Annotated in this window: 43 protein-coding genes and 4 pseudogenes; 36 read left to right on the top strand and 11 right to left on the bottom strand. The window is 32.5% G+C overall.

Annotated elements, in window-relative coordinates; translation table 11 throughout:
• From FPG78_RS06850 to FPG78_RS06840, 3 genes are all read right to left on the bottom strand, one after another.
• Positions 1 to 742: hypothetical protein (locus tag FPG78_RS06850; protein WP_144087223.1), on the bottom strand; the 742-nt coding region annotated here is incomplete at its 3' end.
• Entirely contained in the window at positions 739 to 1,344 is a 606-nt protein-coding gene (locus tag FPG78_RS06845; RefSeq protein WP_144087222.1) for a sodium:solute symporter family transporter, read from the bottom strand. The genes FPG78_RS06850 and FPG78_RS06845, both read right to left, overlap by 4 nt.
• A 407-nt stretch (positions 1,345 to 1,751) precedes the next feature.
• Positions 1,752 to 2,015 carry a hypothetical protein gene (locus FPG78_RS06840; RefSeq protein WP_144087221.1) on the bottom strand — a complete coding sequence of 88 codons (264 nt, stop codon included), beginning with the start codon at positions 2,013 to 2,015 and terminating at the stop codon, positions 1,752 to 1,754.
• A 261-nt stretch (positions 2,016 to 2,276) separates the two neighbouring features.
• On the opposite strand from FPG78_RS06840, the gene FPG78_RS06835 reads away from it, so the two are divergent.
• Positions 2,277 to 2,558, top strand: coding sequence for a hypothetical protein (locus FPG78_RS06835; protein WP_144087220.1), 282 nt, complete (start codon positions 2,277 to 2,279; stop codon positions 2,556 to 2,558).
• 1,605 nt (positions 2,559 to 4,163) lie between these two features.
• On the opposite strand, the pseudogene FPG78_RS08305 reads toward FPG78_RS06835, so the two are convergent.
• Positions 4,164 to 4,491, bottom strand: a pseudogene (locus FPG78_RS08305) (helix-turn-helix domain-containing protein).
• Positions 4,492 to 4,648: 157 nt separating this feature from the next.
• Between FPG78_RS08305 and FPG78_RS08530 the strand changes: the two are divergent.
• The 12 genes from FPG78_RS08530 (at position 4,649) to FPG78_RS06765 (ending at position 17,688) form a co-directional block, all read left to right on the top strand.
• Complete coding sequence (locus FPG78_RS08530; protein ID WP_223262092.1) at positions 4,649 to 4,894, top strand: SymE family type I addiction module toxin; 246 nt, start codon at positions 4,649 to 4,651, stop codon at positions 4,892 to 4,894.
• A gap of 615 nt (positions 4,895 to 5,509) precedes the next feature.
• Positions 5,510 to 6,490, top strand: coding sequence for an AAA family ATPase (locus FPG78_RS06815; RefSeq protein ID WP_223262091.1), 981 nt, complete (start codon positions 5,510 to 5,512; stop codon positions 6,488 to 6,490).
• 78 nt (positions 6,491 to 6,568) lie between these two features.
• Positions 6,569 to 6,847 carry a hypothetical protein gene (locus FPG78_RS06810; protein WP_144087219.1) on the top strand — a complete coding sequence of 93 codons (279 nt, stop codon included), beginning with the start codon at positions 6,569 to 6,571 and terminating at the stop codon, positions 6,845 to 6,847.
• 273 nt (positions 6,848 to 7,120) lie between these two features.
• Complete coding sequence (locus FPG78_RS06805; RefSeq protein WP_144087218.1) at positions 7,121 to 7,639, top strand: hypothetical protein; 519 nt, start codon at positions 7,121 to 7,123, stop codon at positions 7,637 to 7,639.
• 420 nt (positions 7,640 to 8,059) lie between these two features.
• Positions 8,060 to 9,007 (top strand): Rpn family recombination-promoting nuclease/putative transposase, encoded by a 948-nt coding sequence (locus tag FPG78_RS06800; protein ID WP_144087196.1) that lies wholly within the window; start codon positions 8,060 to 8,062, stop codon positions 9,005 to 9,007.
• A 417-nt stretch (positions 9,008 to 9,424) separates the two neighbouring features.
• A complete protein-coding gene (locus FPG78_RS06795; RefSeq protein ID WP_144087217.1) occupies positions 9,425 to 9,835 on the top strand; it encodes a plasmid mobilization protein in 411 nt (136 codons plus the stop codon).
• On the top strand, positions 9,832 to 10,224 hold the full coding sequence (locus tag FPG78_RS06790) for a hypothetical protein (protein WP_144087216.1): 393 nt from the start codon (positions 9,832 to 9,834) through the stop codon (positions 10,222 to 10,224). The genes FPG78_RS06795 and FPG78_RS06790 overlap by 4 nt, the downstream gene beginning before the upstream one ends.
• Entirely contained in the window at positions 10,221 to 11,003 is a 783-nt protein-coding gene (locus tag FPG78_RS06785) for a relaxase/mobilization nuclease domain-containing protein (RefSeq protein ID WP_144087192.1), read from the top strand. The genes FPG78_RS06790 and FPG78_RS06785 overlap by 4 nt, the downstream gene beginning before the upstream one ends.
• Positions 11,004 to 11,133: 130 nt before the next feature.
• A complete protein-coding gene (locus FPG78_RS06780) occupies positions 11,134 to 12,699 on the top strand; it encodes a type IV secretory system conjugative DNA transfer family protein (protein ID WP_186292529.1) in 1,566 nt (521 codons plus the stop codon).
• Between the two features lie 245 nt (positions 12,700 to 12,944).
• Positions 12,945 to 14,588 carry an AAA family ATPase gene (locus FPG78_RS06775; RefSeq protein ID WP_144087214.1) on the top strand — a complete coding sequence of 548 codons (1,644 nt, stop codon included), beginning with the start codon at positions 12,945 to 12,947 and terminating at the stop codon, positions 14,586 to 14,588.
• 949 nt (positions 14,589 to 15,537) lie between these two features.
• Entirely contained in the window at positions 15,538 to 15,855 is a 318-nt protein-coding gene (locus FPG78_RS06770) for a hypothetical protein (RefSeq protein WP_144087213.1), read from the top strand.
• Positions 15,856 to 16,002: 147 nt separating this feature from the next.
• Positions 16,003 to 17,688: a toprim domain-containing protein gene (locus tag FPG78_RS06765; RefSeq protein WP_223262093.1), complete on the top strand. Its 1,686-nt coding sequence runs from the start codon at positions 16,003 to 16,005 to the stop codon at positions 17,686 to 17,688.
• Positions 17,689 to 17,710: 22 nt separating this feature from the next.
• Here the strand turns inward: FPG78_RS06765 and FPG78_RS06760 are convergent.
• A pseudogene (locus tag FPG78_RS06760) lies at positions 17,711 to 20,589 on the bottom strand (Tn3 family transposase).
• A gap of 184 nt (positions 20,590 to 20,773) precedes the next feature.
• Between FPG78_RS06760 and FPG78_RS06755 the strand changes: the two are divergent.
• On the top strand, positions 20,774 to 21,433 hold the full coding sequence (locus FPG78_RS06755; RefSeq protein WP_144086222.1) for a recombinase family protein: 660 nt from the start codon (positions 20,774 to 20,776) through the stop codon (positions 21,431 to 21,433).
• Between the two features lie 120 nt (positions 21,434 to 21,553).
• Complete coding sequence (locus FPG78_RS06750; RefSeq protein ID WP_144087211.1) at positions 21,554 to 22,243, top strand: VapE domain-containing protein; 690 nt, start codon at positions 21,554 to 21,556, stop codon at positions 22,241 to 22,243.
• 145 nt (positions 22,244 to 22,388) lie between these two features.
• On the opposite strand, the gene FPG78_RS06745 is transcribed toward FPG78_RS06750, so the two are convergent.
• From FPG78_RS06745 to FPG78_RS06730, 4 genes are all read right to left on the bottom strand, one after another.
• Positions 22,389 to 24,155: an AAA family ATPase gene (locus tag FPG78_RS06745; protein ID WP_144087210.1), complete on the bottom strand. Its 1,767-nt coding sequence runs from the start codon at positions 24,153 to 24,155 to the stop codon at positions 22,389 to 22,391.
• Positions 24,156 to 24,799: 644 nt separating this feature from the next.
• Positions 24,800 to 25,459 (bottom strand): recombinase family protein, encoded by a 660-nt coding sequence (locus tag FPG78_RS06740; RefSeq protein WP_144087209.1) that lies wholly within the window; start codon positions 25,457 to 25,459, stop codon positions 24,800 to 24,802.
• A 314-nt stretch (positions 25,460 to 25,773) separates the two neighbouring features.
• Positions 25,774 to 27,009, bottom strand: a complete 1,236-nt coding sequence (locus tag FPG78_RS06735) for an SMI1/KNR4 family protein (RefSeq protein WP_144087208.1) — start codon at positions 27,007 to 27,009, stop codon at positions 25,774 to 25,776.
• 9 nt (positions 27,010 to 27,018) lie between these two features.
• The gene (locus FPG78_RS06730; RefSeq protein WP_144087207.1) at positions 27,019 to 27,735 is read right to left on the bottom strand and encodes a hypothetical protein; all 717 of its coding nucleotides are present in this window, start codon (positions 27,733 to 27,735) and stop codon (positions 27,019 to 27,021) included.
• A gap of 465 nt (positions 27,736 to 28,200) precedes the next feature.
• On the opposite strand from FPG78_RS06730, the gene FPG78_RS06725 reads away from it, so the two are divergent.
• From FPG78_RS06725 to FPG78_RS06710, 4 genes are all read left to right on the top strand, one after another.
• A complete protein-coding gene (locus FPG78_RS06725) occupies positions 28,201 to 28,410 on the top strand; it encodes a hypothetical protein (RefSeq protein ID WP_144087206.1) in 210 nt (69 codons plus the stop codon).
• A 241-nt stretch (positions 28,411 to 28,651) separates the two neighbouring features.
• On the top strand, positions 28,652 to 28,882 hold the full coding sequence (locus tag FPG78_RS06720) for a hypothetical protein (RefSeq protein ID WP_144087205.1): 231 nt from the start codon (positions 28,652 to 28,654) through the stop codon (positions 28,880 to 28,882).
• Between the two features lie 301 nt (positions 28,883 to 29,183).
• Positions 29,184 to 29,510, top strand: a complete 327-nt coding sequence (locus tag FPG78_RS06715; protein ID WP_144087204.1) for an HAD family hydrolase — start codon at positions 29,184 to 29,186, stop codon at positions 29,508 to 29,510.
• A gap of 35 nt (positions 29,511 to 29,545) precedes the next feature.
• Complete coding sequence (locus FPG78_RS06710) at positions 29,546 to 29,776, top strand: hypothetical protein (protein WP_144087203.1); 231 nt, start codon at positions 29,546 to 29,548, stop codon at positions 29,774 to 29,776.
• A 418-nt stretch (positions 29,777 to 30,194) separates the two neighbouring features.
• Here FPG78_RS06710 and FPG78_RS06705 read toward each other — a convergent pair whose 3' ends face one another.
• On the bottom strand, positions 30,195 to 33,662 hold the full coding sequence (locus tag FPG78_RS06705; RefSeq protein WP_144087202.1) for a sodium:solute symporter family protein: 3,468 nt from the start codon (positions 33,660 to 33,662) through the stop codon (positions 30,195 to 30,197).
• A gap of 148 nt (positions 33,663 to 33,810) precedes the next feature.
• Here FPG78_RS06705 and FPG78_RS06700 point away from each other — a divergent pair, with 148 nt between their 5' ends.
• The 4 genes and pseudogenes from FPG78_RS06700 to FPG78_RS08525 form a co-directional block, all read left to right on the top strand.
• Positions 33,811 to 34,560 (top strand): NUDIX hydrolase, encoded by a 750-nt coding sequence (locus FPG78_RS06700; RefSeq protein WP_144087201.1) that lies wholly within the window; start codon positions 33,811 to 33,813, stop codon positions 34,558 to 34,560.
• A gap of 136 nt (positions 34,561 to 34,696) precedes the next feature.
• The gene (locus FPG78_RS07330; RefSeq protein WP_186292527.1) at positions 34,697 to 34,840 is read left to right on the top strand and encodes an NUDIX hydrolase; all 144 of its coding nucleotides are present in this window, start codon (positions 34,697 to 34,699) and stop codon (positions 34,838 to 34,840) included.
• Positions 34,834 to 35,130 carry an NUDIX hydrolase gene (locus FPG78_RS06695; protein WP_144087200.1) on the top strand — a complete coding sequence of 99 codons (297 nt, stop codon included), beginning with the start codon at positions 34,834 to 34,836 and terminating at the stop codon, positions 35,128 to 35,130. Before FPG78_RS07330 ends, FPG78_RS06695 begins: the two co-directional genes overlap by 7 nt.
• 205 nt (positions 35,131 to 35,335) lie before the next feature.
• Positions 35,336 to 35,521 (top strand): annotated as a pseudogene (locus FPG78_RS08525) (Tn3 family transposase); the annotation flags it as partial.
• A 184-nt stretch (positions 35,522 to 35,705) separates the two neighbouring features.
• Here FPG78_RS08525 and FPG78_RS06685 read toward each other — a convergent pair.
• Complete coding sequence (locus FPG78_RS06685; protein ID WP_144087199.1) at positions 35,706 to 36,035, bottom strand: helix-turn-helix domain-containing protein; 330 nt, start codon at positions 36,033 to 36,035, stop codon at positions 35,706 to 35,708.
• Between the two features lie 158 nt (positions 36,036 to 36,193).
• Between FPG78_RS06685 and FPG78_RS08520 the strand changes: the two genes are divergently transcribed.
• The 13 genes and pseudogenes from FPG78_RS08520 to FPG78_RS08300 all read left to right on the top strand — a co-directional run bounded on the left by FPG78_RS08520 (position 36,194) and on the right by FPG78_RS08300 (position 46,134).
• Entirely contained in the window at positions 36,194 to 36,439 is a 246-nt protein-coding gene (locus FPG78_RS08520) for a SymE family type I addiction module toxin (protein ID WP_223262092.1), read from the top strand.
• Between the two features lie 615 nt (positions 36,440 to 37,054).
• The gene (locus FPG78_RS06675; RefSeq protein WP_223262091.1) at positions 37,055 to 38,035 is read left to right on the top strand and encodes an AAA family ATPase; all 981 of its coding nucleotides are present in this window, start codon (positions 37,055 to 37,057) and stop codon (positions 38,033 to 38,035) included.
• A gap of 10 nt (positions 38,036 to 38,045) precedes the next feature.
• Positions 38,046 to 39,188, top strand: a complete 1,143-nt coding sequence (locus tag FPG78_RS06670; protein ID WP_144087197.1) for a hypothetical protein — start codon at positions 38,046 to 38,048, stop codon at positions 39,186 to 39,188.
• Positions 39,189 to 39,608: 420 nt separating this feature from the next.
• Positions 39,609 to 40,556, top strand: a complete 948-nt coding sequence (locus FPG78_RS06665) for an Rpn family recombination-promoting nuclease/putative transposase (RefSeq protein WP_144087196.1) — start codon at positions 39,609 to 39,611, stop codon at positions 40,554 to 40,556.
• A 417-nt stretch (positions 40,557 to 40,973) separates the two neighbouring features.
• Entirely contained in the window at positions 40,974 to 41,261 is a 288-nt protein-coding gene (locus FPG78_RS06660; protein WP_144087195.1) for a plasmid mobilization protein, read from the top strand.
• 142 nt (positions 41,262 to 41,403) lie between these two features.
• Positions 41,404 to 41,595: a hypothetical protein gene (locus FPG78_RS06655; protein ID WP_186292526.1), complete on the top strand. Its 192-nt coding sequence runs from the start codon at positions 41,404 to 41,406 to the stop codon at positions 41,593 to 41,595.
• Positions 41,559 to 41,771 carry a hypothetical protein gene (locus tag FPG78_RS06650; protein ID WP_144087193.1) on the top strand — a complete coding sequence of 71 codons (213 nt, stop codon included), beginning with the start codon at positions 41,559 to 41,561 and terminating at the stop codon, positions 41,769 to 41,771. Before FPG78_RS06655 ends, FPG78_RS06650 begins: the two co-directional genes overlap by 37 nt.
• Positions 41,768 to 42,550 (top strand): relaxase/mobilization nuclease domain-containing protein, encoded by a 783-nt coding sequence (locus FPG78_RS06645; RefSeq protein ID WP_144087192.1) that lies wholly within the window; start codon positions 41,768 to 41,770, stop codon positions 42,548 to 42,550. The genes FPG78_RS06650 and FPG78_RS06645 overlap by 4 nt, the downstream gene beginning before the upstream one ends.
• Positions 42,551 to 42,889: 339 nt before the next feature.
• Positions 42,890 to 44,164: a type IV secretory system conjugative DNA transfer family protein gene (locus FPG78_RS06640; protein ID WP_144087191.1), complete on the top strand. Its 1,275-nt coding sequence runs from the start codon at positions 42,890 to 42,892 to the stop codon at positions 44,162 to 44,164.
• Positions 44,165 to 44,489: 325 nt separating this feature from the next.
• The gene (locus FPG78_RS08220) at positions 44,490 to 44,615 is read left to right on the top strand and encodes a hypothetical protein (protein ID WP_255431798.1); all 126 of its coding nucleotides are present in this window, start codon (positions 44,490 to 44,492) and stop codon (positions 44,613 to 44,615) included.
• Positions 44,616 to 44,641: 26 nt separating this feature from the next.
• Entirely contained in the window at positions 44,642 to 44,749 is a 108-nt protein-coding gene (locus FPG78_RS08515) for a hypothetical protein (protein ID WP_420888395.1), read from the top strand.
• A 167-nt stretch (positions 44,750 to 44,916) separates the two neighbouring features.
• Positions 44,917 to 45,099, top strand: a pseudogene (locus FPG78_RS08570) (AAA family ATPase); the annotation flags it as partial.
• Positions 45,100 to 45,162: 63 nt separating this feature from the next.
• A complete protein-coding gene (locus tag FPG78_RS08300; RefSeq protein WP_478210237.1) occupies positions 45,163 to 46,134 on the top strand; it encodes a PD-(D/E)XK nuclease domain-containing protein in 972 nt (323 codons plus the stop codon).
• Positions 46,135 to 47,895: the final 1,761 nt, after the last annotated feature.

Genomic DNA, 47,895 nt, shown 5'->3' with positions numbered 1-47,895 from the left:
TCCAGTTGGCTTGATTATGTAGAGAATCTAGCGCATACTGTTGATCACAGCTTCTAGTTAACGCTATAGTTTGTAATTGTCTGTTAGTTGTATTCCTTAGATATCGATATACTAAACAACTGAGTAAAATGGTTAATCCTATCATTGTTTCTGTAGTTATCAACTCTTTATAACTTACAAGGTCTAAATGAGGCGGTATCCATCTATATATCAATAATACAAAAGATAGCATGACTATTGTTATAGTATATGGTAATAATAGACTACTTAGACCTATATTTACTATAAATAGTGCGCAAGACATAGGTGAAAAATGGCTTAATTTCATATAGGTGATGCCAGAAATAAAAAAGACAACACATAACAATATAGGCCATAATCCATGCAAAAAACGATTACCTTCCTGTTTATAAGCGTGAAATGTAGGATAGATGGTTACTATTGTTCCTATAGCCATGACAGCTATATACCAGTAAATGTAGGAAAATATATATACTTTCCTCACATAGAAAAGTAGTATGGAGCTGTAAATAATAAAATAAATGCCTGACGCTATGAAAGTAGTAGCGTTTTTAGGAAATGTATCCTTCCAATAAGAAGTAGTAAAAATTGATTGAAAATAATATAGCTTTCTTAACCACCAACGTTTGGTTTCTTGGTTTTGTAGCTTTACTGGACTATCATCTGGAATACCCACCCATCCTGTATTTGGCTTTTTAGGTAAGAGGTAATGAAAGATCAATAAAATGAACGCACCATATATAAGGATAGAAATACATCACGTTCTCTTATAGCTTGCCCTTTTATAAAGATATGATAAACCGTCATAGCTGTGTTGATGCCCATCGACCATAAGACAGCAGCCGAACGGGGTCTAAATCCAAAACAAGCCATAATCATTGGAACTGTAACCGAAGGAGTATAGAAATAAAATACTTTATTTAAAAATTGTCTAATATTGCTCATGTGTAATGTGATCAGAATAGTAGCTATACCTATTAAACCAGAGGATATTCGTACAACTCTTAGAGAATATTTATCGGTTCGTTCTCTAGAACAGGTTATGAAAGGCCATATATCATTAGCAAATAACACAGAACCTGTATGCAAATAAGAGTCAACAGTAGAAATACATAAAGCAATAATAGCTGTTATAAGCAATCCTTTGATTCCAGGAAAATGATTAAGCTGAATAATATAGTCTAGTATTTTTTGTTTAGGTGGAACACTATTGCCACTTGTATATAAAGCAGCAATAACAACTAAAAATAGTAGCGAAAAAATGATCCGAATTGTACCACTTTTAAAAAATACTTTGGTGGCTTGTTGAATAGAAGAAGACATAAAAAACGCTGGATTTGAGCTGGATCAAAAGTAAATATGGAATGCCAAATGAAATAAGCAAATAAATGAACTAAAGAATTATCCCATGTAGGAGAGAGATCCCAAGTAGCTATTTGAGATAAATTAAACTGTGACATATTGACAAATTTTTGCCAATTAATCCATGTATTTTGAGCATTGTATAAAAAAGTAAACGTTAAAATAGGCAAACAAATACTGAAGAAACAAAATTGATAAACATCTGTTAGTGCTACAGACCTAGCCCCACCTAAAATAGTGTAAGCTGTAACGAGTAGTCCTAAAATGACTGTGTAATAATTAGCATATGCTGGTGCATTACAAGAAGTAATAGATTCAATAATAATTAAAACTAATCTTAAACTGAGCAGAAACCTTAGCTATCGTTACTATAATACCAAAGATGGCCGTAAAGTATTCGAACGGATCTTCCACATTAGCCTACCCATAGATTCAGCAATGGAAAAATCTCCTAGCCACTCTTTCATTCTAACAATAATAAACGAGAGGCAAATAAAAAACCTAAGTGGACTACCTAAACTTAGTAGTAACATATATAAGCCTTGATAGTAATAACCAGTCAGTTGGGTATGTAAAAAATTCCCTCCATATATGGTAGCTATTAAAGAAATAGTAACCACCCAAGTAGACATATTTCTACTGCCTACTGCATAGTCTCTAAATGTAGTAACTGATCTACTACAGTATAATCCTATTGCCAGTGTAGTTACTAAGAATATATTATAATCAATAGGTCTATATCCATGGCTTATCTATATTTTCACGTTTCTAGCAAAACACTATAATAAAATTTATTGAATACTTCCATCCTGAATGGTAATGGCATATAATATTCATTTAATTTTTGTATTAAGTGTTATAATATATGTGCATACATATACATATACTATATAATGGATAGTAATCAGATTAGAAGAAAAATCCTATTTGCTATGTTTCGTTTATGTATACTTTTTTATCTATGTCCTGTTGCTTGTAGCTACATGGCGCATAGGACTGGCATGTTGCCTAATAAAAACCCGATGCCTAGTCAAGTACAATTGGAATATGGCTCAACAGTGTGTAGTTATGACAGCAAAACTATACTTGAAAGAAGATTAGAACAAAATATAAAGGCCAGTGTTGGTGTTTTACTTTGCTATACTAATGATAAACAAGAAAGTTTGTCTTACTAGGTAGAGAACGAGTAGGAAAATGTGATGGGGAAACATGGTGTGAATTAGGTGGAAGTGTGGAAACAGGTGAAAGTTTTTTTAGAAGCTGCTATTCGCGAATCAAAGGAGGAAAGTGAAGTATATATCAGTTAGACCCAAATGATTTATTGAATAATGGTGTGGTTTGTTATAGTGAGCATAAGAAAAAGATGGGTGTATTAGAGAAGAAGTATATATCTTACTGAAAGTAAATGATTTTATCCTGCTGATGTATTATGTAAGGCAGTCAATCATCAAATAAGGATACTTATAGGGAGAAAGATGACTTTAAATGGGTTTCATGTGATAGTTTATGCAAAGTCGAACATAATCTTTGTGTATTAAAAGATATAGACGGTAATGCGTATACGTTTACGATAAGAAAGTTTTTCTACGATGCATTAAAACGAGATGCATTCCTGGTGAAATTAAAATCTGTAATGTAACTATAAGTGAATCATACAAATCATAACGCATGGTTTATTTATTATAAATAGATGAACATAATTCCCAAATATGATTTATCACATAATGGATCTAATAGGTGCTTAGCATTAAAAATTATATAAACAAGCATAACAAAATGAAAAGATTACACTGTACAAGTAACAGCTAGAGCGCTAATAGTAAAAAATAGGAAATTGTTACTTGTGAGCAATGATTATAGGCTTTGTATACACCTGGTGGGCACTTAAACCCAAGTGAAATGCTTCCAGAATTATGGTAAGAAGTAAAGGAAGGAACTGGAATTGATGTTAAACCAAACCAGATTGTCTATGTTGCAGAATTTTTTGATAAAAAATGTAATGTACATAAGATAGAAGTCTACTTTACTGCAGAAAAATAGTTGTAGATGAGCTTCCTAAAAATTGGTTAGATCAAGATGGTCTGGTTAAAACCTATCAATTTTTTGATGTTCAAGACTTGAAAGATATCCATGTTGTACCAGCCTTTTAAAACAGGAAAATGGTTAAATTTTGGTACTGATGTTTATCAAGGATCAGAGAAGAGATAAGGTAATATTATATAGTAGAGAGATGAGAATCTTTCTAAAAGATTATGTGTAATAGTTAAGGTTTAACCTTACGCTTGTTGCAATTTTATGTATATCAATAACAACTATTATATGTGAACTTTGTATCAAAAAATTATCAAACCAAAACTAGGCTTGTCGGAATCATCTAAACCCTTATAAAATACATCATCAAACTGTACAAACATAGGTTATATCAGAGATAGAGGAATGTAAAATCAATCTACCATTTCAGTGGACTAACGCTACTCACAGCTGCTATCACACTATGGAATACAGTCTATATAGAAACGTCTATCGATTCTATTAAGCGCAAAGTACTCAAAATAAATGATAAACCATTAGCCCACCTACCTACGTTAGGATCAGAATGTGAGTAGTTACCCTTAATACCCTAGATTAATCAAATCCTTGAGCCTAAAATCAAAACCGTAATTTTCTGATGATTCGAGTCTACTAGTACAAAATTATTTTTACTACAAATTTTAATTAAAAACATAAAAAATGTATGTATACAAAAAAATAAATTATTGAAAATGAAAATAAAATAGTTATTAGCTATACTCCTTCTTATTTTTAAAATCTCGTATCAGTGCGTCTAAGGTCATAAAAAGGTGATGCTTATCCTTATCATCTAGTTTAGATATCTCCTGCATCCTAACCATCATATCTTTATCTAATTCAATATCTGAAATTCCTGTCAAATAGTCCAAAGACACTTCAAGAGCTTGTGCTATTTTAACAGCCATCTCTATAGTAGCCTACCTCACCACGCTCATATCTACCATAAGCATCCCCATTAATACCTGTTTTTTTGCCTAAATCTGATTGAGACAACTTTTTTCTTTTTCTAACTAAGGTTAATCGCTCTCCAAAACTCATTTTTTATGGGACTTAATAGATTATTAATTATGCAGCCAATAAATATACACACAAAAAAATACTTGATAAAAACAGGATACTATTGTATAGTACATACATATTTATTAATTTTACTACAATTATGTAGTATTTACACTATTCCAGTAAAACCAAAATCGTGTCCATATTTATTGATAAAATAGTCCGTCGAATAAAGATTCAAAAATTATACCGGTCTGGTAAAGACGTTCCAACTATTCGTTTGGAGGGAAAATGGATAAAAAGGATAGGATTTGAAATAGACGAAATAGTGACTGTTAATATTAGAGAACGATTACTAATCATAGAGCCTACAGAAAAAAATATGAAGGAGATAGTCAGATATAAAAGTCATTTAAGTGCGGTCAAAAAAACGTTAAGTTAAAAGGAATTTCACAAGAACTTGAAAATATTTAAAAGATAAAATACTTACATAAGTCTAATACCTTTTATTCCTAATAACTTTTATCTATTTGGTAGTCCTATTAGTAGTCTATTTGGTAGTCCTATTAGTAGTCTAATAGCAGTCTATTTGGTAGTCACATATATACTATTAGTAGTCTAATAGCAGTCTATTTGGTAGTCACATATATACTATTGGTAGTCTATTTAGTAGTCCATTTAGTAGTCAAACTAGTATATTGATTTCCTGACTAGAAGCAGTTATGTAATACAAAAATTATATGAATCTAATTTGCAGTATATACCTGATAGTCAAATTATAAATTTGATTAATATTAGCATTAACAACAAGAAACCAGTTCATCAATTTTATTTGTTTAGTAGTCAAATTAGTAGTCAAACAGCCTTGTTATAGTAGTTGTAATTATTGTTAAAAAAATAAAAAAACAACTATAACTAGCGTGGGGGTATTAAATTTGTAAACACATCAAAAAATTATTTAAAGTCTTGCCAATTTGTTATTTATAGTTTAAGTTTATGTAGTTATTTTTTATATCACTTAAACCATATTGAACCGTAAATTTAGATGCATCCAAAAATGTTAGCTATAGAAGCAGCCGATATATTGGGCGTTAGCGTCCAGGCTATTCATAAACAACTCAAGTCGAAAAAATTAGCCTACAATAAGCTTCGCAATAGGGTTTATTTTGAATACGAAACAGCTATAAAAATGTTTGCGCCATATAAACAACCCTGTAAAGTTGTTGTGTTTGTTTTGGTTAAGGGTGGTGTAGGAAAGTCAACTTTATGTCGCGAAACAGCTATACGTGCAACCTTAATGGGTAAAAAAGTTTTAGTTATTGAAATTGATCACCAAGGGAACTTGACTAAGTCTTTTGGTATCAATGCTAATGATTATCCTGTTTTGATTGATTTATTGGATGATAGTTTAATTAAGATAACGAACTCTACAGTTAATGTGCTACCTGGATTAGATATTTTGCCGAGTCGTTATGATAACTCTGTGCTTGATAACTTTATTATGTTAAAGCAAGTTCCGCTTCAGAAAGTACTCAAGTCCAAGGTTGATCCTTTACGTTCAGCCTATGATCTAATTTTAATAGATTGTCCACCTTCTTTAGGTCAATCTATTTCTGCTGCTGTGCTTACATCTGATATGGTTGTTCTTCCTACGACTCCTTGTGACTTTAGTGATTCTGGTATTGATATTACGGTTAACGAGATTAACCGTATGTGTAATGATCACGATATGCCGAAGATTCCAATGAAAATTATTCTGAATCAGTTTGATAATAGAGAGAAGGATTCAAGAGATACCTATTCTGATTTAATTAAACACCATCAATATGGTGAAATGATGTTTTCTGGTTATATCAGGAAGTGTAAGGAAATTGAAAAATACAGAAGACGCAAATCAACGGTATTTGATAGTACTGCAAGCACAGCAGGTAGAGAGGATATTGATACTTTTACGCGTGAACTATTAGAAATGCATAACTTGAAAAGTAACCATATTGTTTCCCATTTCACTAATCCAGAAATGATAAAAGGTTATTAATAGATAAATTATGACTGCTCCAGTTTTTACCCAAGATGGAACCAAGAAAAAGTTTGTGCCTAAAAGAAGGGCCCTTACTTGCTTCAGAATGAAGTTATCAATCAAGGTATAAATAAACCCATTAGTTCAATAAACGATTCTTCCCAGACATTAGATGATACGTCTATAAAAATAGTAGTTAGTAAAGGTAGTGAAAATAAACTGGTCGATAAAGGTCTAGAATGTAGTCAAAATAGTATCAATACGAAGTTGAATTATCATGAAGAAGTCTCTAAACTTTGTGGTATTCAAAAACGCATCGTTAGATATTTTGTTAGTTGTTGTACGGTTAGAGGGAATCTGTTACAGGTCCAGTAACGATTGAAACTTTATCTAGTGTTACCAACACAACTAAAAAAACCTTGAGGAAAGTTGTACAAAGGATCATTGAAAAAGGTCTTATGGAACGGGTTGGTGGCAAAACTGGGAAAAGTGGTTTTTCTGTTTTTAGTTCGATAAGGCGTTCGTTAATGCTTTTAGGTTGCAATTAGATTTAGAAAGTAGTCAATCCTTTAAGAATACTTTTTCCTTAGTGAAAAAAACTGAATCTACAAAAACGTCCTTAAATGAAAATCATTCTTTACCCAAAGAATGGAAAATATAGATTGTAGAGATCTTGAAGAAATAGGATTTGGCCTTCCGCAAATTCGTCAAATTTATAGTAAAGGTACTAATACAGCAGACACCGTTCAAACTTCTATTGATCACTTTTCTTTTGCCCTTCAGAACAAATCTGGCACATTGAATAAGTATAAAAATAAGTTGGGAACGTTTATGTCTGTTTTACAAAAAGGTGGGGCTTGGGTTGAGCATGATTATATGTCTCCTCAAGAAATAGCACTTAAAAAGTTGGCTAAACAAAGAAAAGATAGGTTAGAAAGATTAAAAAATTTAGAGGAAGACTTTTTTTCTAATGCGTTTGAGTTATGGTCATCCGGTTTAACAGAAGCAGAAAAAAACGGAATAATTCCCGATCATGTTAAGAAAGCACTTTTTGCTAAGGATATACAAAAAATAATAGCTTTAAAAAGCTATTTCAAAGAACATTTCTGGAAGAGTAATATGCCAGATGAATTGAAAAAAATTAAAGAAGAAATGAATACGTTATAGTTCTTGATAAAATTGAGGCTATAGTAGCTAGTAATCTGGTTAAATGCTATAAAAACTGTCTACCTTTCAGTGTTCAAATTTAAGGGAACGGCATATAATGGAAAGCCTTCAATTCAGTACAAAGTACTACTCAAACCTGAGGCAAGAGGTATTATTCAAAGAATAAATCATGCAACTACATAGGGTCAGAGAACTAGAAAAAGAAAACGATAAGATCCTTTTTAAGGAAAAAATAAAAGTCTCTAGAATAGAAAGTAAAAAACAGTGAGAGTAGAAAAGAAGTATAGAAATCGCTAAGTTAATGCTCCAAGAAGATGAGTCAGTAGACAAGATCATGCGCTTCACTGGTTTATATAAATCTGATATACAACAGATTCTTTAATTTTTAACCCTGTTAATTTGTCTTAATGTATTGATCAAATGACTAAGAAGAGAAATAAGAGGAAAAATAAAAAAGAGGAACTAGATAAACCTCATGATTACGCTTTTAAAAATACTTTTTGTAATAAGGAAGCTATGCTAGATTTTCTAGCTGCTAATTTACCTTCCGATCTATTTATAACAATAGACCAAGAAAATTTAGAGTTGACGGATAAAAGCTTTGTTGATCCAGTAGGTAGAAGAGGAGAATCTGATTTAGTATTCAAAACCAATATAAATGGAAAGGAAGGGTACTTGTACACGATTTGCGAGCATCAATCTACTGAAGATTCGTATATGCCACTTAGGTTTCTAGAATATAACGTTCAGTTGTTGCGTCAGCATCTAAAAGAGAAAGGCAATGTTCCTTTACCGGTAATATTAAACATATGCATATACAATGGAAATAAGCCCTATAAAGGCTCAAATAGTCTACTATCTATGTTTTCAGATCCTGAATTAGCTAAATCGTGCATGTTTGATAAATTTTATCTTGTTGATCTCTATAGTACCTCTGAAGACGAACTGATTAGCTATAAAAAGGCTGCTTTTGCAGTGATGGTGCTCAAACAAGGCATTTATCGTTCGTTTAATCAATGGTTTGCTAATCATATCAATCTAATTGTAGATTTTTTAGAAAAAAACTATATTGTTTATGCTAATGTAGCTTTTTTGTATATGTTAAAGGTAGATGATGATCCAAATTTACTAGAAACCATTAAGAAATCTAACCCTAAATTAAATCAAATTGCCATGTCAGTAGCTGAAAGATTAAGACAAGAAGGAGAGGAAAAAGGAAGACAAGAAGGAACCCAAATAGGTGAAGAAAAGGGAAAACTAGAAAGCAACATAGAGATAGCTAAATCTATGCTTTTGCGTGGTTATCCTGTAGAAGACATTATCCTTCTTACCGGCCTGTCTCCTTCTCAGATTCACGACCTTGTATAGGCCTTTTCTATTAATTGTATCTTATACCTAAACGTTCCCATTCAATTCTTATACTCTAACTGAAATACTCCTACGTTTGGTCTTAACCCAATCAATTTATACATACTTAACTTTCTTAACTTTTTCTAACAATTTTTTATCTCACACTTCCTATAGCCCATCATATAGATTAGCTAGCTTATCTATCTATCTATCTATCTATCTATCTATAATCCTAGTTTTACTATTTTTTGTATGAGTCAATTTATCTGTTTTAATGTGTATGCTGTAAACAGATGTAGCCATGACTTCCTTATTTGGCCGTAAAGCATTTTTAAGACGTGTTTTTGTTACACAAAAACCCATCTTGCTCTCTTCGGTCGGTTGATATTACGGTTAAGTTTATTTAAATTATTATCGTATTAAGGTCTCTTTAGAATGGATATCTTGGTTCTAAATCCGTTTTGGGTATCCTGTTTTTTTAATGATTTCTATGTAAGGCATTCTGGTATATTTACTTATTTATTACTTGCCATGCGTCCCAAAAAGGTTACTCATAAAAGCTCCACCTTATCCATTCGGCTTTATCCAACAGAAAAAATAGCCATCAAGTTACTGGCCAAAAACTGTGGACTATCCCTGAGTGATTATTTACGTAAAATAGGTCTCAATCAAACCATCAAAAGCCGATTCACCCCAGAAGAACTATCCGTCTATCAAATGTTAGTAGACTATCGAAACCACTTTAGCCGCATCAGTAACCTTATTAAAGACCAATTAGACTTTAAAAAAGAAGTCCGATACATCATCGAAAAAATAGATCACCATCTCAACAAGATTAGCAAATGAACATCAAAAGCAGCTCCAATTTGAGCCAAAAGGTTTTAATAGAAGTATTGATTCAAGAAATAGAAAGCCTCAAACGAAGTAAGAAAGATTATGAAAAAATATTATCCATTACCACTGATCATCCCAATAGATTAGAGGCATTACATCATCAACCCATTCCCATAGATATAGGCCCCATGCAAAAAGAACATGCCAATATTCTTCATACCTTAAAACGTTTTATTACCATTCCAGTCTGGTTATGGGTTATATTGTCCATATCCGTTATCAGTCTATTCTTAAGCAGTTGGTATAATTACCATCAATATATTCTTCGATGCGAATTAGAAAAAGGATTTAAACACTACTATAATGCTTACCAAAAGTTATCCAAAACAGAAAAAAAATGATTTCCATAGGTAAAAGTATCAGTCACATCGGCGCCAGCATCGCCTATGCACAAAAAACCGAAAAAGGTATTCTGTTAGATAAAAATATTGTAACAGAAACTGCCTATGGTGTTTCCAAAGAGTTTAAACTATTTCAAGATATGAATAGTAGGTGTGAACGGAATTCCCTTTCTTTTGTTATTTCTCCAACTATAGAAGATGGTCGTCAACTATCCCATGAAAACTTAAAAACTATCAACCAATCTTTTTTAGACAAAATGGGCTTAAAAAACCATCAATACATCTCCTTTGTGCATTCTAATAAGGCACATAAGCATATTCACGTTTATGTAAACAGGATTAGTAAATCAGGAGAGGCTTATAAAGGCAATTACATCAGCAATCGTTCTTCTCGTGCTGCAGAAACTATTGCCTATGAGATGGATTTAACCTTAGCCAAAGATGTGCAGAATGATAAAACCAGAGATAAGCTTATGCAAAACTCTGCTATACACAATGTTAAAGAGCTTGCCAAGTCTGTATTAAAGGACCGTAGCATCCGTTCTGTAGATGCGTTTAGTAATTCTTTTAATACAGAAGGTGCCCGTTTTAATATTAGGACCGAAGCGTATCACAACAAACAAGGTGATTTTCAAGGTTTACGTTTTTATATCATGCAAGCAGGAAAAGAAGAACGATTCAAAGCCAGTGAAATAGACAGATCGTTATCTAAGCAAAATTTTATGAACATATTAAATAAACACAAATCCTTGGATCAATCTAAGGGTTTATCTATCTGATTTTCAAATCTTATATATTATGATAAAGTTTATTTTAAACATTTTTATTAGGATATTTCATCGTGATAGAAAAAAGATTTTGCTTTTTTTATCAATATTCATTGTTTTATGCTTCACTACTATATATGATGTGTTCGTCATATTTTATCTTAAAGGTAAACCAGTCTTTCGTTCATTAGACTTATGTAATAAGTGGATGTTATTGGCCATATTGTTAACGTTTATTTTATTTAATCGTCTCATTCCTGACACTTCTGATCTACCATCCGAGGATAAGCAGTTTTTGCAAAGCAGTACGCATCGTAAGTATAAAAAGCAACCATATCTTGATTGTTTTATATGGAAAGGACAAAAAAGAGGATTTATAGTATTGGATAGTCTATCTCAGGGTATATATATCGAAGGGTCTGCTGGTTCAGGAAAATCAAGTTCTGTTATGGAACCTATTATTTACCAAGCTGCTGATATGGGTTTTGCTGGATTTTTATATGATTTTAAAGGTAATCCACCAACTTTGTCTGCTCATATGTATCAGGAGCTTTTAAATAAACAAACTAAATTCGCTCATATTAATATTACCAATACGCATTTATCCCACCGTTGCAATCCCTTACATCCCAGTTATTTGCCTTTTAAGCTTTACGCTCAAGAATATGCAAGTGCCATACTTAAAAATTTAAATAAAGAATGGATGCACAAACAAGATTTTTGGTCAGATAATGCTATTGCATTTTTTAGTGCGATTATATGGTTTCTTAAAAAGCATCATGGTTCGTTATGTTCCTTACCACATGCCTTACTGGTTGCTATGAAGGATTACGAACAAAGTATTGCCTTACTATCTTTAGATAGGGAAACAAAAATCATGATAGAGCCTATTCATACTGCCTACAAGAATAATGCAGAAAAACAGCTAGCTGGTGTATTTTCTTCCTTGCAATTGCCATTTAATAAGATATATACCAAGGAAATCTTTTGGGTACTTTCTGGTCATTTGAGTGATCAAAATACCGTCGATTTAGATGTTAGCAATCCTGCGCATCCAACGATGTTGACTGTTGCTAATGATCCCAGGTTAAGCGACTCTTTATCTTCCATTATAGCCCTGATTGGTACGGTATGCATGAAACATATAAATCAACAGGGAAAGAATAAGTCTATATTCCTCTTAGATGAGGCTCCTACGTTATTTATTCCGGGTTTAGAGAATCTACCTGCTACAGCTAGGTCTAATAATGTATCGACCATTGTATGTGTGCAAGATTTCGAACAACTCAAAAACATGTATGGAAGCAGTAAGGCAGAAGTTATTAGAAATAATTTGGGCAACCAGTTCTTTGGTATGACCAGCAATTTAACAACCGGTTCCTACGTTTCTAAAATGGCAGGTTCTTATACAAATGTTAGGACTTCTATAAATATGTCGGACAAAGACGATACGGTTACTAAGTCACTAGGTAAGGAGTCCTACTTGACACCTAATTATATAGCTTCTCAGCCTCCAGGTCATTTTACCATAAAGGTGGCAGGTAATAAGCCTCAGTTTATAGCTACTCATCTTAATAATTCTAATTATCCAATAGTATCGATACCAAGTAAGTTTGATAGTGAACTAGGTAGAAAAATTGAAGATAATTGGGAGCGAATACACAATGAGGTAGATAGTATATTTAGTAAACAGGGGGTTAAAGTATAAAATGCTTTTTGCTTTAATGTTCGTGTAATCCTAATCGTGGAACACGATTAGGATTAGTAAACTAATGGGAAAGATAGGTAAACGTGGTAGTAATGAATATACTCTTGGTAAGTTTTTTCCCATTTTATTGGTTTATATGCCGTTAAAAAATGAATCAAAACAAAAGAATTCTAAGTTAATTAAAGTTTAAAAGTAAGATCAACGCAATCAGAAATTAAAATAAAAAAGTTTAACAAGATAAAATTATGCATAAGATAGATGCATTACCTATTGGCTATTCAGATGTTCAATCTGTGATTGAAACAGGCTACTACGTAGATAAAACACGATATGCACAAGAGTTAATAGAAAATAGAAATCCTGTATTTATAGCCCGGCCTAGGAGGTTTGGCAAGTCTTTGTTTATCGATACATTGGATACGATATGTAGAGGAGAGAAAGAAGTGTTTAAAGGGTACCACATAGGTAATCCAGAAAGCGGGTATGAGTGGAAAAAATATCCTATAATCAAAATAGATTTTTCAGGCATAAACCATAATCCGAACTGCTTGGAAAACAGTTTAAAAGATGAGTTAACCAGAATAGCTTTCTCGTATAGTGTAACTATTCAAACGAAAGATATACAAAGTGGATTAAAAGATTTAGTGGAAGCACTTTCCAAGCTCAATAACGGTTACGAATCTAATATCGTAGTCCTTATAGATGAGTATGATGCCCCAATGGTTAATTTAACAAAAGGTTCGGACTTAGAACAGGCCAATATTAAGGTTATGAAAGATTTCTTCATGACTTTAAAATCACTCAATAAACGTTTTAAGTTCACTTTTATTACTGGCGTAAGCAAATTCAGTTTATCGGACGTATTTTCAGGGGCTAATCATTTAAAAGATATTACCATTGATGCTTCTGCTGGTGCTATGTTTGGTTATACGCAGCAAGAAATCTTAACCATATTCGCAAAAAGATTGGAAGATATTGCTAAAAAATGTGGTACAAAAGAAGATAAAAAAATATCTACATCAGAAGTAATGAGGCGTATGGCTACTTATTACAATGGATATAAGTTTTATGAAGATGGAGCGAGTGTCTATAACCCTTGGTCTACGCTAAGATTTTTAGATTCTGGTAAACTAGAAGACTACTGGTATGAATCAGGTAGTCCAACTATGCTTATAAACCAAATGTTAGCAGATCCTGATAGATTTGAACTAAATGCATTACCGATTGATGCTTATAGATTTGAATTAATGTATACCGGTAGTAGAAATGAAATTAGTTTGAAAGCATTGATGTTTCAAACTGGATATTTAACGATAGATGGTTATGAACCATCTACAGGGGTTTATAAGCTTAAGTTTCCTAATCAAGAGGTAGAAAAGGCCTTTACGCAAACGGTTAAAGATGCCTTGGAACGGCGTGTTAAAGACTATTTTATATCAACCCAGGACCAAATAAAAAGCACTTTACAAGCCAAAGATATTGAGTCCTTTATTATCGCTATTAACATAGCCTTTTCCAGTATCCCTTACTACATAACCAGTAAAACAGAAAAAGATTATCATAGTAACCTTCATATGTTACTTTATGGTTTAAACTGTTTAGATGGTATTAACAGTCAGGTGGCTAGTGAGTCTCCTTCTAGTAAAGGTAGAGCAGACATAGTACTTACTATTGGTAGCATAGTTTATATCATAGAGATCAAGTATAAATCAAATGATAAAGTAGCCTTACAACAAATTAAAGAAAATAGGTATTATACCTCGTATTTATGGAAAGCTAAAGAGATTATCTTATTAGGTATTAACTTTGACCAAGCAACCAAATCTATAGATAGTTGGGCCTATGAAACAGTAAATAGAGAAGAGCTCAGAAAGCAGATGAACAAGTAAGATAAGTTTTATCTCTCGTAATGCGAGCGAATCTATCCAGTGCAATTGTTAACAGGTATACTGTATTCAGAAATTTTATAAAAACCTGAGCTAGGTATAAGAAAACAAGATTAGCTTACAATAATTTCAAATACCCAAGGAGAACTCTATTTAACATGTGGAAGTGTCAGTTTATGTCATTTGACATATAATAGATACATGTGATTTATTTATATATATGGTTACCAATAATATATATATTAATCATCTAGTTTGAACGTGTTGATCTACTATTTCAATTTCTATAAGTATGTGTCGAAGCATGTGACACATATACTTACACATCTAATTTTTAAGATTAATAATTATAATTGGTTATGAGATACTTTATTTTATAATCGTGTGGTAAGGTGGTAAGATATAATGGCCAAGATTTCTAATCTTACCACACATCTTACCACAATTTTTTAAAACACATATGTGTTGATAATCAGAATTATATATATAAAGTATATGGTAATGTGGTAAGATGGTAAGATAATATTATATATAGATATTAAGAAATACATACGTACACATACATATGTATGTGTATTTTTATGTGTAAATATTTACTAGTTTGTATAAACTCATTAAAATCTTACCATCTTACCACAGTTTTTATAAAACATTGATTTTCAAATTAATATTTTATAAAAACTGATTTTTTATTCTTACCACAAAGTTACCCATACTTACCTCAAGTTACCACATCCTGTTTTTTGGTATGTAAGTATATTTTTAATTGTATACGTATTTGTTTTGATTAGTATATTATTTATATATTTGTGTATATATTTATGAAGTTATATGATACGTATTTAATACTATTAGTATTTTTGCCTGTATTTTGCGGTTGAGGTTGATATGTAATCATGTTACCATGAAATTTTTTGATAACAATTAGAATAAGATGAATACAATGAAATGTTTGAGGGATTTTAAAGAACATGCTGCTTCTCCTTTTTTGGAAAAGCATGTAAAAGAATTTGATATTCCGACTGTAATGTTGAACCTATCTAAGTCTTCTCAAAAATTTATCAAGTACATGTTAAATAGAAACTTGTTCAGCGAGGAAAAGATGTTAATAGATATAGATGATTTTTTAAGTGTATCGGGCTATAAGACCAAAACATCTGTATTTAGAATTCTTAAAGAATTATGTCAAAAAGATATATTAGCTAGAACCAAATACAGATGTATATACTGGGTTAATAGTGGACTTATTGATAAATCTTTGGATAAGTAAGTATGCGTAATTCTATTAGAATGAGCTTTTGTGATATTAACTCAATCTTAATTTCAGATCAAGTATTTCTATACGTGTGTGGTAGGAAATGTAAGGGTAATAAATAAAAATAGCCTCCCAAAGAAGGCTAATTCTTATTTTTAATAAATGAGGCTTGAAGGACCTATTTTAAATGTAAGAATTATTCTATTTGGTAACAAAATTCAAAGTATGTTAACAAAAGAACAAGTTCTAGAAAAAGCAGGTGGAGAAGAAAATCTTATACGCCACTTAGTTCCTACATTTAACCCAAATTTACGAAAAAAGAACCATAAGTCTATATTTTCAGTAAAAGACTCTAGACCAAGTATGTCTATTTATAAAGATAAAGGCATATGGAAGTTTAAGTCTTTTAATACCGGACATCAGGGTGATGTATTCCGTATGTGGGCAGATTACTATGGTTTAGATTGTAAAGCGCAGTTTAAAGAGCTTTTACAGCTGATTAATCAGGAAATGTTATTGGGATTAGAAAACGATTCTATCCAAGATTTGAGTTCTTTCAAACCTATTATTTCTAAAGATTCAACAGATATAGGAGAGAATCGAGGATCTCTACCTTCTCAAATACTTCATATTGAATATATGCCTTATGGTAATAGTGATATTTCTCGTTTGCATTTAGAATACTGGACTCAGTACAATATTTCTAAGCCTGTTCTAGAAAGGTTTCATGTTAAACAGGTTGGTTTTCTATCTTATACGAGTAATTCAAATCGTTTTTTGTCTTTTAAGTACAGAGAAAAAAATCAAATTGCTTCTGCATATGATATTTCTGGTAGGATAAAGGTTTATGTTCCTGAAATTAGTTCATCTTTTTCTTCCGATCTATTTTTTAAAGGACAAAGGAAATCTTTTAGTTACAAGAATCAAACGAAAGATGATGTATTTGGGTTGTCGCAATTGGATGAGGGTACTTTAGATTATGTTTTATTAACTGCTGGAGAAAAGGATTGCATGAGTGCTTATGCTCATGGGTTTAGAAATGTTATTTCTTTACAGTCAGAGCATCAAATTCTGAGTGCTTCGTTATTAGAAGAATTGAGAAAGAGAACTTCTGTTATTTTGAGTTGTTATGATAATGATGTTGCTGGGATTAATGCATCTAAACGCTTAGAAACTTCTTTTTGTATTGTTTCTATACCATTACCTGTAGATATAAAAGATCTGGCAGAGTATTTTCGTAGTTATTCATCTGATGATTTTCAGTTACTTTTAGACGTAGCTATAAAAAAAGCTATGCTCTTACCTTTGCAGAAGTCTTTTGGTACGAAAAGTACTAGGGTAAGTAATAGTATACGTAGTAAAGTAGAACACTATTTAAGTGGAAAGTTTGATTTTCGCTTAAATGTTGTTACACAGCAGTGTGAGATTTTAGTTAAAAGTAAGTGTGATATATGGGAAAAAGTGAATGTAAGTGAGCTTCGTGGACATTTAGATCGTCATGGTATATCTTGTTCCTTAGATGTTATTAAATGCATACTTCGATCGTTTTTTGTTAAACAATTTCATCCTATTCAGTGTTATTTTTTGTCATTTGAAGGAAGTGAGATAAGTGGTAATATAGATTATATTTTAGAGTTATCGAGCTATGTTAAGCTGAAAAATAGAGATACTAGTCATGCTAAGTACTGGTACACGCATCTTAAGAAATGGATGATTAGGGCTGTTCGTGCAGTATTTGAAAGAGATGGTATTAATAAACATGCTTTAATATTATGTTCTCCTAAGGAGAATATAGGTAAAAGTTATTTCTGTGAGTTTTTATGTCCTCTTTCTTTAATAAGCTATTAGGGGTCTCCTTGGATATGGGAAATTATTGTACGTTAAGGCTGTTTTTGTATTTTTCTATGTTAGCCGGTCGTAGAGGTCGGAACTTACTTAATGTTTTTTTACGCTTTCTTGTTCAGATATAATCTCCTGTCAAATTGATATGCTCCCATCCTAATGGAGATAGATGTGATAACAATTGATCATTGATTTTTATTCCCTGTTTTTTCAGAGAGTCTACAGCTCTTTCGATGTAGACCGTGTTCCATAGCGTGATGGCAGCTGTGAGCAGTGTTAGTCCACTGGCACGGTAGCTCTGATTTTCCAGGTTTCTGTCCCTGATTTCCCCCAACCTGTGCATAAATACCGCACGGGCAAGGGCATTACGGGCTTCTCCTTTATTAAGCCCTTTTTGTACACGTCGACGCAATGCTGGATCTCGAAACCAGTTCAGCATGAATAATGTTCTTTCTATTCTCCCGATTTCTCTGAGAGCTTTTGCCAGACCGTTCTGTTTTGGATAACTGGCCAACTTCTTGAGCATTAGGGATGCAGTAACTGTCCCCTGGCTGATCGAGGTGGCTAGACGAAGCACGTCAGCCCAGTTTGATTTGATATCTTTCAGATTCAGGCTGTTCGAAGATATAATAGACTGAAGTCCAGGGTATTGTTGGGCTTTTCCTTGAATAAAAAGTCGTTTGTCATGTAGATCTCGAATTCTTGGGCAGAATTCAAAACCAAGTAGGTGCATCATGGCAAATACATGATCGGTGAAACCAGATGTATCGGTATAGTGTTCCCGGATTTCTAGATCACTTTCGTGATACAGCAAGCCATCGAGTACATGAGTTGAATCCCTTACCCGGCTGATAACCCTGGTATAAAATGGACTGTATTGATCAGAGATATTCGTATAAAACTGAATACCAGGATCCTGTCCATATTTAGGATTGACTTGTCCAGCGTAGCGTCCAAGGCTTCCGACTCTGAAGTTCTGACCGTCTGAAGACGATGTAGTACCGTCACCCCAGTATATCGCCATAGGTTGCTTTCCCTGCGCATTAACTAATTCAGCAAGAGCAGCTGAATACGTTTCATCTCGTATATACCACGCCTGAATACTTTCCAGTGAAGATCTAGTAACTCCAGGACAGGCCTCTACCATTTTACCTAGCCCAAGGTTAATTCCATCAGCCAGGATAGTGGTTAGGAGGAGCCGAGTATCAGGGCGGATGACCTCATTTTTGAGATGAGAAAAATGGTCAGTAAACGCTGTCCAGTCGTTTACTTCATCCAGTATCTCTGTAATTTTAGGATGAGGTAACATACTATAAACCAGGGCTGTCAGCGGTGAAACCTCTGCAGGAACACTATTATCCAATGGCGTGACCTTTACTCTTTTATTAGATATTTCAACATTAGGTAAATCACCTATAAGGGCCATTTTGTTTACCTCTTCGAGTCGTGATTTCAATAATGTTAGGCGACTTCCAATATATTGACTGTAATCAAAAGGGACAGAAAGTGGTAACTGATGATTCTGAATCAACTTATTAAACTCCTTTTTAGGAATGAGGTAATCGTCAAAATTTTTATATCGGCGAGAACCTTTTACCCAGATATCCCCTGAACGAAGCGCGTCTTTCAGTTCGTTAAGAGCGAAAAATTCATAGTACTGTCGATTTATTCCGGTGGGTGCAATAACCACTTTCCTCCAGTTTTCAGGAATAAAATCCAACGGTTCCATTGGTGGGACCTTTCGTAACTGTTTATGATACATTTCTCTGATGACTGTCAGAGCCTCGGCTAGTGACTGTGCAGCTGGCGTGGCATTCAGTTCCAACGCAGACAACATTCTTGGAGCGTATTTACGTAACGTACTATATTTCTCAATAATAATATGCAGTGGATCAAAATTACTTTTTTTGGTCAAAAAACGGGTTTCTTCTAGACTTATAATAAATTTTTGCCATGGCATAACATGTTCAATAGCAGTCCATGGATCTTCTCCGGATTCACGGGCTTCAGTTAATGCTTGACCAATAGCAATATACTGGTACAGTTTAGACTGGATAAGTTTACCTGTTTGCTGGAGTCGCTCCGCCTGAGTCCTTTTAGCCCGGCTGAACATACTGTTCAAGATACGCTCATGCAAATCGATGATCTCATCTGTAAGTGTAGCTCTGGCTTCTTCAATCACACATATTAGAATAGCGTATCGTCTGCTTGATGAGAACTTAGTCAAATCTCGGCTGCTCATATTCCGACCCTCACGGGCCAGTTTCAGTAACCGATTCTGATGAACTAAACGTCCGATCCCTACCGGTAAGTCTATTGCCATGATCGTATTCAAGCGTTCAATGTGCTGTAATACATTTTTTCCGTTAATTTTACCAGGAGGTTGAAGAATCCAAGATAGACGTGAAAGATGATTATTTAATGCAATCAGAAGGCTGTCTAGATTGACCTTATACTCTGATATAAGTTGAGCATTCAGTTCCGAGAATACTATTTTATCACCAGCAGCCATGGCCTTTGAGCACGTTCGCTCCAGTACATCAATAGTGGGAATAATCACGCAATTCCGCTGCATATACTTTAGAAGTTCTTGTGCAAGAAGAATACCCTTGTCAGTGCGTTTTGCAAGTGGAATTAAATACGAAATGCAATCATTTTGAATCTGTTTTGTAAATTTTTTAGTCCTAGATAGTGGTATAGTTCTATTAAATGTTCCCTGCGAGTGGTGTCTCGTCCTGATGCATAATCTTTCCAAAGTTCATTTGATAAATTAAGTCTGCTAGCGATATGCTTGAGTAAAAAATCGGAAAGTAGTGATTTTTTATCTGGGATCATCCCTATGTTCTTCAGGTAACAAAGCAAGACAGAAAAACCGAACCTATTGGCTGGCTTGCGGTGCGTATTAATATTTGTCTCCTAGGCATATAGTTTGCATTGATAATTATTTTGTAGATTAATTTTCGTTTAAATTTTTATCGCATAATGGTACACCTCAATGAAATATCTTAAAAATTATTAAATTGAATCAATGAAATAACCTATATGCAATAGATTCAATGACATAACCTAAATACGATAAATTCGTTAGAATATGTTCATCAGAGCTTATTTGAGAGCTTCAACAGAAGATCAGTTTGCAGATCGAGCAAAAGAAATGCTCGAGCAGTTTGTTCAGGAGAGAGGACACAAAATCGCTAGCTACTACCGAGAAAATATCAGCGGAACAAAACTGGAAAGACCAGAACTGGGACGATTACTAATGGATAGTCACCGAAATGATATTCTACTAGTAGAACAAATAGATCGGCTGACCAGACTTAGTAACAGTGACTGGCTAACACTCAAAAAGCAGATTGAACATCATGAATTGAGAATTGTAAGTCTGGACATCCCAACTTCATGGCAGGTTTTGTCTGACAAAGAACCATCACAAAATGATCCAGTAACTCGTGCTGTGATTTCTGCCATCAATAATATGCTCATGGATCTAATGGCCGCAATGTCGTATAAGGATTGGTTGAGCCGTCAGCAACGGCAAAAACAGGGAATCGAAAGAGCACGTCAAGAGGGTAAATATCGTGGAAAACAGGCTGATCATGAGCGTCACCAGAAGGTAATATATTATCGAAGTGTTAAAAAACTAAGCATTCAAGATACCGCACAAGCTACCGGGTACAGCGCTTCGCAGGTATGTCGTATTCAGAAATTGTACTTTGTAAACAATGAAAAAAGCGATGCTAAGCACTTTTAATAAATTGCTGGAAAGTGGGAAAAGTAATGTCTGAAACATGTTGCTAATCAGGTAAATTTATACAATAACCTGGAAGAAAAAGAAGAACATCTTTAGTACAGAAAACAGCCTTAACGTACAATAATTTCCTATATCCAAGGAGACCCCTATTACAATGGTAACCCTATTATTAGTAATGAGAAAGATGCCCAAAAATATTTAATTCGCAATTTTATTATTAATCTAGATGAGTTGCATCATTTTCGTTGTAATGCTCATGTTATTAAAGCATGGCTATCACAGCGTTATGTAAACATTCGTTTGCCTTATCAAGAGGATGAAATAACCGACCCTAGAATTGCATCTTTTGTTGGTAGCACCAATGATGTGGCTTTTTTACATTCAGATTTAGGTCATAGTAGATGGATCTGTTTTGAGATAGATGGGACAAGATATTTGGATGACCATGCTAGATCTATATTAGAAAATGCTTGGCATCAGGCTTATAATCTATATAAGCTGGATAGTAAAGGTGGGGAGTTAACTAGAGAAGAATTGGTAGAGGTTTTAGACCATTCGGATCATTTTACAACTAAAACGACAGAATCGGAGCTAATTTCTCAATATCTTGCGCCTTCTACTAAAGGGGAAGGATCGTTTATGACTACAACTTGTATTCTTAAGTTTCTTCAAGAAAATATTGGTACTTCTGTTCGTTTGAATACTAAGTTGGTAGGTAGTGCGTTAAGGGAATTGGGGTTTGATAGGGTAAAGCAGAGAACGCATAGGGGGTCTCTATATGGGTATTTTGTTGAGTTTATTAATTCGTAGAGATTAGGGTCTGTCCACTTAAGTGTCAACTATATAATTTATAATTTTTTTAGGCCTTGAAACAGTTTATTGAACATTTCCACGATTTTTGCATAAGATCCTTAACACTATTAATGCGATAAGTATTTGAATGAAATTCAACTTTTTAATACTCTTCCTGGCAATATCTGTTCGTTAAAATAAGATCACCATACTGATTACGAACTAAATCATAAGTCGAATAAGCAGCTAATACAGACTTACCAGAAAAAGAAATACCGCATTCAACTACTGATTGTACATGAGGATATTGTAGTACTTCAGTATGGTAAGATTGACATTGTATTTGTTGTAAAGCAAGTTTAGCTGAACTTTCCAGTTCTTCTTCTTTACGAACATGCTTAAATTCTAACAATAGCGCATCGGAACCTGCTTCTTTTGGAATCAATAGCACATCATAACGCCCCAATCCACTTTCTCTGTTGGAACGTATATAGTATCTGTCACCAATGCCAGCCAGCATGGCTAAGATAAAACCGTGGTAGAAGCTTTCACCTTGCTTAGCGGAAGTAGTATCAAAAAAACTAGCACTCTGTAAAAGGTAAGCACCTAAATCTCGTGTAAATTCATTTACTTTACCAACTAGCAGATGATTTAAAAAGGTATCATACTTAGAATGACTAGGAAATTTAGAAATCAACCATTCTTCAAAGAATCGATTGTAGAGGGTAGTTACTTCTTGATTAGGAATAGCTAATGTACAATCATAAAGACCGTTTCTTGTATTAAATACAGCATCTACCGTCTTTAAATAGCCAGCAAATAAGAGTAAACTCCATAAAGCATTTTCGCTAGTACCTAATAAATCAAATGAAAGATGCTTATCGATAGATACAGGCAAGGCTTCTCTTTGCATTAGTCGTTCGAATTGTCCTTTAATGCTATCATTAGAGTCAAGAATCAGTTGTTTGATTAAATCATTATTTCCTGTGTTAACCCAATAAACATCAAAACAACCTGATCTATTAATACAAGAAATAATAGACCATGGATTGTACATAACCAAGTTCCCTACCTTATAACCATTGTACCAATTTCTTACTGCTTCCATGCAAGTTCCAAGATCATTTGCTTTAAATAAAAATGAAACTTCATCTTCACTAAAACCAAAGTGGCTACTATATTCTTTATCCAGTATGGTGTAGGTTTCTAGATTATTCAACCCAGATAACATACTATCCTTTGAAACACGCAATATGCCAGTTAAAACACCTTTTTCTAGTGTAGTATTGTCTTTTAAGGCAGCACTAAATAGGTTACGCATAAATGCTACCATAGCTTCCAAGTATGATTTATTACCATAAGCTTTATTGAGTGGTGTATCGTATTCATCTATTAGAATATAAACCTTTTTACCATGGTGTTGGTAGAGGCATTTACTAAGAAGTTCTAGGGAAGATTCTAATTGTTGTTGATTAGCTTGTCTCTTACGAATAACATATAATTGTTCTGACTGTAGTTCATTAACTTTTTCGCTTTTGAATAAATAAGCATATTCACTATAAACCTTTAAGATCAATGCATAAACCGCATTGTAAGACCCTTGAAAATCATCTGCATTGACATCCTTAAAACTGATCATAATGACAGGGTACTTTCCTTGATGTTCCCTAACGTACCTACCAACTTCTAACTTGCCAATGGCTAAATCATCAAATAAACCAGATGTAGTGACCTCATTAACCTCTGAGGAAAAAAAATGTTGCAGCATAGACATATTGAGTGTCTTTCCCCAACGACGAGGACGAGTAATTAAGGTAACTTTATCTCCTTTTTTCAGGAAATCAGCAATCATGTCTGTCTTATCACAAAAAAGATAATCCCCTTGTACTAACTCTTGAAAGTTACTAACGCCAATTGGTAATTTTTTCATGATTAGAAGCGTTAAGGTTTATAATGAGCTGAATGTTAAAACAATTGTTACAATTAGCTAATTCAGTTAGCAATATCAATCAATTATTCATTTCTTCTTTAATTTTTTTCAATTCATCTGGCATACTAACGGACCAGAGTTGTTTTTTAAAAGATTATATCTATATTCCTCACTCCCACTAACTAAATCTTCTTAACTATATAATAATCTACTAAAATAGCATATCTAATAGACGAAAGGAAAATAGATAAAATATTCTTGACAGGAATAATATATCCTTTATATTTAGCTACTTTAAAAAAATTTATAGTAATAAAAGTTCGCCACGGCGAACCTTTTATAACATATCAATAAACTTCTGTAACTCAGATTTCAACTTATCCTTTTCTAAATCGTTCATATTTTTTAACCCCTTATCTTGAACTTTAATATCATTACCTAAAAGAAAAAATTGCAAAATAGGAACTCTACTTTGATCACTACAACCAGATATAATAGGGGTTTCCTTGGATATAGGAAATTATTGTACGTTAAGGCTGTTTTCTGTACTAAAGATGTTCTTCTTTTTCTTCCAGGTTATTGTATAAATTTACCTGATTAGCAACATGTTTCAGACATTACTTTTCCCACTTTCCAGCAATTTATTAAAAGTGCTTAGCATCGCTTTTTTCATTGTTTACAAAGTACAATTTCTGAATACGACATACCTGCGAAGCGCTGTACCCGGTAGCTTGTGCGGTATCTTGAATGCTTAGTTTTTTAACACTTCGATAATATATTACCTTCTGGTGACGCTCATGATCAGCCTGTTTTCCACGATATTTACCCTCTTGACGTGCTCTTTCGATTCCCTGTTTTTGCCGTTGCTGACGGCTCAACCAATCCTTATACGACATTGCGGCCATTAGATCCATGAGCATATTATTGATGGCAGAAATCACAGCACGAGTTATTGGATCATTTTGTGATGGTTCTTTGTCAGACAAAACCTGCCATGAAGTTGGGATGTCCAGACTTACAATTCTCAATTCATGATATTCAATCTGCTTTTTGAGTGTTAGCCAGTCACTGTTACTAAGTCTGGTCAGCCGATCTATTTGTTCTACTAGTAGAATATCATTTCGGTGACTATCCATTAGTAATCGTCCCAGTTCTGGTCTTTCCAGTTTTGTTCCGCTGATATTTTCTCGGTAGTAGCTAGCGATTTTGTGTCCTCTCTCCTGAACAAACTGCTCGAGCATTTCTTTTGCTCGATCTGCAAACTGATCTTCTATTGAAGCTCTCAAATAAGCTCTGATGAACATATTCTAACGAATTTATCGTATTTAGGTTATGTCATTGAATCTATTGCATATAGGTTATTTCATTGATTCAATTTAATAATTTTTAAGATATTTCATTGAGGTATACCCTATTGCGAGTCGTTCAATACTATGAGAGAAAATATGTTTTTTGTAGTTTCTTAAAGTAATGTATTACAATACCTTGAATTTACTAATAAAAAACGTACCTAAAAGAATGCTGAAAATTTTATTTTCGGACGAATAGGAATGAATTAAAACTAAAAAAATAACTAACCGAATTTTTTTAGGTCTAATCCGATAAGAAAAGTATGTTTTTAAGTACTTTTTTCATATTCATCAAAAAACTTGTCCAAAAACTCTGAAAAATCTTTAGCAAAAGGTGTAAGATTACCAAAACTATCTACATAATATATATGACCTAAATTAGAACCTTCTGCCAAATTGATACAATATTGAGTATCTTTATGTTTAGCTATTAACCAAAAAGATTTTTCATTTCTTCCTCGTTTCTTAATAGAACGATGGAATAAAATTTGAGTTGATGTTATCGCATCAACTTTTTTGTCTATATTATTTTTTTTAATTTTATCACGAATATTAAGATCACATTTATATATATCGAAGGTTGTATTAGATATAGATCCATATTTATTTAAAAAATTCTTATAATCTTTTAATTCATCTAACCCAAAAATTTCATTCATACCTAGTTTTTTACGTGCCGAATCTAGGATAAGATCAGTTATAGCAAAGCCTAATTCAAGTCTATTTTTTTGTAAAAACTTATTTACTTTACCAAAAAGCAGATCGTCCTCTATAGGTTCTTCTTCTGAAGAAGATTCTTCTTGAGGTTTTGTAATATAAGCTTTATAATATTCAAATATCCTATCTAGAAAGTTTGAGAAGTTTTCAGAAAAATATTTAGGTATACTATCAAGTCCAATAGAATATATACATCCGTGATTCGAAAAGTCTATATAATATTTATTATGTTCATCTTCAGCTATTAACCAGATTGCTTTTTTTTCAAGTTTTTTAACTGTTTTGCTCACTCTGTTTTTAAATGCATTTTGAATTGATACCATCAAATTAATTTTTTTCTCTTTTTCATCAAATGATTTAGTAGGTCCACATATAAACAAGCCATTACCAAATATAGATCCGTATCTATTTAAAAAATCCTTATAATCTTTTAAGTTATCTGAATCGAAATTATATTCGTTCATATCTAGTTTTTCTAGTACTGAATTTATATCGTCATTATCTATACAAAATCCTTTTATAAGTTTGCCTAAATTTAATAGTTTTTCTAACTTAAGGTCAATATCACTTTTTTGATCCTCATAATACGTACCCTCATGTTTAGAGGTAGATTGTATACTCATTTTATCTTTTTCTGAATACATTTTATAATGTTGATCTGATAAACATCCTAAATGTATAAGACATATCAATAATAAAGCGTATGTATTCTTTTTATTTAACATAAAATTTAATTTATCAGATTTATTTATACGTGCGTAATCTATCTTCCTTGTTTGTAAGTTCATTAATAAACTCTACTGACGAGTCCTATTTAACCAGTAATTCCTGGATGTCCTTATTAAGTTCTCTATATTCACACGAATTAGATTATCTATAAACATAGTTTTTTCTGCATGAATAAATGATGGTAACTCAATCGTAATACTATTATCCCTAAATAAATGATCTATATCCACCGTATCGTTCATATATTGAGGAGCGCGTCCAGCTTCCGCAACAGCAAACTCAAAAATATTCAGGTTTCCTAAATTATTACCTGGAGGGAAATCATAAAAATTTAAGAAAATATCTTTTATCCTAAATTCTACCAAGTACCTCGCTGGTCTATCACGCCAAGGTCGTTTGTTTACTGGTATAGGCTCCCAAAGCAACATTCCATTTCCTGGAATTCTTCTAAAATCATCTACGAATTCATCTCTTTCTTGTGCATTTTGAAACAATCTACCAGGTTCTTTAAGTATAAGACAATTAAAAAATAAAAACATAAAGTGCCTTCTAACATGATCACTAGTTAGAATATTATCATTATTTGGAATCTGATCACCAAGAAATCCTATTTCTTCTAATTTTTCAAATTTACTTATTGTCTCTCTGTAAAAGCATCCATCCACATCATCAGCTAAATCTTGTTCTAATTCACCAATCGTAATAGTAGGATGTACACCCAACTTACCATTTTTTATAGAGTAACAAGAAGGTAAAAATAAAACTATATATAGTAGTAGTACCATACTTCTCGTTATAGAATTCATATTTTTTATTTGACTTAAAATTTTACTTTATGTTAATGGAATTTTTTATTATGAATTTATTCATTAAAAGCTAAAAACTTAGGGGATTATACAAAAAATTCGATAGATCTGCAAGTAATTTGTCTATATCTTTTCCGTTTCTCAGATTTCATTATCTGTTATTTAACATATATATTATATCTTTTGTTTATACCTAAAAGAACTGTGGATAGGAACCCCTCAGCCTTACTGGATGGCCAGAGCGAGAGCTAGCGGATATGTACCTAGACCAGTTGGGCGGCCTCCTAGATTATAGGCTCATAAAATTAACAGGAAATGAGTTTATAGATGAATTAATAATAATATTATAACTTTTATATCATGAATTCTATAAAAATTTACTCTATGTTTAACATAAATAATGTATGTGTTTTATTATCCATGTGTTTAACACATTTAGGGTGTATGTCACACTATCGCAATCAAATGGATGAAGGAAAAGGCGATGAGTTAGGTGTTCAATCTACTTCTAGAATGGAAGGTATATCTAGTGTATCTGATGTATCTGAAGGTGATAGTATACAGTTGGATGAAAAAGTAAAAAAATTCTTGGAAAAAGAAGATTTTGAAGTAGGGTTACCTATAACTAATATAGAAATAGCTTCTGTAAATTAAAGAATTAGGTAGGAGTGTAGATATGTTCCCAATTGATAGTATAAAGAGTATATATCATTTTTAAATAAATACGGATCTATAGATGGTGGAGGATTCGATGTACGTGGACCTGATATATATACTAGTGATAAAGTTAAGCGTATGTTATCAATCCAACGTGGATTTGAAAATCGTTGTAAAATGCATCAAATGAAGGCATCACAAATAAAATCATGTTGGCTGATAGCAGGAATAGATCAAGGTGACGAATATTACATCAATTTGTCTAAGACATAAGACAAATAAACATTATGTATATTCTATCAGCCCTGATGGAAGATCTAAAATTTTTTCCAAAGATTTTTTAGAGTTTTTAGATAAATTCTTTGAGGCTTATAATAGAAAAGATGAAGAAAAATCTTATGAAGAAGATCTTTATGAAAAAGAAGAAGATGTAGAGTCGGAAGAGTCCCATAGTATGTATGAAAAATGAGATCGTTTCTCTGCTCAGACCCCATCCAAAGATATGGGTTATACCTAAAAAAGAAACTTTATGGGAATTTTTTGTTTTAAGTGTTTGAGGGTAAATAAATATAAAACCTAAAATATATTTACACACTTAAAACAAAAGACCCAATACGAGTAATACATTCATTCCGTAATCTTAAGACCTATATTTGCAATGCGGGATAAGTTAACTTGCTTTTTTATAATTTTTTTTGAAAAATGCATAATCTCGTTTCTACGTGAGTAGATCTTAGAATATTTATGTTTTTATCAAAAATTATCATATCATGAAAAAGTATTTATTTGTTGTACCTCTTATTGCATCTTGTAGTGAGGTGGGGAAGTACAATGTGTTTCCTGAAGTAGAAGACCAAAGTAATGAAGAGCCAGTTGCTAGCAGTATAAAATTAGAATCTTTAAATAAAGATGGAAATTTCAAAGAAGATCCAGTTTTAGTATGTTTTGATGTTGATGGTACTATTCTTGATAAAAATGGTAATTTGATTGATCATGAAGAGCTAAAAAATTTAATAGATAATTTATCAAAAATTGGTAATAAAATTGCCATTACTACTCTTAGCGACATGTATGGTAAACCATTACTAAAAAAATAGGACTAAATGAAGATCAGATAAAAGATATACCTATAATGGCGTTCTGTAATCCGAAAGTAAGAGGGGGTGGTAATAAAGAAAGACATATACAACAAGCTATGGAGTTAACTAATGTAAAAGATATCAAGCGTGTTATACTAGTAGATGATGATGGAAACCAAATTATGAGAGCAAAATTTCTTGGTGCTACGGGATTCTCAGCAGGCTACAAAGGATTCTCTTGGTCTAAAGTACAAGAAGCAATAGATAAGCTAAATCAAAAATAGTCATTTAGTCGAGCACGTTGGCTCTTGCTCTTTAAAAAAAGAGTAGTCAATATTTAATCTTATATATACTATATTTTTGATTTATAACCATCAGTTTGGTATCTGTTCAGCAGAGTGGCCAATTTAAACAAAAGCGACCTGTGCAAAAAGTTGCGATCAGAAAGCATCCCTTATAGTTGAAACAGAAAAATAGCCCTAATTAAACGGATTCGAAGCCCGAGAAGCGGGCAAGTTCTGTTTTTCCAGCTCTAAGTTGTGCTTTCCGTCGATTTTTGAACAGCTCTTGATTTTTTTGCTGACTTTCTTATCAAGAAGACAGTAAGTTAAAAAGACCTTTTAACCACTCTCGTGAATGCATACTCAGTTTGGTCTTTTGAAGAGAACGCAATATTTTCAAAAGACCACCAATCGTTCAACATCATGAAGAACCAGCATTTAAAATCTGCTCACATATATTTTCCATTTCTGATACCCAGGTTAAAACATTATTTTTTTTAGACCATGGAATGTAAAACTCCACAGTATCTTTTGCTATTCTTTTTTGGTCTTCTAGTTTTCTTGCAGTTATAGTTCTTAGATTATGCAGTCTATCAGCAAGTTTAATCTGAACGACACGAATGTCCTTGCACTTATTTAATATAATTTGATTATCAGACTTATCTAATTTCCATCGCAACCCATAAGTATTATAATGCGTAACCATATCTACTATATAAGCCACTTCCACTCCATATAGTAGTTCTATTTGCTCTAATGTAACGGTTGTATCCTCTACTACATCATGCAATAGAGCAGCCAAAATGGTATCAGCATTCTTGGTAGCTTCTAATACAATCTTAGTTACCCCCATAGGATGGGTATAATAAGGATCGCCAGACTTACGTATAGTATTGCCATGTGCTTGCTTAATAAAGTGAATGGTTTTTTTTACCTTTTGCTCCGTTAAAGTTGTGTTGCTTACAAGTAAACGAATGAGTTCTTTTTCTTGAGCTAAACTTTCATCAGTCTCTGCTACCTTATTAGATAAGTCATCGGTATGATATCGTTTAAACTGCATAACTTTTTTACCATCAATAGGTAATATATAGAGGCAGGTTAAACCCGTTTCTGTTTCTATGGTTTCTATATATCCTCCATGCGCTTGTACCATTTGTCTACTTTCTTCTTGATACAGATTATGGATGGTCTTAGGTAAATAGTCTGAAGTAAGTTCGTCAGTAACTACGTAAGTAGGTGATATATTGGGTCTATCTGCATCTGTAGATATAGAAAAAGCGAGTGCAGATAATATGGGCGCTTTTAACTGCTTCTCGTGCGTACTACGTATAGATACCTGATTAGGTTCAGGAAAAGGGTAAGATAACAGTGTGTCTGAAATAGTTAAATAAACGGCATGATCTATGATATATTTACCCTGGCATAGGTTTAAAAAATTTATAGTCAATAATCTTTCAAAAGTAGTGGGGGCAGTTAATAAATATTTTTCTTTTGTTTTTTTCGTTACAAGCAACTGTATTGGTATATCTAGTTTCCTAACCGTTTCATAAGATTTTAGGATTAGTTTCTCTATGTCAACTTTATGGATAGATTTTGAGTCTAAGGTAAACGTACGTTCTTCCTTAGCCCTTTTCAGCAGAGATTGGCTAAATATATAAAGCTTCTTCTGGAATTCCTGTATAGGTAGATTTACTACATATGGGTTTAACTCATCAGCCATATCTTGTAGTACTTTGCCACTATAGGTAGGGTCTAATCGGTTCCAGTTGGCTTGATTATGTAGAGAATCTAGCGCATACTGTTGATCACAGCTTCTAGTTAACGCTATAGTTTGTAATTGTCTGTTAGTTGTATTCCTTAGATATCGATATACTAAACAACTGAGTAAAATGGTTAATCCTATCATTGTTTCTGTAGTTATCAACTCTTTATAACTTACAAGGTCTAAATGAGGCGGTATCCATCTATATATCAATAATACAAAAGATAGCATGACTATTGTTATAGTATATGGTAATAATAGACTACTTAGACCTATATTTACTATAAATAGTGCGCAAGACATAGGTGAAAAATGGCTTAATTTCATATAGGTGATGCCAGAAATAAAAAAGACAACACATAACAATATAGGCCATAATCCATGCAAAAAACGATTACCTTCCTGTTTATAAGCGTGAAATGTAGGATAGATGGTTACTATTGTTCCTATAGCCATGACAGCTATATACCAGTAAATGTAGGAAAATATATATACTTTCCTCACATAGAAAAGTAGTATGGAGCTGTAAATAATAAAATAAATGCCTGACGCTATGAAAGTAGTAGCGTTTTTAGGAAATGTATCCTTCCAATAAGAAGTAGTAAAAATTGATTGAAAATAATATAGCTTTCTTAACCACCAACGTTTGGTTTCTTGGTTTTGTAGCTTTACTGGACTATCATCTGGAATACCCACCCATCCTGTATTTGGCTTTTTAGGTAAGAGGTAATGAAAGATCAATAAAATGAACGCACCATATATAAGGGATAGAAATACATCACGTTCTCTTATAGCTTGCCCTTTTATAAAGATATGATAAACCGTCATAGCTGTGTTGATGCCCATCGACCATAAGACAGCAGCCGAACGGGGTCTAAATCCAAAACAAGCCATAATCATTGGAACTGTAACCGAAGGAGTATAGAAATAAAATACTTTATTTAAAAATTGTCTAATATTGCTCATGTGTAATGTGATCAGAATAGTAGCTATACCTATTAAACCAGAGGATATTCGTACAACTCTTAGAGAATATTTATCGGTTCGTTCTCTAGAACAGGTTATGAAAGGCCATATATCATTAGCAAATAACACAGAACCTGTATGCAAATAAGAGTCAACAGTAGAAATACATAAAGCAATAATAGCTGTTATAAGCAATCCTTTGATTCCAGGAAAATGATTAAGCTGAATAATATAGTCTAGTATTTTTTGTTTAGGTGGAACACTATTGCCACTTGTATATAAAGCAGCAATAACAACTAAAAATAGTAGCGAAAAAATGATCCGAATTGTACCACTTTTAAAAAATACTTTGGTGGCTTGTTGAATAGAAGAAGACATATAAAAACGCTGGATTTGAGCTGGATCAAAAGTAAATATGGAATGCCAAATGAAATAAGCAAATAAATGAACTAAAGAATTATCCCATGTAGGAGAGAGATCCCAAGTAGCTATTTGAGATAAATTAAACTGTGACATATTGACAAATTTTTGCCAATTAATCCATGTATTTTGAGCATTGTATAAAAAAGTAAACGTTAAAATAGGCAAACAAATACTGAAGAAACAAAATTGATAAACATCTGTTAGTGCTACAGACCTAGCCCCACCTAAAATAGTGTAAGCTGTAACGAGTAGTCCTAAAATGACTGTGTAATAATTAGCATATGCTGGTGCATTACAAGAAGTAATAGATTCAATAATAATTAAACTAATCTTAAACTGAGCAGAAACCTTAGCTATCGTTACTATAATACCAAAGATGGCCGTAAGTATTCGAACGGATCTTCCACATAGCCTACCCATAGATTCAGCAATGGAAAAATCTCCTAGCCACTCTTTCATTCTAACAATAATAAACCGAGAGGCTAAATAAAACCTAAGTGGACTACCTAAACTTAGTAGTAACATATATAAGCCTTGATAGTAATAACCAGTCAGTTGGGTATGTAAAAAATTCCCTCCATATATGGTAGCTATTAAAGAAATAGTAACCACCCAAGTAGACATATTTCTACTGCCTACTGCATAGTCTCTAAATGTAGTAACTGATCTACTACAGTATAATCCTATTGCCAGTGTAGTTACTAAGAATACTATTATAATCAATAGGTCTATATCCATGGCTTATCTATATTTTCACGTTTCTAGCAAAACACTATAATAAAATTTATTGAATACTTCCATCCTGAATGGTAATGGCATATAATATTCATTTAATTTTTGTATTAAGTGTTATAATATATGTGCATACATATACATATACTATATAATGGATAGTAATCAGATTAGAAGAAAAATCCTATTTGCTATGTTTCGTTTATGTATACTTTTTTATCTATGTCCTGTTGCTTGTAGCTACATGGCGCATAGGACTGGCATGTTGCCTAATAAAAACCCGATGCCTAGTCAAGTACAATTGGAATATGGCTCAACAGTGTGTAGTTATGACAGCAAAACTATACTTGAAAGAAGATTAGAACAAAATATAAAGGCCAGTGTTGGTGTTTTACTTTGCTATACTAATGATAAACAAGAAAGTTTTGTCTTACTAGGTAGAGAACGAGTAGGAAAATGTGATGGGGAAACATGGTGTGAATTAGGTGGAAGTGTGGAAACAGGTGAAAGTTTTTTAGAAGCTGCTATTCGCGAATCAAAGGAGGAAAGTGAAGGTATATATCAGTTAGACCCAAATGATTTATTGAATAATGGTGTGGTTTGTTATAGTGAGCATAAGAAAAAGGATGGGTGTATTAGAGAAGAAGTATATATCTTACTGAAAGTAAATGATTTTTATCCTGCTGATGTATTATGTAAGGCAGTCAATCATCAAAATAAGGATACTTATAGGGAGAAAGATGACTTTAAATGGGTTTCATGTGATAGTTTATGCAAAGTCGAACATAATCTTTGTGTATTAAAAGATATAGACGGTAATGCGTATACGTTTACGATAAGAAAGTTTTTCTACGATGCATTAAAACGAGATGCATTCCTGGTGAAATTAAAATCTGTAATGTAACTATAAGTGAATCATACAAATCATAACGCATGGTTTATTTATTATAAATAGATGAACATAATTCCCAAATATGATTTATCACATAATGGATCTAATAGGTGCTTAGCATTAAAATTATATAAACAAGCATAACAAAATGAAAGATTACACTGTACAAGTAACAGCTAGAGCGCTAATAGTAAAAAATAGGAAATTGTTACTTGTGAGCAATGATTATAGGCTTTGGTATACACCTGGTGGGCACTTAAACCCAAGTGAAATGCTTCCAGAATTATGGTAAGAGAAGTAAAGGAAGGAACTGGAATTGATGTTAAACCAAACCAGATTGTCTATGTTGCAGAATTTTTTGATAAAAAATGTAATGTACATAAGATAGAAGTCTACTTTACTGCAGAAATAGTTGTAGATGAGCTTCCTAAAAATTGGTTAGATCAAGATGGTCTGGTTAAAACCTATCAATTTTTTGATGTTCAAGACTTGAAAGATATCCATGTTGTACCAGCCTTTTTAAAAACAGGAAAATGGTTAAATTTTGGTACTGATGTTTATCAAGGATCAGAGAAGAGATAAGGTAATATTATATAGTAGAGAGATGAAGAATCTTTCTAAAAGATTATGTGTAATAGTTAAGGTTTAACCTTACGCTTGTTGCAATTTTATGTATATCAATAACAACTATTATATGTGAACTTTGTATCAAAAAATTATCAAACCAAAACTAGGCTTGTCGGAATCATCTAAACCCTTATAAAATACATCATCAAACTGTACAAACATAGGTTATATCAGAGATAGAGGAATGTAAAATCAGATCTACCATTTCAGTGGACTAACGCTACTCACAGCTGCTATCACACTATGGAATACAGTCTATATAGAAACGTCTATCGATTCTATTAAGCGCAAAGTACTCAAAATAAATGATAAACCATTAGCCCACCTACCTACGTTAGGATCAGAATGTGAGTAGTTACCCTTAATACCCTAGATTAATCAAATCCCTTGAGCCTAAAATCAAAACCGTAATTTTCTGATGATTCGAGTCTACTAGTACAAAATTATTTTTACTACAAATTTTAATTAAAAACATAAAAAATGTATGTATACAAAAAAATAAATTATTGAAAATGAAAATAAAATAGTTATTAGCTATACTCCTTCTTATTTTTAAAATCTCGTATCAGTGCGTCTAAGGTCATAAAAAGGTGATGCTTATCCTTATCATCTAGTTTAGATATCTCCTGCATCCTAACCATCATATCTTTATCTAATTCAATATCTGAAATTCCTGTCAAATAGTCCAAAGACACTTCAAGAGCTTGTGCTATTTTAACAGCCATCTCTATAGTAGGCCTTACCTCACCACGCTCATATCTACCATAAGCATCCCCATTAATACCTGTTTTTTTGCCTAAATCTGATTGAGACAACTTTTTTCTTTTTCTAACTAAGGTTAATCGCTCTCCAAAACTCATTTTTTTATGGGACTTAATAGATTATTAATTATGCAGCCAATAAATATACACACAAAAAAATACTTGATAAAAACAGGATACTATTGTATAGTACATACATATTTATTAATTTTACTACAATTATGTAGTATTTACACTATTCCAGTAAAACCAAAATCGTGTCCATATTTATTGATAAAATAGTCCGTCGAATAAAGATTCAAAAATTATACCGGTCTGGTAAAGACGTTCCAACTATTCGTTTGGAGGGAAAATGGATAAAAAGGATAGGATTTGAAATAGACGAAATAGTGACTGTTAATATTAGAGAACGATTACTAATCATAGAGCCTACAGAAAAAAATATGAAGGAGATAGTCAGATATAAAAGTCATTTAAGTGCGGTCAAAAAAACGTTAAGTTAAAAGGAATTTCACAAGAACTTGAAAATATTTAAAAGATAAAATACTTACATAAGTCTAATACCTTTTATTCCTAATAACTTTTATCTATTTGGTAGTCCTATTAGTAGTCTATTTGGTAGTCCTATTAGTAGTCTAATAGCAGTCTATTTGGTAGTCACATATATACTATTAGTAGTCTAATAGCAGTCTATTTGGTAGTCACATATATACTATTGGTAGTCTATTTAGTAGTCCATTTAGTAGTCAAACTAGTATATTGATTTCCTGACTAGAAGCAGTTATGTAATACAAAAATTATATGAATCTAATTTGCAGTATATACCTGATAGTCAAATTATAAATTTGATTAATATTAGCATTAACAACAAGAAACCAGTTCATCAATTTTATTTGTTTAGTAGTCAAATTAGTAGTCAAACAGCCTTGTTATAGTAGTTGTAATTATTGTTAAAAAAATAAAAAAACAACTATAACTAGCGTGGGGGTATTAAATTTGTAAACACATCAAAAAATTATTTAAAGTCTTGCCAATTTGTTATTTATAGTTTAAGTTTATGTAGTTATTTTTTATATCACTTAAACCATATTGAACCGTAAATTTAGATGCATCCAAAAATGTTAGCTATAGAAGCAGCCGATATATTGGGCGTTAGCGTCCAGGCTATTCATAAACAACTCAAGTCGAAAAAATTAGCCTACAATAAGCTTCGCAATAGGGTTTATTTTGAATACGAAACAGCTATAAAAATGTTTGCGCCATATAAACAACCCTGTAAAGTTGTTGTGTTTGTTTTGGTTAAGGGTGGTGTAGGAAAGTCAACTTTATGTCGCGAAACAGCTATACGTGCAACCTTAATGGGTAAAAAAGTTTTAGTTATTGAAATTGATCACCAAGGGAACTTGACTAAGTCTTTTGGTATCAATGCTAATGATTATCCTGTTTTGATTGATTTATTGGATGATAGTTTAATTAAGATAACGAACTCTACAGTTAATGTGCTACCTGGATTAGATATTTTGCCGAGTCGTTATGATAACTCTGTGCTTGATAACTTTATTATGTTAAAGCAAGTTCCGCTTCAGAAAGTACTCAAGTCCAAGGTTGATCCTTTACGTTCAGCCTATGATCTAATTTTAATAGATTGTCCACCTTCTTTAGGTCAATCTATTTCTGCTGCTGTGCTTACATCTGATATGGTTGTTCTTCCTACGACTCCTTGTGACTTTAGTGATTCTGGTATTGATATTACGGTTAACGAGATTAACCGTATGTGTAATGATCACGATATGCCGAAGATTCCAATGAAAATTATTCTGAATCAGTTTGATAATAGAGAGAAGGATTCAAGAGATACCTATTCTGATTTAATTAAACACCATCAATATGGTGAAATGATGTTTTCTGGTTATATCAGGAAGTGTAAGGAAATTGAAAAATACAGAAGACGCAAATCAACGGTATTTGATAGTACTGCAAGCACAGCAGGTAGAGAGGATATTGATACTTTTACGCGTGAACTATTAGAAATGCATAACTTGAAAAGTAACCATATTGTTTCCCATTTCACTAATCCAGAAATGATAAAAGGTTATTAATAGATAAATTATGACTGCTCCAGTTTTTACCCAAGATGGAACCAAGAAAAAGTTTGTGCCTAAAAGAAGGGCCCCTTACTTGCTTCAGAATGAAGTTATCAATCAAGGTATAAATAAACCCATTAGTTCAATAAACGATTCTTCCCAGACATTAGATGATACGTCTATAAAAATAGTAGTTAGTAAAGGTAGTGAAAATAAACTGGTCGATAAAGGTCTAGAATGTAGTCAAAATAGTATCAATACGAAGTTGAATTATCATGAAGAAGTCTCTAAACTTTGTGGTATTCAAAAACGCATCGTTAGATATTTTGTTAGTTGTTGTACGGTTAGAGGGGAATCTGTTACAGGTCCAGTAACGATTGAAACTTTATCTAGTGTTACCAACACAACTAAAAAAACCTTGAGGAAAGTTGTACAAAGGATCATTGAAAAAGGTCTTATGGAACGGGTTGGTGGCAAAACTGGGAAAAGTGGTTTTTCTGTTTTTAGGTTCGATAAGGCGTTCGTTAATGCTTTTAGGTTGCAATTAGATTTAGAAAGTAGTCAATCCTTTAAGAATACTTTTTCCTTAGTGAAAAAAACTGAATCTACAAAAACGTCCTTAAATGAAAATCATTCTTTACCCAAAGAATGGGAAAATATAGATTGTAGAGATCTTGAAGAAATAGGATTTGGCCTTCCGCAAATTCGTCAAATTTATAGTAAAGGTACTAATACAGCAGACACCGTTCAAACTTCTATTGATCACTTTTCTTTTGCCCTTCAGAACAAATCTGGCACATTGAATAAGTATAAAAATAAGTTGGGAACGTTTATGTCTGTTTTACAAAAAGGTGGGGCTTGGGTTGAGCATGATTATATGTCTCCTCAAGAAATAGCACTTAAAAAGTTGGCTAAACAAAGAAAAGATAGGTTAGAAAGATTAAAAAATTTAGAGGAAGACTTTTTTTCTAATGCGTTTGAGTTATGGTCATCCGGTTTAACAGAAGCAGAAAAAAACGGAATAATTCCCGATCATGTTAAGAAAGCACTTTTTGCTAAGGATATACAAAAAATAATAGCTTTAAAAAGCTATTTCAAAGAACATTTCTGGAAGAGTAATATGCCAGATGAATTGAAAAAAATTAAAGAAGAAATGAATACGTTATAGTTCTTGATAAAATTGAGGCTATAGTAGCTAGTAATCTGGTTAAATGCTATAAAAACTGTCTACCTTTCAGTGTTCAAATTTAAGGGAACGGCATATAATGGAAAGCCTTCAATTCAGTACAAAGTACTACTCAAACCTGAGGCAAGAGGTATTATTCAAAGAATAAATCATGCAACTACATAGGGTCAGAGAACTAGAAAAAGAAAACGATAAGATCCTTTTTAAGGAAAAAATAAAAGTCTCTAGAATAGAAAGTAAAAAACAGTGAGAGTAGAAAAGAAGTATAGAAATCGCTAAGTTAATGCTCCAAGAAGATGAGTCAGTAGACAAGATCATGCGCTTCACTGGTTTATATAAATCTGATATACAACAGATTCTTTAATTTTTAACCCTGTTAATTTGTCTTAATGTATTGATCAAATGACTAAGAAGAGAAATAAGAGGAAAAATAAAAAAGAGGAACTAGATAAACCTCATGATTACGCTTTTAAAAATACTTTTTGTAATAAGGAAGCTATGCTAGATTTTCTAGCTGCTAATTTACCTTCCGATCTATTTATAACAATAGACCAAGAAAATTTAGAGTTGACGGATAAAAGCTTTGTTGATCCAGTAGGTAGAAGAGGAGAATCTGATTTAGTATTCAAAACCAATATAAATGGAAAGGAAGGGTACTTGTACACGATTTGCGAGCATCAATCTACTGAAGATTCGTATATGCCACTTAGGTTTCTAGAATATAACGTTCAGTTGTTGCGTCAGCATCTAAAAGAGAAAGGCAATGTTCCTTTACCGGTAATATTAAACATATGCATATACAATGGAAATAAGCCCTATAAAGGCTCAAATAGTCTACTATCTATGTTTTCAGATCCTGAATTAGCTAAATCGTGCATGTTTGATAAATTTTATCTTGTTGATCTCTATAGTACCTCTGAAGACGAACTGATTAGCTATAAAAAGGCTGCTTTTGCAGTGATGGTGCTCAAACAAGGCATTTATCGTTCGTTTAATCAATGGTTTGCTAATCATATCAATCTAATTGTAGATTTTTTAGAAAAAAACTATATTGTTTATGCTAATGTAGCTTTTTTGTATATGTTAAAGGTAGATGATGATCCAAATTTACTAGAAACCATTAAGAAATCTAACCCTAAATTAAATCAAATTGCCATGTCAGTAGCTGAAAGATTAAGACAAGAAGGAGAGGAAAAAGGAAGACAAGAAGGAACCCAAATAGGTGAAGAAAAGGGAAAACTAGAAAGCAACATAGAGATAGCTAAATCTATGCTTTTGCGTGGTTATCCTGTAGAAGACATTATCCTTCTTACCGGCCTGTCTCCTTCTCAGATTCACGACCTTGTATAGGCCTTTTCTATTAATTGTATCTTATACCTAAACGTTCCCATTCAATTCTTATACTCTAACTGAAATACTCCTACGTTTGGTCTTAACCCAATCAATTTATACATACTTAACTTTCTTAACTTTTTCTAACAATTTTTTATCTCACACTTCCTATAGCCCATCATATAGATTAGCTAGCTTATCTATCTATCTATCTATCTATCTATCTATAATCCTAGTTTTACTATTTTTTGTATGAGTCAATTTATCTGTTTTAATGTGTATGCTGTAAACAGATGTAGCCATGACTTCCTTATTTGGCCGTAAAGCATTTTTAAGACGTGTTTTTGTTACACAAAAACCCATCTTGCTCTCTTCGGTCGGTTGATATTACGGTTAAGTTTATTTAAATTATTATCGTATTAAGGTCTCTTTAGAATGGATATCTTGGTTCTAAATCCGTTTTGGGTATCCTGTTTTTTTAATGATTTCTATGTAAGGCATTCTGGTATATTTACTTATTTATTACTTGCCATGCGTCCCAAAAAGGTTACTCATAAAAGCTCCACCTTATCCATTCGGCTTTATCCAACAGAAAAAATAGCCATCAAGTTACTGGCCAAAAACTGTGGACTATCCCTGAGTGATTATTTACGTAAAATAGGTCTCAATCAAACCATCAAAAGCCGATTCACCCAGAAGAACTATCCGTCTATCAAATGTTAGTAGACTATCGAAACCACTTTAGCCGCATCAGTAACCTTATTAAAGACCAATTAGACTTTAAAAAAGAAGTCCGATACATCATCGAAAAAATAGATCACCATCTCAACAAGATTAGCAAATGAACATCAAAAGCAGCTCCAATTTGAGCCAAAAGGTTTTAATAGAAGTATTGATTCAAGAAATAGAAAGCCTCAAACGAAGTAAGAAAGATTATGAAAAAATATTATCCATTACCACTGATCATCCCAATAGATTAGAGGCATTACATCATCAACCCATTCCCATAGATATAGGCCCATGCAAAAAGAACATGCCAATATTCTTCATACCTTAAAACGTTTTATTACCATTCCAGTCTGGTTATGGGTTATATTGTCCATATCCGTTATCAGTCTATTCTTAAGCAGTTGGTATAATTACCATCAATATATTCTTCGATGCGAATTAGAAAAAGGATTTAAACACTACTATAATGCTTACCAAAAGTTATCCAAAACAGAAAAAAAATGATTTCCATAGGTAAAAGTATCAGTCACATCGGCGCCAGCATCGCCTATGCACAAAAAACCGAAAAAGGTATTCTGTTAGATAAAAATATTGTAACAGAAACTGCCTATGGTGTTTCCAAAGAGTTTAAACTATTTCAAGATATGAATAGTAGGTGTGAACGGAATTCCCTTTCTTTTGTTATTTCTCCAACTATAGAAGATGGTCGTCAACTATCCCATGAAAACTTAAAAACTATCAACCAATCTTTTTTAGACAAAATGGGCTTAAAAAACCATCAATACATCTCCTTTGTGCATTCTAATAAGGCACATAAGCATATTCACGTTTATGTAAACAGGATTAGTAAATCAGGAGAGGCTTATAAAGGCAATTACATCAGCAATCGTTCTTCTCGTGCTGCAGAAACTATTGCCTATGAGATGGATTTAACCTTAGCCAAAGATGTGCAGAATGATAAAACCAGAGATAAGCTTATGCAAAACTCTGCTATACACAATGTTAAAGAGCTTGCCAAGTCTGTATTAAAGGACCGTAGCATCCGTTCTGTAGATGCGTTTAGTAATTCTTTTAATACAGAAGGTGCCCGTTTTAATATTAGGACCGAAGCGTATCACAACAAACAAGGTGATTTTCAAGGTTTACGTTTTTATATCATGCAAGCAGGAAAAGAAGAACGATTCAAAGCCAGTGAAATAGACAGATCGTTATCTAAGCAAAATTTTATGAACATATTAAATAAACACAAATCCTTGGATCAATCTAAGGGTTTATCTATCTGATTTTCAAATCTTATATATTATGATAAAGTTTATTTTAAACATTTTTATTAGGATATTTCATCGTGATAGAAAAAAGATTTTGCTTTTTTTATCAATATTCATTGTTTTATGCTTCACTACTATATATGATGTGTTCGTCATATTTTATCTTAAAGGTAAACCAGTCTTTCGTTCATTAGACTTATGTAATAAGTGGATGTTATTGGCCATATTGTTAACGTTTATTTTATTTAATCGTCTCATTCCTGACACTTCTGATCTACCATCCGAGGATAAGCAGTTTTTGCAAAGCAGTACGCATCGTAAGTATAAAAAGCAACCATATCTTGATTGTTTTATATGGAAAGGACAAAAAGAGGATTTATAGTATTGGATAGTCTATCTCAGGGTATATATATCGAAGGGTCTGCTGGTTCAGGAAAATCAAGTTCTGTTATGGAACCTATTATTTACCAAGCTGCTGATATGGGTTTTGCTGGATTTTTATATGATTTTAAAGGTAATCCACCAACTTTGTCTGCTCATATGTATCAGGAGCTTTTAAATAAACAAACTAAATTCGCTCATATTAATATTACCAATACGCATTTATCCCACCGTTGCAATCCCTTACATCCCAGTTATTTGCCTTTTAAGCTTTACGCTCAAGAATATGCAAGTGCCATACTTAAAAATTTAAATAAAGAATGGATGCACAAACAAGATTTTTGGTCAGATAATGCTATTGCATTTTTTAGTGCGATTATATGGTTTCTTAAAAAGCATCATGGTTCGTTATGTTCCTTACCACATGCCTTACTGGTTGCTATGAAGGATTACGAACAAAGTATTGCCTTACTATCTTTAGATAGGGAAACAAAAATCATGATAGAGCCTATTCATACTGCCTACAAGAATAATGCAGAAAAACAGCTAGCTGGTGTATTTTCTTCCTTGCAATTGCCATTTAATAAGATATATACCAAGGAAATCTTTTGGGTACTTTCTGGTCATTTGAGTGATCAAAATACCGTCGATTTAGATGTTAGCAATCCTGCGCATCCAACGATGTTGACTGTTGCTAATGATCCCAGGTTAAGCGACTCTTTATCTTCCATTATAGCCCTGATTGGTACGGTATGCATGAAACATATAAATCAACAGGGAAAGAATAAGTCTATATTCCTCTTAGATGAGGCTCCTACGTTATTTATTCCGGGTTTAGAGAATCTACCTGCTACAGCTAGGTCTAATAATGTATCGACCATTGTATGTGTGCAAGATTTCGAACAACTCAAAAACATGTATGGAAGCAGTAAGGCAGAAGTTATTAGAAATAATTTGGGCAACCAGTTCTTTGGTATGACCAGCAATTTAACAACCGGTTCCTACGTTTCTAAAATGGCAGGTTCTTATACAAATGTTAGGACTTCTATAAATATGTCGGACAAAGACGATACGGTTACTAAGTCACTAGGTAAGGAGTCCTACTTGACACCTAATTATATAGCTTCTCAGCCTCCAGGTCATTTTACCATAAAGGTGGCAGGTAATAAGCCTCAGTTTATAGCTACTCATCTTAATAATTCTAATTATCCAATAGTATCGATACAAGTAAGTTTGATAGTGAACTAGGTAGAAAAATTGAAGATAATTGGGAGCGAATACACAATGAGGTAGATAGTATATTTAGTAAACAGGGGGTTAAAGTATAAAATGCTTTTTGCTTTAATGTTCGTGTAATCCTAATCGTGGAACACGATTAGGATTAGTAAACTAATGGGAAAGATAGGTAAACGTGGTAGTAATGAATATACTCTTGGTAAGTTTTTTCCCATTTTATTGGTTTATATGCCGTTAAAAAATGAATCAAAACAAAAGAATTCTAAGTTAATTAAAGTTTAAAAGTAAGATCAACGCAATCAGAAATTAAAATAAAAAAGTTTAACAAGATAAAATTATGCATAAGATAGATGCATTACCTATTGGCTATTCAGATGTTCAATCTGTGATTGAAACAGGCTACTACGTAGATAAAACACGATATGCACAAGAGTTAATAGAAATAGAAATCCTGTATTTATAGCCCGGCCTAGGAGGTTTGGCAAGTCTTTGTTTATCGATACATTGGATACGATATGTAGAGGAGAGAAAGAAGTGTTTAAAGGGTACCACATAGGTAATCCAGAAAGCGGTATGAGTGGAAAAAATATCCTATAATCAAAATAGATTTTTCAGGCATAAACCATAATCCGAACTGCTTGGAAAACAGTTTAAAAGATGAGTTAACCAGAATAGCTTTCTCGTATAGTTGTAAACTATTCAAACGAAAGATATACAAAGTGGATTAAAAGATTTAGTGGAAGCACTTTCCAAAGCTCAATAACGGTTACGAATCTAATATCGTAGTCCTTATAGATGAGTATGATGCCCCAATGGTTAATTTAACAAAAGGTTCGGACTTAGAACAGGCCAATATTAAGGTTATGAAAGATTTCTTCATGACTTTAAAATCACTCAATAAACGTTTTAAGTTCACTTTTATTACTGGCGTAAGCAAATTCAGTTTATCGGACGTATTTTCAGGGGCTAATCATTTAAAAGATATTACCATTGATGCTTCTGCTGGTGCTATGTTTGGTTATACGCAGCAAGAAATCTTAACCATATTCGCAAAAAGATTGGAAGATATTGCTAAAAAATGTGGTACAAAAGAAGATAAAAAAATATCTACATCAGAAGTAATGAGGCGTATGGCTACTTATTACAATGGATATAAGTTTTATGAAGATGGAGCGAGTGTCTATAACCCTTGGTCTACGCTAAGATTTTTAGATTCTGGTAAACTAGAAGACTACTGGTATGAATCAGGTAGTCCAACTATGCTTATAAACCAAATGTTAGCAGATCCTGATAGATTTGAACTAAATGCATTACCGATTGATGCTTATAGATTTGAATTAATGTATACCGGTAGTAGAAATGAAATTAGTTTGAAAGCATTGATGTTTCAAACTGGATATTTAACGATAGATGGTTATGAACCATCTACAGGGGTTTATAAGCTTAAGTTTCCTAATCAAGAGGTAGAAAAGGCCTTTACGCAAACGGTTAAAGATGCCTTGGAACGGCGTGTTAAAGACTATTTTATATCAACCCAGGACCAAATAAAAAGCACTTTACAAGCCAAAGATATTGAGTCCTTTATTATCGCTATTAACATAGCCTTTTCCAGTATCCCTTACTACATAACCAGTAAAACAGAAAAAGATTATCATAGTAACCTTCATATGTTACTTTATGGTTTAAACTGTTTAGATGGTATTAACAGTCAGGTGGCTAGTGAGTCTCCTTCTAGTAAAGGTAGAGCAGACATAGTACTTACTATTGGTAGCATAGTTTATATCATAGAGATCAAGTATAAATCAAATGATAAAGTAGCCTTACAACAAATTAAAGAAAATAGGTATTATACCTCGTATTTATGGAAAGCTAAAGAGATTATCTTATTAGGTATTAACTTTGACCAAGCAACCAAATCTATAGATAGTTGGGCCTATGAAACAGTAAATAGAGAAGAGCTCAGAAAGCAGATGAACAAGTAAGATAAGTTTTATCTCTCGTAATGCGAGCGAATCTATCCAGTGCAATTGTTAACAGGTATACTGTATTCAGAAATTTTATAAAAACCTGAGCTAGGTATAAGAAAACAAGATTAGCTTACAATAATTTCAAATACCCAAGGAGAACTCTATTTAACATGTGGAAGTGTCAGTTTATGTCATTTGACATATAATAGATACATGTGATTTATTTATATATATGGTTACCAATAATATATATATTAATCATCTAGTTTGAACGTGTTGATCTACTATTTCAATTTCTATAAGTATGTGTCGAAGCATGTGACACATATACTTACACATCTAATTTTTAAGATTAATAATTATAATTGGTTATGAGATACTTTATTTTATAATCGTGTGGTAAGGTGGTAAGATATAATGGCCAAGATTTCTAATCTTACCACACATCTTACCACAATTTTTTAAAACACATATGTGTTGATAATCAGAATTATATATATAAAGTATATGGTAATGTGGTAAGATGGTAAGATAATATTATATATAGATATTAAGAAATACATACGTACACATACATATGTATGTGTATTTTTATGTGTAAATATTTACTAGTTTGTATAAACTCATTAAAATCTTACCATCTTACCACAGTTTTTATAAAACATTGATTTTCAAATTAATATTTTATAAAAACTGATTTTTTATTCTTACCACAAAGTTACCCATACTTACCTCAAGTTACCACATCCTGTTTTTGGTATGTAAGTATATTTTTAATTGTATACGTATTTGTTTTGATTAGTATATTATTTATATATTTGTGTATATATTTATGAAGTTATATGATACGTATTTAATACTATTAGTATTTTTGCCTGTATTTTGCGGTTGAGGTTGATATGTAATCATGTTACCATGAAATTTTTTGATAACAATTAGAATAAGATGAATACAATGAAATGTTTGAGGGATTTTAAAGAACATGCTGCTTCTCCTTTTTGGAAAAGCATGTAAAAGAATTTGATATTCCGACTGTAATGTTGAACCTATCTAAGTCTTCTCAAAAATTTATCAAGTACATGTTAAATAGAAACTTGTTCAGCGAGGAAAAGATGTTAATAGATATAGATGATTTTTTAAGTGTATCGGGCTATAAGACCAAAACATCTGTATTTAGAATTCTTAAAGAATTATGTCAAAAAGATATATTAGCTAGAACCAAATACAGATGTATATACTGGGTTAATAGTGGACTTATTGATAAATCTTTGGATAAGTAAGTATGCGTAATTCTATTAGAATGAGCTTTTGTGATATTAACTCAATCTTAATTTCAGATCAAGTATTTCTATACGTGTGTGGTAGGAAATGTAAGGGTAATAAATAAAAAAGCCTCCCAAAGAAGGCTAATTCTTATTTTAATAAATGAGGCTTGAAGGACCTATTTTAATGTAAGAATTATTCTATTTTGTAACAAAATTCAAAGTATGTTAACAAAAGAACAAGTTCTAGAAAAAGCAGGTGGAGAAGAAAATCTTATACGCCACTTAGTTCCTACATTTAACCCAAATTTACGAAAAAAAGAACCATAAGTCTATATTTTCAGTAAAAGACTCTAGACCAAGTATGTCTATTTATAAAGATAAAGGCATATGGAAGTTTAAGTCTTTTAATACGGACATCAGGGTGATGTATTCCGTATGTGGGCAGATTACTATGGTTTAGATTGTAAAGCGCAGTTTAAAGAGCTTTTACAGCTGATTAATCAGGAAATGT

The organism is Cardinium endosymbiont of Dermatophagoides farinae, from assembly GCF_007559345.1.
Taxonomy (GTDB): domain Bacteria; phylum Bacteroidota; class Bacteroidia; order Cytophagales; family Amoebophilaceae; genus Cardinium.
This window is presented reverse-complemented; position numbering and strand designations above follow the sequence as displayed.

Bases quoted from the DNA above. Each gene is read 5' to 3' on its own strand.
- FPG78_RS06845 (WP_144087222.1), bottom strand. From the start codon at position 1,344: ATGTCTTCTTCTATTCAACAAGCCACCAAAGTATTTTTTAAAAGTGGT.
- FPG78_RS06840 (WP_144087221.1), bottom strand. From the start codon at position 2,015: ATGTCTACTTGGGTGGTTACTATTTCTTTAATAGCTACCATATATGGA.
- FPG78_RS06835 (WP_144087220.1), top strand. From the start codon at position 2,277: ATGGATAGTAATCAGATTAGAAGAAAAATCCTATTTGCTATGTTTCGT.
- FPG78_RS06815 (WP_223262091.1), top strand. From the start codon at position 5,510: ATGTTAGCTATAGAAGCAGCCGATATATTGGGCGTTAGCGTCCAGGCT.
- FPG78_RS06805 (WP_144087218.1), top strand. From the start codon at position 7,121: ATGGAAAATATAGATTGTAGAGATCTTGAAGAAATAGGATTTGGCCTT.
- FPG78_RS06800 (WP_144087196.1), top strand. From the start codon at position 8,060: ATGACTAAGAAGAGAAATAAGAGGAAAAATAAAAAAGAGGAACTAGAT.
- FPG78_RS06795 (WP_144087217.1), top strand. From the start codon at position 9,425: ATGGATATCTTGGTTCTAAATCCGTTTTGGGTATCCTGTTTTTTTAAT.
- FPG78_RS06790 (WP_144087216.1), top strand. From the start codon at position 9,832: ATGAACATCAAAAGCAGCTCCAATTTGAGCCAAAAGGTTTTAATAGAA.
- FPG78_RS06785 (WP_144087192.1), top strand. From the start codon at position 10,221: ATGATTTCCATAGGTAAAAGTATCAGTCACATCGGCGCCAGCATCGCC.
- FPG78_RS06775 (WP_144087214.1), top strand. From the start codon at position 12,945: ATGCATAAGATAGATGCATTACCTATTGGCTATTCAGATGTTCAATCT.
- FPG78_RS06765 (WP_223262093.1), top strand. From the start codon at position 16,003: ATGAGGCTTGAAGGACCTATTTTAAATGTAAGAATTATTCTATTTGGT.
- FPG78_RS06755 (WP_144086222.1), top strand. From the start codon at position 20,774: ATGTTCATCAGAGCTTATTTGAGAGCTTCAACAGAAGATCAGTTTGCA.
- FPG78_RS06745 (WP_144087210.1), bottom strand. From the start codon at position 24,155: ATGAAAAAATTACCAATTGGCGTTAGTAACTTTCAAGAGTTAGTACAA.
- FPG78_RS06740 (WP_144087209.1), bottom strand. From the start codon at position 25,459: ATGTTCATCAGAGCTTATTTGAGAGCTTCAATAGAAGATCAGTTTGCA.
- FPG78_RS06735 (WP_144087208.1), bottom strand. From the start codon at position 27,009: ATGAACTTACAAACAAGGAAGATAGATTACGCACGTATAAATAAATCT.
- FPG78_RS06730 (WP_144087207.1), bottom strand. From the start codon at position 27,735: ATGGTACTACTACTATATATAGTTTTATTTTTACCTTCTTGTTACTCT.
- FPG78_RS06725 (WP_144087206.1), top strand. From the start codon at position 28,201: ATGTCACACTATCGCAATCAAATGGATGAAGGAAAAGGCGATGAGTTA.
- FPG78_RS06715 (WP_144087204.1), top strand. From the start codon at position 29,184: ATGAAAAAGTATTTATTTGTTGTACCTCTTATTGCATCTTGTAGTGAG.
- FPG78_RS06710 (WP_144087203.1), top strand. From the start codon at position 29,546: ATGGCGTTCTGTAATCCGAAAGTAAGAGGGGGTGGTAATAAAGAAAGA.
- FPG78_RS06705 (WP_144087202.1), bottom strand. From the start codon at position 33,662: ATGGATATAGACCTATTGATTATAATAGTATTCTTAGTAACTACACTG.
- FPG78_RS06700 (WP_144087201.1), top strand. From the start codon at position 33,811: ATGGATAGTAATCAGATTAGAAGAAAAATCCTATTTGCTATGTTTCGT.
- FPG78_RS07330 (WP_186292527.1), top strand. From the start codon at position 34,697: ATGAAAGATTACACTGTACAAGTAACAGCTAGAGCGCTAATAGTAAAA.
- FPG78_RS06695 (WP_144087200.1), top strand. From the start codon at position 34,834: ATGGTAAGAGAAGTAAAGGAAGGAACTGGAATTGATGTTAAACCAAAC.
- FPG78_RS06685 (WP_144087199.1), bottom strand. From the start codon at position 36,035: ATGAGTTTTGGAGAGCGATTAACCTTAGTTAGAAAAAGAAAAAAGTTG.
- FPG78_RS06675 (WP_223262091.1), top strand. From the start codon at position 37,055: ATGTTAGCTATAGAAGCAGCCGATATATTGGGCGTTAGCGTCCAGGCT.
- FPG78_RS06670 (WP_144087197.1), top strand. From the start codon at position 38,046: ATGACTGCTCCAGTTTTTACCCAAGATGGAACCAAGAAAAAGTTTGTG.
- FPG78_RS06665 (WP_144087196.1), top strand. From the start codon at position 39,609: ATGACTAAGAAGAGAAATAAGAGGAAAAATAAAAAAGAGGAACTAGAT.
- FPG78_RS06660 (WP_144087195.1), top strand. From the start codon at position 40,974: ATGGATATCTTGGTTCTAAATCCGTTTTGGGTATCCTGTTTTTTTAAT.
- FPG78_RS06650 (WP_144087193.1), top strand. From the start codon at position 41,559: ATGCAAAAAGAACATGCCAATATTCTTCATACCTTAAAACGTTTTATT.
- FPG78_RS06645 (WP_144087192.1), top strand. From the start codon at position 41,768: ATGATTTCCATAGGTAAAAGTATCAGTCACATCGGCGCCAGCATCGCC.
- FPG78_RS06640 (WP_144087191.1), top strand. From the start codon at position 42,890: ATGGAAAGGACAAAAAGAGGATTTATAGTATTGGATAGTCTATCTCAG.
- FPG78_RS08220 (WP_255431798.1), top strand. From the start codon at position 44,490: ATGCATAAGATAGATGCATTACCTATTGGCTATTCAGATGTTCAATCT.
- FPG78_RS08300 (WP_478210237.1), top strand. From the start codon at position 45,163: ATGTTTGGTTATACGCAGCAAGAAATCTTAACCATATTCGCAAAAAGA.